Raw genomic sequence first — 57,276 nt, forward strand, 5'->3', positions numbered from 1 at the left:
CTGGCGGCACGCTTCAGGTGTTCCGCACGCAGCAGCAATTCGACGGCGCCGCGAAAGATATCGCCGTGCTGCAGGAAGCCAATGTGCCGTATGAACTGCTGTCACCGGCTGAACTCGCGCGCGCCGAGCCGGCGCTCGCCGCGGTGTCGCACAAGCTGACCGGCGGTCTGCGCCTGCCGGGCGACGAAACCGGCGACTGCCAGATGTTCACCACGCGGCTCGCCGCGTTGGCTGAGGAACTCGGCGTCAAATTCCGCTACAACACGCCGATCGACGCACTCGCGATGGCGGGTGGCCGCATCGCCGGCGTGAAGTGCGGCGAGGAACTGGTGCGCGCGGATTCGTTCGTCGTCGCGCTGGGTTCGTACTCGACCCACTTCCTGTCCGGTCTGGTGAAGATTCCGGTCTATCCGCTCAAGGGTTATTCGATCACCGCGCCGATCGTGAACGAAGCGTCGGCGCCGGTTTCAACCGTGCTCGACGAAACGTACAAGATCGCGATCACCCGTTTCGACGACCGGATTCGGGTGGGCGGCATGGCCGAGATCGTCGGCTTCGACAAATCGCTGCGCCAGGCGCGTCGCGAAACGCTGGAATTGTGCGTGAACGATCTGTTCCCGGGCGGCGGCGATACGTCGAAGGCCAGCTTCTGGACCGGTCTGCGTCCGATGACGCCGGACGGCACGCCGATCGTCGGCCGCACTCCGGTGCCGAACCTGTTCCTGAACACGGGCCACGGCACGCTGGGCTGGACGATGTCGTGCGGCTCCGGTCAACTGCTCGCCGACGTGATGTCGGGCAAGCAACCGGCCATCAAGGCGGACGATCTGTCGGTGCATCGCTATCTCGGCGAGATCGGCGGCGCGCATCGCCCGGCTTATGCTTAAGGTTTAACGACGACGCTTCGCGAGAGCGGTGGCGCTGGTTTGCGATCTCACAGACCAGCACGATAAAAACAAACGGCGCCTCACAAGGCGCCGTTTGTTTTTAAGCGAGGCAGAAGTTAACTCAGAACTGATCTTCCGACAAAGCCAGCACACTCTCTCCACCCTTTGCGCTGACAATCGACGCTTCGAGCGCCGACGCCAGCGGCAGCACATGCTCCGCATAGAACTGCGCGGTAGCGATCTTGGCGCCGTAGAACGACGGGTCTTCGTCGCGCTTCTGAGCCGCCACGAGCAACGCACGCGCCATCTGCCAGCCGCCCAGCACGATGCCCGCGAGCTTCAGATACGGCACGCTGCCTGCGAACACCGCGTTCGGATCGCCCTTCGTGTTGGCCACGACGAAATCGACCGCCGCGCTCAACGAGCGCTGGCCCTGCGCGAGATACTTCTTCATCGAATCGAACGCCGGGCCTTGCTGCGCGCCGAGTGCCTCGATCGTTTCAGCCACCTCGGCGAGCAGCGACTTCGCCACCTTGCCGCCGTCCCGCACGGTCTTGCGGCCAATCAGGTCGTTCGCCTGAATCGCGGTCGTGCCTTCGTAGATCGTCAGAATGCGCGCATCGCGGTAGTACTGCGCCGCGCCGGTTTCTTCGATGAAGCCCATGCCGCCATGCACCTGCACGCCGAGGCTCGTGACGTCGATCGACAACTCCGTGCTCCAGCCCTTCACGATCGGTACGAGGTATTCGTAGATCGCCTGATGTTCGGCGCGCTTGCCTTCGTCCGCATGACGATGCGCGATGTCGCAGTGCGCCGCGGCCACGTACGCCAGCGCGCGCGACGCTTCGGTGAGGCCGCGCATGGTGGCGAGCATACGGCGCACGTCCGGATGTTGAATGATCGCGACCGGCTGCTTCGCGGAGCCATCCACGGGACGGCTTTGCACGCGATCTTTCGCGTACGCCACCGCCTTCTGATAAGCGCGATCCGAAATGCCGACGCCTTGCATGCCGACAGCGAAACGCGCCGCGTTCATCATGATGAACATGTATTCCAGACCGCGATTTTCTTCACCGATCAGATGACCGATCGCACCGCCGTGGTCGCCGAATTGCAGCACCGCGGTCGGGCTCGCCTTGATGCCGAGCTTGTGTTCGATCGACACGCAATGCACGTCGTTGCGCTCGCCGAGCGAACCGTCTTCATTGACGAGAAACTTCGGCACGATGAAGAGCGAAATGCCCTTCACGCCTTCCGGCGCATTCGGCGTGCGGGCCAGCACGAGATGCGCGATGTTCTTCGCCATGTCGTGCTCGCCCCAGGTGATGAAAATCTTCGTGCCGAACAGCTTGAACGAACCGTCGCCTTGCGGCTCGGCGCGCGTGCGTACCAACGCGAGATCGGAACCGGCCTGCGGCTCGGTCAGGTTCATCGTGCCGGTCCACTCGCCGGAAATCAGCTTCGGCACATAGGTTTGTTTTTGCGCTTCTGTGCCGGCGGTGAGCAGCGCTTCGATCGCGCCATCCGTCAGCAACGGGCACAGTGCGAACGATAGATTCGACGCGTTGAGCATTTCGACGCACGGCGTCGCGATCAGCTTCGGCAGTCCTTGGCCTTCGTAGTCGACGGGATGTTGCACGCCTTGCCAGCCGCCTTCGCCGAACTGGCGAAACGCTTCCTTGAAACCGGGCGTCGCGGTCACCGCGCCGTCTTTCCAGCTGCTCGGATTGCGATCGCCTTCTGCATTCAACGGCGCCAGCACACCACCGCACAGTTTCGCCGACTCTTCGAGGACGGCTTGCGCCGTCTCGAGGTTCGCGTCTTCGAAGCCCGGCAAGGTCGCGATGTCTTCGAGACCGGCCAGTTCTTTCATCACGAACAGCATGTCCTTGATGGGCGCCGTATAGCTCATTTCAGTTCTCCTCCCGCTTCTGATATAAAAAAAGGGCGCTGGACTTGATCGGTCCCACGCCCTTCATGTGCTGCCAGACGCCTTCTATGCGGCGTTACGGCGCTTAACCGAGTTCGCTAACGAGTTCGGGCACGAGCGTGAACAGATCGCCCACCAGACCGTAATCGGCGACGCTGAAGATCGGCGCTTCTTCGTCCTTGTTGATCGCGACGATCACTTTGCTGTCCTTCATCCCGGCCAGATGCTGGATCGCGCCCGAGATGCCGACTGCGATGTACAGTTGCGGCGCGACGATCTTGCCGGTCTGCCCGACCTGATAGTCGTTCGGCACGAAGCCCGCATCGACCGCTGCGCGCGATGCGCCCAGCGCTGCGTTCAGCTTGTCCGCCAGCGGTTCGAGCACCTTCGTGTAGTTCTCGCCGTTGCCGAGACCCCGGCCACCCGAGACGATGATCTTCGCCGACGTCAGTTCCGGACGGTCCAGCTTCGTCACTTCACGGCTAACGAAGGACGAGATGCCGCTGTCGGCTGCCGCTTCGATCTTTTCCACCGATGCGCTGCCGCCTTCGGCTGCCACAGGGTCGAAACCAGTCGTGCGGACCGTGATGACCTTGATCGGATCAGCCGATTGCACTGTTGCGATTGCATTGCCGGCGTAGATCGGACGCTCGAACGTATCAGCAGAATCCACTGCCGTGATGTCGCTGATCTGCGCAACGTCCAGCTTCGCTGCGATACGCGGCGTGATGTTCTTGCCGTAGGCGGTTGCCGGCGCGAGGATATGCGTGTAGTCCTTCGCGATGTTCACCACCGTTGCTTCGATGTTTTCCGCGAGACCCGCTTCGAGTTGTGGCGCGTCGGCCAGCAGCACTTTGCTAACGCCCGCAATCTTCGCTGCCGCATCCGCCGCGGCTTGCGCGTTGTGCCCTGCCACCAGCACGTGGATATCGCCACCAATCTTCTGCGCCGCTGCAATCGTGTTCAGCGTCGCGGCCTTGATCGACGCGTTGTCGTGTTCTGCAATTACCAGATTCGTCATTTCGTCCGTCTCCTTACAGCACCTTGGCTTCGGTCTTCAGCTTCTCGACCAGCGTCTTCACATCCGGCACCTTCACACCGGCGGAGCGCTTGGGCGGCTCGACAACCTTCAGCGTCTTCAGGCGCGGCGTGACGTCGACACCCAGATCTTCCGGCTTGACGACTTCCAGCGGCTTCTTCTTCGCCTTCATGATGTTCGGCAGCGTCACGTAGCGCGGCTCGTTCAGGCGCAAGTCCGTGGTGATGACTGCGGGCAGCTTCAAAGATAGCGTTTCAGCGCCACCGTCCACTTCACGCGAAACGGTCGCCTTGCCGTCGGCAACAACAACCTTCGACGCAAACGTCGCCTGCGGCAAACCAGCCAACGCAGCCAGCATCTGGCCGGTCTGGTTCGAATCGTCGTCGATCGCCTGCTTGCCGAGGATGACCAGCTGCGGCTGCTCCTTGTCGACCAGCGCCTTCAGCAGCTTCGCGACAGCCAACGGCTGCAGTTCCACTGAAGACTCGATCAGGATCGCGCGATCCGCGCCGATCGCCAGCGCCGTGCGCAGCGTTTCCTGCGATTGCGTCACGCCCGCCGACACGGCGATCACTTCCGTCGCCACGCCCGCTTCCTTCAGACGCACCGCTTCTTCAACCGCGATTTCATCGAACGGATTCATCGACATCTTCACGTTCGCGATGTCGACGCCCGTGCCGTCCGACTTGACTCGGACTTTCACGTTGTAATCGACCACTCTTTTGACTGGCACCAGGATTTTCATGCACACGCTCCAAAGTTACGAATACGTCAACCCAACGAACATTATAACGACTGCCCTCGTGGCAGCCCTGTCGCGGGCGCTCTAGCAGGAGGATATCGCTCCTCAGCGGCGTGACGGCAATATCGAACGGTCGTTCTATTTTAATCTCGAAAAAACCCGGGTGGCAACCCCGGGTTAAGACCTACGACTCAAATTTTGCATCGCCGTCGTGTCTTGCTTGTTCTGGAGGCCTCCGGCTCACCACGCGGTGATGACCGACCCGCCAAATTTACTTTCAATGAACTGCTTCACTTCCGGCGAATGATACGCCGCGACCAGCTTGGCGACCCACGGCTTATTCTTATCCGCCTCGCGGATTACGATGATGTTCACGTAGGGGCCTTTCGGGTCTTCCATCGCAATGGCGTCCTGCTTGGGCTTCAGACCCGCTTCCATAGCGAAGTTCGTGTTGATTGCAGCGGCGTCCACGTCGTTCAGCGAGCGCGGAATCTGCGCGGCGTCGAGTTCGACGATCTTCAGCTTCTTCGGATTGTCGACGATGTCGAGCGGCGTCGCCTTCAGGCCCGCGTCGGCGCGCAGTTTCAGCAGACCCTGCTTTTGCAGCAACAGCAGCGCGCGGCCACCGTTGGTCGGATCATTCGGCACCGCGATCTTCGCGCCCGGCTGCAGCTCGGCCAGCGTCTTCACTTTCTTCGAATAGATGCCCATCGGGTACGTGACCGTGTCCGCGATACGGATCAGCTTGTAGCCACGGTCCTTCACCTGCGCCTGCAGATACGGGTCGTGCTGGTAGCTGTTCGCGTCCAGATCGCCGCCGGCGAGCGCGGCGTTCGGCTGCACGTAGTCGGAGAACTCGACGATCTTGATGTTCAGACCGTTCTTCGCCGCGACTGTTTTCACGACTTCCATGATCTGCGCGTGCGGACCGCCGGTGACGCCGACCTTGATCGTGTCTTCAGCGTGAGCCGCGTTGGCGGCGAACAGCGATGCGGCGCCGAGCACGGCCGCCAGCTTGAGAATGAAACGACGTTGCATGATGGACCTTTCCGAATCTATCGACTTTGTTGTTTTACTTATGGCTCAAACGACGCACGAGCCAATCCCCGAACGACTGCACCAACTGCACGAAGACGATCAGGATCACCACGACCGTCAACATCACTTCCGGCAGGAACCGCTGGTACCCATAGCGAATCCCGAGATCGCCAAGCCCGCCGCCGCCGATCGCGCCGGCCATCGCCGAATAGCCGACCAGCGAGACGAACGTGATCGTCAGGCCGGCGACCACGCCCGGCAGCGATTCCGGCAGCAACACCTTGAAGACGATCTGGCTAGTGGTCGCACCCATCGCTTGCGCTGCTTCGATCAGGCCGCGATCCACTTCGCGCAGCGCGGTCTCGACCAGGCGCGCGATGAACGGCGCCGCGGCGATCGTCAGCGGCACGACAGCGGCGGCCGTGCCGATCGACGAACCCACCACGAGACGCGTGAACGGAATCACGGCGACCAGCAGGATGATGAACGGCGTCGAACGCACCGCATTCACAATGACGCCCATCACGCGATTCACGGCGATGTTCTGCAATACGCCCTGGCGGTCCGTCAGATACAGCAGCACGCCGAGCGGCAAACCCACCAAGGCGCCGACCAGTCCGGAAATGCCCACCATCACGAGCGTTTCCCAGAACGACTGAACGAACATATCGAACATTTCACTCAACATACGACAACTCCTCCACCACCACGCCCTGTTCACGCAGATACGTCAGCGCTTGCGCCACCTTCGTCGGTTCGCCGCCCGCGAGCACCGCGAGCGAGCCGAACGCCTGCCCCTGGATCTCATCGATCTGGCCGTGCAGGATGTTGAAGTCGAGTTCGTAGCGGCGAATCGTTTCCGACAGGATCGGCTGATCGACGCCCGAGCCGGTGAACGCGAGGCGCAGCAAGTGGCCGCTGCCGGTCTTCAGGCGCTCCGCGACGCGCGCCTTCATGGCGGGCGGCAGTTCCTGCGCGATCACGTCGCCGATCAAGGCGCGCGTGACTTCGTGATGCGGTTGCAGGAACACGTCGATCACCTTGCCTTCTTCGACCACACGGCCCGCGTCCAGCACGGCGACGCGGTCGCAGACCTGCTTGATCACGTCCATCTGGTGCGTGATCAGCACGATGGTCAGGTTCAGTTCGCGATTGATGCGCTTGAGCAGGTCGAGAATCGCGCGCGTGGTTTCGGGATCGAGCGCGGAGGTCGCTTCGTCGGAGAGCAGCACTTTGGGCTTGCTCGCAAGAGCGCGCGCAATGCCGACGCGCTGCTTCTGGCCGCCGCTGATCTGCGCCGGATACCGGTCCTTCTGCGCCGACAGGCCGACCAGTTCGAGCAGCGGCAGCACGTTCGCTTCGATCTCATCGCGCTTCATGCCGGCGAGTTCGAGCGGCAGCGCGACGTTCTCGTAGACCGTGCGCGACGACAGCAAATTGAAGTGCTGGAAAATCATGCCGATCTCGCGGCGCGCCTCGCGCAATTGCGCGGCGGGCAGCGTGGTCAGATCGCGGCCGTTGACGACGATATTGCCTTCGCTCGGGCGCGTCAGCAGGTTCAGGGTGCGCACGAGCGTGCTCTTGCCCGCGCCGCTGCGGCCGATGATGCCGAACACCTCGCCCGCCGGAATCGACAGATTGACGTTGTGCAGCGCCTCGACCCAGCCCCGGGGCCCGGCGAACCGCTGGGAGATATTGCGTATTTCGATCATGGAAAAACGAAACGGCGGAGTCTGTCAGCGAGCGTTGTGTGCTCCCGACAAGCGGCCGCCGTTACTTTTATTGGGATTTGAGCCCGCAATTCTACCGCAGCGTCGTCATTCCCTTTAATAATCAATTACGATCTTTTCATAACCTGTGGGCATTAGAGGCTCGCTCCGCGCGAGATGCTCGCGCGCGCACTGTCGCTGCGACTATGATCGGGCGGAACAAAATCAGGATAAGCGCGCAGCCATGGAAACATCTCAACGCAGCAATCCGCGGTCAGTCGCGGGCAACCGCAACGCTGGCGAGCCGCAGTGCTCGTCGGTCACGACCGGCGATGGCGTGGACCTGCCGCTGTACCGCTGGCCGGCCGCCGCACCGCTGCGCGCCACGGTCGCGTTGCTCCACGGGCTCGCCGAGCACGCCGGCCGCTATGCGGCGCTCGCTGCGCGGCTGAACGCGGCCGGCATCGAACTGGTGGCGATCGATCTGCGCGGCCACGGCCAGGCGCCCGGCAAGCGGTCGTACGTGAAGCGCTTCGACGACTATCTGCTGGACGCACAAGCGTTGCTCGACGCCGCGGCGCAAAGTTGCGCCCCGCTCTTCCTGATGGGCCACAGCATGGGCGGCGCCGTGGCCGCGTTGTACGCGATCGAGCGCCTCGACGCGAGCGGCCGGCACCTGAACGGTCTGATCCTGTCGAGCCCGGCGCTTGCGCCCGGCCGCGATGTGCCGCGCTGGATGCTGAAGCTGAGCCAGGTGATCAGCCAACTCTACCCGAGCTTCCCGGCGATGAAAATCGACGCCGCTTTGCTCTCGCGCCTTCAGCCCGTGGTGAACGCCAATCGCAACGATCCGCTCGTGCATCACGGCGCGATTCCCGCGCGCACCGGCGCGGAACTGTTGCTGGCGATGGCGCGCATCGAACGCGGCCGTGCGGACTTGCGGGTACCGCTACTGGTTTATCACGGCACCGCCGATAAGCTCACCGAACCCGAAGGCAGCCGCGATTTCGGTGAGCACGCAGGCTCGCCGGATAAGACGCTTACGCTGCACGAAGGCAGCTATCACGAGACGATGAACGACATCGACCGCGATCGGGTGATCGGCGCGTTGATCGAGTGGATTGAAAAACGGGTGGTGCTTAAAGCCTGAGCGACGCGCGACTAGCTCGCGTCACGCTTCCAGTCGGGCGGCCGTTTGTCGATGAAAGCCTGCACGCCTTCGAGCGCTGACTCGTCCATCATATTGCAGGCCATGGTCTGGCCGGCGAGCTGATAAGCCGCTTCGATACCCATTTCCAACTGACGATAGAAGAGGCCTTTGCCGGCGCTCACGGCTTCGACGGGTTTCGCGCAGATGCTGGTGGCGAGCCGCGCGATTTCCGGGTCGAGCGCATCTGCCGGGACCACGCGGTTCACGAGACCTTGCTGCTTCGCCTCGGCGGCATCGATGAAATCGCCGGTGAGCAGCATTTCAAGCGCCGCTTTGCGCGACAGGTTGCGCGACAGCGGCACAGAGGGTGTCGCGCAGAAGAGGCCGAGGTTCACACCCGAGACGGCAAACCGCGCCGTGTCGGCGGCGACAGCCAGATCGCACATCGCGACGAGTTGACAGCCGGCCGCCGTCGCGATGCCCTGCACGCGCGCGATCACGGGTTGCGGCAAGCGCTGGATCGTCATCATGAGTTTCGTGCAGCGGGCGAACAGCGCCTGGTAATACGCCAACGAAGGCGCCGCGCGCATTTCCTTCAGATCGTGTCCCGCGCAGAACGCCCTGCCCGCGCCGGCGATCACCACCACGCGCGCGTCCGACCGCCCGATTTCGCTCAATGCGGTCTGCAGGTCGTCGAGCAAGGCTTCGGAGAGCGCGTTGAAGGCGTCGGGCCGATTCATCGTCAAACGCACGACGCCCGGCACCCCGTACGCGCCGTGTTCAATTTCGACCAGTGAAACGTTGCGCGCATCAGCGTTCATGGTTCGCTCCTAATGCGTTTTGAGTGGACGGCGCCGCGCGCGGCACCGGCGCAGCGGTTTAGCGGCTCAGATCCCGGCCAGCGAACGCACGTGGGCGACCACGCTGCGCCCCAACGCGGACAGGTTGTAGCCGCCTTCGAGGCAACTGACGATCCGTCCATGCGCATAACGCTTCGCGATCTCGCGCATCTGATCGGTGATCCAGGCGTAATCGTCTTCGACGAGGCCCATGTTGCCGAGGTCGTCCTCGCGATGCGCGTCGAAACCGGCCGAGATGAACAGCATCTCCGGCTTGAAATCATGCAGGCGCGGCAGCCACAGCAGGTCCACCGCCTCGCGCACCGCCATGCCTTTCGAGCGCGCCGGCATCGGCACGTTGCACATGTTGGGCGCCTGGTTGTCGGCGCCCGTGAACGGATAGAACGGATGCTGGAAGATGCTGCACATCAGCACGCGCGAGTCGCCCGAGAAAGCCGCTTCGGTGCCGTTGCCGTGATGCACGTCGAAGTCGATGATCGCGACGCGCTGCAAGCCGTGCACTTCGAGCGCATGACGCGCGGCGATCGCGACGTTGTTGAAGAAGCAAAAGCCCATGGCGCGCGCCGGCTCCGCATGGTGGCCGGGCGGGCGCACGCTGCAGAAGGCATTGTCGTAGCGGCCTTCGATCACCGCATCGGTCGCGGCAACCGCGGCGCCCGCCGCGCGCAATGCGGCCTGCAAGGTGTGCGGGTTCATCGTCGTATCGGGATCGATTTCGGCCATGCCTTCAGCCGGCGAGCGGCGGCGGATGTAATCGACGTGAGCTTGCGTATGCACGCGCAGCAGCGCGGCATCGTCGGCGAGTGGCGGCGACTCGCGCTCGATCAGCGAGTCGATGCGGCTCGCGATCAACTGATCTTCGATTGCCTGCAGACGCGCGGGGCATTCGGGATGCCATTGCCCCATATCGTGCAGCAGACAGTCGGCGTGAGAATAGAAGCCTGTTGCCATGATTCTCTTTCTGCGACGTCACGCCTTCGAAGCGCGCGCGGCATGTCTCCATCCAGGGACGCGCGCCCTCGGCGCGCCAACATGCATCAAGTTACCACACGATGCGGCTGTCACGCGTCAGGCACAGTTTTGCGCAGAGGCGTCGGGTATACTGCCCCGATCGGTTTTTCCCCGTCTTTCCCTTGTCTCCTGCGCCACGCGCCTTTAGCTAACTATGACCGTCAAGCTTGCTCTGTCTGCACGAAACCGGCTACGTACCAGAACCATGGCCGCCGCACTATCCGTCGCATCGTGCATGTTCATGGCAACCAGTCCGGCGATCGCGCAAAGCGCCGGCAAGAAACCGCCGGTGCTGCTCGCGCAAGGCCAACCGCAAGCCGCGGTGCCGCAAGGGCAAACGTTTGAAGAAGAGATCATCCCGCAGCGCTACGCGAACAATGCCGATGTCAATGCGTTCATCAACGACATGGTCGCGCGCTACGACTTCGACGAATCCGCGCTGCACTCACTCTTTACCGGCGTGAGCTATTCGGCGACCGCAGTCAAGCTCGTGACGCCGTCGCCTTCGCCGTCGGTCAAGAACTGGCGCGTGTATCAGTCGCGTTTCCTCGACCAGGTCCGCATCAATGCCGGCGTGCGCTTCTGGCGCGCGAACCAGGCCACGCTGCAACGCGCCTATGAAGAGTTCGGCGTGCCGCCGGAAGTGATCGTCGGCATCATCGGCGTGGAGACGATTTATGGCCGCTTCATGGGCAACTTCCGCGTGCTCGACGCGCTGACCACGCTCAGCTTCGACTATCCGAACACGGCAAATCGCGCGGATCGTCAGGCGACTTTCCGCAAGAATCTCGAAGACTATTTGGTGTGGACGCGCGACTCGCAGATCGATCCGACCACGGTGCTCGGCTCGTACACCGGCGCGATCGGCATTCCGCAGTTTCTGCCGAGCAGCATCGTCCAATACGCGGTGAGCTACGACGGCAACAAACAGATCGACCTGCGCACGAGCCAGGCGGACGCGATCGGCAGCGTGGCGAATTACCTGCGTCAGAACGGTTGGGAAAACGGCCGGCCGGTGGTGTGGAAGATCGGCTCGGACGCCGGCAGCCTGGGCGTCGCGCAAGCAGCCGCCGACGGCCAGCCGGAGCCACACTGGCCGCTCAGTCAGTTGCTGCGCGCCGGGTTGCTGCTGAACGAACCGGACGTCGATATCGCGTCGGAGGCCGGCACGCCGGTGACGGTGGTGGATCTGCCCTCACCGGGACGTGGCACCGAGTTCATGCTGGGCTTGAAGAACTTCTACGTGCTGACGCGCTATAACCGCAGTTTCTTCTACGCGCTCGCGGTGTATCAGTTGGGCCAGCGGGTCAAGGCGCAGATGGAAGCCGGCGACGCCACGAACAACGCCGTCAACAACGCGGCGCCGCCGGTTGCGGCTTCGCAATAGTCGGCCATGCGGGCGCCGGGTGCGCCTCACGAGCCGACAAAATGAAAAAGCGCCGGTTTTGAACCGGCGCTTTTTCGTTGGCGAGCGACACTCTGAGCGACGACGCGTTTATGCGGGAAACACACCGGTCGACAGATAGCGGTCGCCGCGATCGCAGACGATGAACACGATCGTCGCGTTCTCGACCTGCCGCGCGACGCGCAGCGCCACTTCGCAGGCGCCGCCCGACGAGATGCCGGCAAAAATCCCTTCCACCGACGCCATGCGGCGCGCCATCGCTTCCGCGGCGGCCTGGCTCACGTTCTCGACACGGTCGACGCGGCTGCGATCGAAAATCTTCGGCAGATAGGCTTCCGGCCATTTGCGGATGCCCGGGATACGCGACCCTTCTTCAGGTTGCGCGCCGATGATCTCGATAGCCTGATTCTGTTCTTTCAGATAAGTGGACACGCCCATGATCGTGCCGGTCGTGCCCATCGACGACACGAAGTGGGTAATGCGCCCTTCGGTGTCGCGCCAGATTTCCGGGCCCGTACCCTCGACGTGCGAGGCCGGATTGTCGGGATTGGCAAACTGATCGAGGATGATGCCCTTGCCTTCGCGCTGCATCTGCTCGGCGAGATCGCGTGCGTACTCCATGCCGCCCGTGACCGGCGTGAGCACGATCTGCGCGCCATACGCGGCCATGCTCTGACGGCGTTCCACCGACAGATCTTCCGGCATGATCAGGACCATTTTGTAGCCACGGACCGCTGCCGCCATGGCGAGCGCAATACCCGTGTTGCCGCTGGTCGATTCGATCAGCGTGTCGCCGGGTTTGATGCGGCCACGCGCTTCCGCTTTCTTGATCATCGACAACGCCGGGCGATCCTTCACCGAGCCCGCCGGGTTATTGCCTTCGAGCTTCGCAAGGATCACGTTATTGCGGCTGCGGATCTCGTCGTCGGGGAGCCGGACGAGTTGTACGAGCGGCGTATTGCCGATCGTGTCTTCAATCGTTTTGTAAGCCATATCGGTTCTGGTGCTGTCGATGCGCGGAGTCTTCAATCCATCGATTCTAAACCACCGTGCCCGCGGCTGCCGTGCGGCCCTTCTGCCCGCATGGATGCAGGCGCCCCGTCAGCGAGCGCCCGCAACGCAAAAAGCCCGCGGCTGAGAACCGCGGGAGCCAGTCATCTGCATGACAGCTGAAGGAGTGTTGCTGCCAACTCCGACCATGAAGGGGAACGAAGGGGACGGACTCCGCGCGCGGGTCACGAGGCCCGCACGCAAAGTCCGCGTAAGGCTATTTCTTCACTGCCACCGTGGCGCTGTTCTTTGGCGTGGCGGCCGGAACGGCCGCGCCTTTGGTCTGTGCAGACGCCGCAGCCTGCGGGTTAGCAGCCGCGCCAGCCGGACCGACAGCGAGACCCTCCGCCTGCAGGCGCTCGACGGTATGCCCGCCCATGCCTTTGACGCGCTTGCCGAGGTCGGCCGGGTCCTTGAACGGACCATGCGCTGCACGCTCGTCGAGAATGGCTTTCGCTTTGGCAGGACCGATGCCCTTGATGCCGCGCAGCGCATCCTCATTGGCCGTGTTGACGTCGACCGCCGCATAAGCGTGGCCGAAAGCGGCCAGCATGGCCGCGGTAACCAGAATTTTTCGAAACATATGGAATCTCCCTCGTACAACCGGTTGGCGACCATCACCAACCGGGAGATTCCAGTTTAAAGAGGGATCCGAAAGATTTACACCTGGCCGAATAGCCAACGCACGTAACGATCGACACCTTCCTGAACGCTCAGGAACGGCGCGTCGTAGCCGGCTGCGCGCAGCTTCGACTGATCCGCTTGCGTGAAGCACTGGTACTTGCCGCGCAACGCATCGGGAAACGGAATGTATTCGATCAACCCGCGCTGCACCTGATCCGCGAGCGACAGCGCCGGTTCGTTGTTCAGCGAGCGCAGCGTGTTGACCACCGTGCTGGCGATGTCGTTGAACGGTTGCGCGCGGCCGCTGCCCAGATTGAAGATGCCCGACTTGTCCGGATTGTCGAAGAAGAACAGGTTGACCTTCACCACGTCTTCCACGGAGACGAAGTCGCGCGTCTGCTCGCCCGCGGCGTAGCCGTTGTATTCGCCGAACAGCTTGACCTTGCCCTCGGCGCGGAACTGGTTGAAGTTGTGAAACGCCACCGACGCCATGCGCGCCTTATGCGTTTCGCGCGGCCCGTAGACATTGAAATAACGGAAGCCGGCAATCTGGCTCTTCGCGGTAGGCAGCACGCGGCGAATCACCTGATCGAACAGGAACTTCGAGTAGCCGTACACGTTGAGCGGCTGCTCGACCTCGCGCTCTTCGACGAAACGGCTCGAGCCGCCATACGTTGCCGCCGACGACGCGTACAGGAACTGGATGTTCTGCGCGAGGCACACATCGAGCACGTCGCGGCTATAGCGGAAATTGTTGTCCATCATGTAGCGGCCGTCGGTTTCCATCGTGTCCGAACAGGCGCCTTCGTGGAAAATCGCGCGCACCTTGCCGAAGTCGCCGCGCTTGAAGCGTTCGACGAATTCGGTCTTGTCGAGGTAGTCGTCGATCTCGCAGTCGACGAGATTCTTGAACTTGTCGGCACGCGTGAGGTTGTCCACGGCGATGATGCGTTGTTCACCGCGCTCGTTGAGCGCCTTCACGAGATTGCTGCCGATAAAACCGGCCGCGCCGGTGACGATGAGGGTCATGATGAGCCTGCGGTAAAGAGCTTTGCATGGGATCGGAGCGAGTGCTCTGCACTAGCTCCAATCGACAGGTCCAGTTGACGCCCCGCGAATCCCTTTTACGCGCCACTCACGGGCGCACAGCGAGGAATCCGGCGGGCCGCATCAATGAAAAAGTTCGTCGTAGTCGACAGTGGCGGTGCCGAGTTTGCCGACCACGATGCCGGCCGCGCGATTCGCGAGCCCGACCGCCTCGATCAGCGTGAGACCCGCGCCGAGCATGGCGGCGAGCGTGGCGATCACGGTGTCGCCCGCGCCCGAGACATCATACACTTCGCGCGCGACAGCCGAAGCGTGCAGGATGCCGTCGTCCGTGAAGAGCGTCATGCCCTCTTCCGAACGCGTCAGCAGCAGCGCCTTGAACTGCAGATCGGTGCGCAGTTTCGTCACGCGCGCGAGCAGATCTTCTTCCGATTTCCACTGACCGACCACCTCGCGCAACTCGGCGCGGTTCGGCGTGATCAGCGTGGCGCCCTGATAGCGTTCCCAGTCGTCGCCCTTCGGATCGACCAGCACCGGCTTGCCCGCGGCATTCGCCTTCGAGATCATTTGCGTGACGTGGGTCAGGCCGCCCTTCGCGTAGTCGGACATCAGAATCACGTCGTGCGACGGCAGCAGTTCGTCGAATCGGGCGAGACCCGCGAGCAGCACTTCGTGCGCCGGCGAGTTTTCGAAGTCGACGCGCAGCAACTGTTGCTGGCGCGACAGCACGCGCAGCTTGATCGTGGTGAGCAGCGCCGGATCGCGCTCGAGATGCGGCTTCACGCCGCTTTCGCCGAGCAGCTGCACGATGCGCTCGCCGGGTTCGTCATGGCCGACCACGCACAGCAAGCCGGCTTGCGCGCCGAGCGCGACCGCGTTGCGCGCGACGTTCGCCGCGCCGCCGAGACGGTCTTCCTGACGCTGCACGTGCACCACCGGCACCGGCGCTTCCGGCGAAATGCGGTTCACGTCGCCGAACCAGTAACGATCGAGCATGACGTCGCCCACCACCAGCACGCGCGCCGCGCCGAGCTGTTCGCGCGGCACGACGGTGAGCGGCGCTGCGGGCGTGGACGGCGCGGCGCCGGGCACGGTCTCAGGCAACGGCCGGAAGTTCAGAGGGTTGGGCATAGGGGCGTCCAATCGAGTGGTAGTCGATGCCGAGTTCGGTCATCGCGTCCGGTTCATACAGGTTGCGGCCGTCGAAAATCAACGGCGACTTCAGCACCGATTTCAGATGAACGAAATCCGGACTCTTGAATTCTTTCCATTCCGTCACGATCACTAGGGCGTCGGCGCCGGTGAGCGTTTCGTCCTGCGTGCTCGTGAAGCTCAGACGCGCGAACCGGTCCGGTGCGTCATGCAGGTCGATGGCGAACACGCGGCGCGCTTCGGTCACCGCGACCGGATCGTACGCGCGCACCTGGGCGCCGCGCGCCAGCAGTTCCGCGATCAGGCGACGGCTCGGCGCCTCGCGCATGTCGTCGGTGTTGGGCTTGAATGCGAGGCCCCACACGGCGAACGTGCGGCCGCTCAGATCGTCGCCGAGTTTGTCCGTGATCTTGTGCACCAGCACGTCTTTCTGCTTGTGGTTCACTTCCTCGACCGCTTCGAGGATGCGCAGATTGTGGCCGCTCTCGCTGGCCGTGCGGATCAGCGCCTGCACGTCCTTCGGGAAGCACGAGCCGCCGTAGCCGCAGCCGGCGTACAGGAAGTGATAGCCGATCCGCGGATCCGAGCCGATGCCGCGGCGCACCGCTTCGATATCCGCGCCGACGCGGTCCGCCAGATTCGACATCTCGTTCATGAACGAGATGCGCGTGGCGAGCATGGCATTGGCCGCGTATTTCGTGAATTCGGCCGAGCGCACGTCCATGTACAAAGTGCGTTCGTGATTGCGGTTGAACGGCGCGTACAGACGCTTCATCAATTCGCGCGCGCGCATGCCGGGTTCGTCTTCGTCGATGCCGATCACGATGCGGTCGGGACGCATGAAGTCGTCGACCGCCGCACCTTCCTTCAGGAACTCGGGATTGGACACCACCGAGAAGCGATGCTGCGCGCTGGCGGCGAGCCCGCGTTTAGCCAGCTCTTCTTCGACCACCGTGTGTACGCGCTGCGCGGTGCCGACCGGCACTGTCGACTTGTCGACGATCACCTTGAAGCCGTTCATCGTGCGGCCGATGTTGCGCGCCGCTTCGAGCACGTATTGCAGATCCGCCGAGCCGTCTTCGTCAGGCGGCGTGCCGACGGCGATGAACTGCACGTCGCCGTGCGCGACGCTGGCTTCGACATCCGTGGAAAACGTGATGCGGCGCGCCGCGCGCGTGCGGGCGATCATCTCCTGCAAACCGGGCTCGTGAATGGGCACGCCGCCGTTGTTGAGGATTTCGATCTTGCGCGGATCGACGTCGAGACAGAAAACGTCGTGACCGATCTCGGCGAGACACGCGCCAGTGACAAGACCCACATAGCCCGTGCCGATAATGGTGATTTTCATACGCTTTCCGGTAGAGGGTTCCGGTGATGATTCCCGGCGATGAAGCCGGTCAGAAACACGTTGCGAAATCCGCCCGCGCTGGGGCGGTTGCCACACGCCGGGCGGCGGCGCGACCGCGCAGCCGAAGCCGCCGCGGCCATCAAAGCGTCAGTTCGACGCGGTGATCGGCTCGACGCGACGCGGCGCATAGGTTTCCCAACCGCTGCAACCCGGGCACTGCCAGTAGAAAAGCCGCGCCCTGAAGCCGCAATTCTGGCACGTATACCGCGGCAGATTTTTGGTGCGCTGACGGATCAGCGTGCGCATCAGTTCGAGTTCGCTGCGCCGCGGTTCTTCCGCGGCGGCTTCCTGCGCCTCGAGCAACCGTGTCATGCCCGCCAGATTCGGCGACTTCTGCATTTGCGAGCGCGCCAGCGCATGGGCGGCGTCAGGTCCGCGCAGCGATGCGACGTGCTGATAGGCAACATCGAGCAGATCGTTGGTCGGATAGCGGTCCACCCACGTGGTGAGCAGATCGGCGCCATCCTGGGGGCGGCCGAGCGCCTCGTAGGCCTTCATCAGCTTTTCCGCGACCAGCGGCAGATAGGCCGGATTCTGCTCCTCCACGCGCCGCCATTGGGCGATGGCCGCTTCCTGCGCGCCGCCGGCCGCGTCGACGTCGCCGAACAGGATCGTGGCGCGCACGTTGGTTGAGTTCGCCTTCAGCGCGAAACCGAGCTGGCGGCGGGCTTCGTCCGGCTTCTTCTGTTGTAGCGCTTCCTGCGCGAGTTCGCAGTGGAACTGCGCAATTTCCTTGTCGAGCGACTCCGCGCCCATCGTTTCCAGATGACGCGCGGTATCGATGGACTTGACCCAGTCCTTCTCGATTTCGTAGATGGTGAGGAGCGCGCGTTGCGCGCCCAGCGCGTAGTCGCCGGTTTCGAGCGAGCGGAACGTTTCTTCCGCGCGATCGAGCAGACCCGCCTTCAGGAAGTCTTGCCCCAACTCGTAAAGCGCGTGATCGCGCTCGCTGACCGGCAGGTCGGCGCGGCTCAACAGATTCTGATGCACGCGAATCGCGCGATCCGTTTCACCGCGGCGACGGAACAGATTGCCCAGCGCGAAGTGCAACTCGACCGTTTCGGGATCGAGCTTGACCACTTCGATGAAGGCATCGATAGCCTGGTCCGGCTGCTCGTTGAGCAGGAAGTTCAGGCCGCGAAAATACGAACGCGGCAAGTTGGCGCTTTCGGACAGCAGCGTCTTGAGGTCGTAGCGCGCAGCCATCCAGCCGAACGCGAAAGCGACGGGTATGACAAGCAGCCACCAGAAGTCTAGATCCATGCGATTAATGCAAATGTGCGGGAAAGCGAAGACGGAAAGCCGCGCTCACGATGCGCGGCGGAAGAAATTCAGATCAACGGCGGCATGGGCGGTTGTTCGACCACGACCGGGGTTTCGCGCGCCACCCGCAACTCGCGCTTGAGCCGGCCATTTTCCATGCGCAAGCGCAGCATGGCCGGCATCGACGAAACCAACCCGGCCAGCAGCCCCACCACGAAGAACGCGAGGCCGATCAGGATCAACGGCGCCGACCATGCGTAGCCGGCGAGGAAATTCAGCGTAGCAGGTTGTGTATTGGAGAGCGCCAGCACCAGCAGCAGCACGAACACCAGCACACGGATCAGCCAGACGATAAATTTCATGAATAGGTCTCTTGACGGCAGTTGCGGGGTGACGCCGGCTTGATGACGCGTCGCGCCACGGTGTTGCCCGCGCCGAAGTGACCCGTATTGTAATTGAAGCCCTCGCGGCTGGGCAGGAACTGGCGGATTGCGGGCTTACGCGGTTTTATCTTGCCGCAGGTGGGTAAGCGGGTGCGTGGGTCAGTTTGTCTGGGTTCGCCGGTCGTGCTCACAGGCTGTGCCTGTGGGCCACGCGTCAGGCCAGGCGAACGTCGCGGCGCAAAAACGCCAAACGTACAGACGAAAAAAAGCGCCCGAAGGCGCTTTTTCTGGTCTTTTGCCGACTGGCTTTGGCCGCTGACGCTACCAATGCCACGCTGCAAATAGCGCAGCGAAGCATTTACAGGTCGTCATCCGGCTCTTCGGCCTTCAACGGCTCACCCGCGCGACGATCTACCCGCTCGCGCAATTCCTTGCCCGGCTTGAAGTGCGGTACGTACTTCTCAGGTACCAGCACCTTCTCGCCCGACTTGGGATTACGCCCGACGCGGGAGGGACGGCGGTTAAGGCCGAAGCTGCCGAAGCCGCGAATTTCGATGCGATGACCGTTGGCAAGTGCCTCCGACATCGCATCAAGCATCGTCTTCACCGCGAAATCCGCATCTTTAAGGACAAGTTGCGGAAATCGCGCAGCCAGCTGGGCGACCAATTCCGATTTGGTCATACTGCAGCAGACCTCTCAGGCTTACTGGTTCTGGCCGTCGAGCTTGGCCTTCAACAGCGCGCCGAGGTTCGTCGTGCCGGTGGCAGCCGAGCTCGAGTCCGACGAAGCCAGGCCGCGAATCGCTTCCTGTTGCTCAGCCGAATCCTTGGCCTTGATCGACAGGTTGATACCACGCGACTTGCGATCGATGTTGATGATCATCGCGTTGACCTTGTCGCCGTCCTTCAGCACGTTGCGAGCATCTTCCACGCGGTCTTGTGCGATTTCCGAAGCGCGCAGGTAGCCTTCGACTTCTGCCGACAGCTGAACCACAGCACCCTTCGCGTCCACCGACTTGACCACGCCGTCGACGATCGAACCCTTGTCGTTCATGGCAACGAAGTTGCTGAACGGGTCGCCTTCGAGTTGCTTGATGCCCAGCGAAATGCGTTCCTTCTCGACGTCGATGCCGAGAACGATCGCTTCCACTTCGTCGCCCTTCTTGTACTTGCGAACTGCTTCTTCGCCCGTTTCGCTCCACGACAGGTCCGACAAGTGAACCAGACCGTCGATGCCGCCCGGCAGACCGATGAAGACGCCGAAGTCGGTGATCGACTTGATTGCGCCTTGCAGCTTGTCGCCCTTCTTGAAGTTGCGGCTGAAGTCGTCCCACGGGTTCGGCTTGCATTGCTTCATGCCGAGGCTGATACGGCGGCGGTCTTCGTCGATTTCGAGAACCATGACTTCGACTTCGTCACCCAGTTGCACGACCTTCGACGGTGCAACGTTCTTGTTCGTCCAGTCCATTTCCGACACGTGAACCAGGCCTTCGATACCCGATTCGACTTCGACGAATGCGCCGTAGTCGGTGATGTTGGTGACCTTACCGAACAGGCGCGTGCCCGACGGGTAACGGCGCGAAATGCCTTCCCACGGATCGTCGCCCAGTTGCTTGATGCCCAGCGAAACGCGGTTCTTCTCTTGATCGAACTTGAGGATCTTCGCGGTGACTTCCTGGCCAACCGACAGCACTTCGCTCGGGTGACGCACACGACGCCATGCGATGTCGGTGATGTGCAGCAGGCCGTCGATACCGCCGAGGTCCACGAACGCGCCGTAATCCGTGATGTTCTTCACCACGCCTTCCACGATCGCGCCTTCCTTCAGCGTTTCGAGCAGCTTTGCGCGCTCTTCGCCTTGGGTCGCTTCGATCACGGCACGGCGCGACAGCACGACGTTGTTACGCTTGCGGTCGAGCTTGATGACGCGGAATTCCAGCGTCTTGCCTTCGTACGGGGTCGTGTCCTTGACCGGACGCGTGTCGACCAGCGAACCCGGCAGGAATGCGCGGATGCCGTTGACCATGACGGTCATGCCGCCCTTGACCTTGCCCGTGATCGTGCCGGTCACGAGTTCGTTGTTGTCGAGAGCCTTTTCCAGCGACAGCCACGAAGCCAGACGCTTCGCCTTGTCGCGCGACAGGATCGTGTCGCCATAGCCGTTTTCCAGCGCGTCGATCGCGACGGAAACGAAGTCGCCCGCCTGCACTTCTACCTCGCCCGCGTCGTTCAGGAACTCTTCGAGCGGGATGTAGGCTTCGGACTTGAGACCAGCGTTGACGACCACGAAGTTGTGGTCAACACGCACGACTTCGGCGGAGATCACTTCGCCGGCGCGCATGTCTTGCTTGGTCAGCGACTCTTCGAACAGAGCCGCAAAAGATTCGGTATTCGGGGTAGAGGTTTGCAGGTCGGACATAAAAATCAAAATTTGCATGGTTCTCGCGGTGCCCGGCTGGCCGGACGGTCAGCAACAACGGCCAAGAATGCGAATGCCACACGGGGTTAAAGGGTTAACACAACGCTGCGCGACAATCGCGAAGCACCTACTGACAACGGACTTCTACTGCGCCCACACCTGAAGCACAACTCGTACTTTCATCAGGCATGCGGGACTAAAGCTTCATACCACTGCACCACTTGCTCGACCGCCTGGTCGACCGACAAGGCGGAGGTATCAAGCAGCTTTGCATCCGCTGCGGGCTTGAGTGGCGCGGCTGCGCGCTGACTGTCACGCTCATCGCGCTCACGCAAATCCCGGAGCAAGTCATCTATATTAGCAGAAAATCCTTTTTGGATCAATTGCTTATGCCGGCGCGCCGCGCGGGCCTCGACGCTGGCGGTCATGAACACCTTCAGCACGGCGTCCTGGAAGATCACGGTGCCCATATCTCGGCCGTCCGCAACCAGTCCCGGTTCCTTACGAAAAGCCCGCTGACGCGCCACCAGCGCGGTGCGCACCGGCGCATGCACGGCGATCGCCGAGGCACGGCCGCCGACTTCCTCCGCGCGGATCTCGGCCGAGACGTCGACGCCGTCGAGCTGCGCCAGCCCCTCGCGAAACGTGATGTGCAGATCGTCGATCAGTTTTGCAAGGGCGTCGGCGTCGGCCGCCTCGATGTTGTAGCGCAGGCTGGCAAGCGCGGCGAGACGGTACAGCGCGCCGCTATCCAGCAAGTGGAAGCCGAGGCTCGCGGCAACCAGCGCGGCCACGGTGCCTTTGCCGGAGGCACTCGGGCCGTCGATCGTAATGACGGGCGTCTGGTGAAAGGGACGGGTCGGTTTCATCGAAAAAGTCGCACGTCAGTCGATTCGGGGTCGAATCAGGGTTGGGCGAGCGCGGTAAAGCGCTCGAAATAATCGGGAAACGTCTTGCCGACGCACTTCGGGTCGTTGATGCGCACCGGCACGCCGCCGAGACTCACCAGCGAAAAGCACATGGCCATGCGGTGATCGTCGTAGGTGTCGATGGCGGCGTTCGGAATCAGCTTTTCAGGCGGTTCGATGACGAGGAAATCCTCGCCTTCCTGCACCTTGGCGCCGACCTTGCGCAACTCCGTCGCCATCGCGGCGAGCCGGTCGGTTTCCTTCACGCGCCAGCTGGCGATATTGCGCAGCGTGGTCGCGCCATCCGCGAACAACGCCGCGACGGCGATCGTCATCGCGGCATCGGGAATCAGGTTGCAGTCCATGTCGATCGGCTCGAGCTTGCCGCTGTCGTGGCCGACGCCGCGCACTTCGATCCAGTCGTCGCCCATCTGCAGGTTCGCGCCCATCCTGATGAGCGCATCGGCAAAGCCGACGTCACCCTGGATGCTGGCCCGGCCGACACCCTCCACCTTCAGCGGCCCACCGCCGAGCGCGCCGGCTGCGAGGAAATACGAAGCGGACGACGCGTCGCCCTCCACCATGATCGCGCCCGGCGACTGATAGCGTTGCCCAGCCGGCACGACGAACTGATGCCAGCCGTTGCGTTCAACCTTGATGCCGAAGCGCTCCATCAACTTGATGGTGATCTCGATGTACGGCTTCGAGATCAATTCGCCGTCCACCTGCACGGTGCTCACACCGCTCTCGGTGCGCAACAGTGGCAGCGTCATGAGCAGCGACGTGAGGAACTGACTCGACACATCGCCACGCACGGTAATCGGCGCGTCGGCGTTGATCTGCCCCGGACGAATCCGCAGCGGCGGATAGCCTTCGTTCTCTTCATAGTCGACCTTGGCGCCGAGCTGGCGCAGGCCGTCGACCAGATCGCCGATCGGCCGCTCGTGCATGCGCGGCACGCCGTGAATGCGGTAGTCGCCGCCATTGACCGCCAGCGCCGCCGTCAGCGGACGCACCGCCGTGCCGGCGTTGCCGAGAAACAGATCGGCCGTGCGCGCCGTGAACGCGCCGCGCGTGCCGGTCACGACGCAGGTGTCGCCGTCGCGCTTCAGACGCACGCCGAGCTTTTCGAGCGCGTCGAGCATCACGCGGGTGTCGTCGGAGTCGAGCAGGTTCGTGATCGTCGTTTCGCCTTCGGCGAGCGCCGCGAGCAGCAACACCCGGTTCGAAATGCTCTTCGAGCCAGGCAGACGAACCGTGCCGGACGCGCGGGAAAACGGTCCGAGGTCGAGGAATTCCATGATTGAGTCCAGTTTCCGGTTATTTCGACGCGTCACTATTGGCGACGCCGGCCGAGCGCTGTTCCTGCCATTCCGTGCGCGCCACGCGCGAGCGCGCGAATACGGCTTCGAGGGCGGCGCCGTCAGCGGCTTCGATGGCCGCGCGCAAGCGCGCGAGCACTGCCGTGTAGGCGTCGAGTTCGTCGAGCAGCGCGACGCGATTGGCGACGCACACGTCGCGCCACATTTCCGGGCTCGACGCGGCGATCCGCGTGAAGTCGCGGAAACCGCCCGCCGCGAAGGAGAATTTCAGCGCGGCGTCGGGCGAATTGAGAATCTGCTCGACCAGCGCGAACGAGAGCACGTGCGGCAAATGACTGACCGAGGCGAACACGCGGTCGTGCTGCTCGGGCGCCATGTTGCGTACGAGCGCGCCGGTGGCGCGCCACATCGCCGCGACACGTTCCACATTTGCCGGCGCGTTTTCGGGCAGCGGACACAGCACGACATTGCGGCCGACATACAGGTCGGGCAAGGCTGCTTCCACGCCGCTCGCCTCGCGGCCGGCAATCGGATGGCCCGGCACGAACTGGCCGATGCGCGCGCCAAGCGCCGCGCGGGCGGCGGCGACCACGTCCGATTTGGTGCTGCCGGCGTCGGTGACGATCGTGGCGTCTTCGAGAAACGGCGCGATGCGCTCGAGCAGCGGCTGCGTCTGCGCGACGGGCGCGGCCAGCAGCACGAAGTCGGCGCCGGATAGCGCTTCACGCAGCGAGGCGTCGTCGTTCAACGCCGCGGAGCCGTCGATCACACCCAGTTCCAGAGCGCGCTCAGTCGACGCGGACGAACGCCCCACACCAATCACTTTGCGCGCGCCCTCGGTCTCGCCCCGCTCGCGCAACGCGCGCGCGAGCGATCCGCCGATCAGGCCGACACCGAAAATTACCAGCTTGTTAAAAGAAAACGCGGCCACGTCGGTCACTGAAAAAGCGCGCCTTTCATGCCGACGAGGCGCGCGGGTCAAGGATTACCGCTTACGCGGTGGCGAGCGTCTTTTCGAGCGCCGCGATGAATGCTTCGTTTTCTTCGGGCAGGCCGATCGTGATGCGCAGCCATTGCGGCAAACCGTAGTTGCCGACCGGACGCACGATCACGCCCTGCTTCAACAATTCGAGGTTGACGCGGTTGCCAGCCGCGTCGTCGTTGCCGACACGCACCAGCACGAAATTGCCATCCGACGGCACATACTCCAGACCGAGCTTGTCGAACGCTTCGGTCAAACGGCGATAGCCTTGCGCGTTCAACGCCGCGCTCTTTTCCAGAAACGCCTTGTCGTTCAGCGCAGCGATCGCCGCGGCTTGCGCGAGCGTGTTCACATTGAACGGCTGACGCAAGCGATTCAGCAAATCGGTCAGCTCGGGCTGCGCGATCGCGAAACCCACGCGCAATCCGGCGAGGCCGAAGGCCTTCGAGAACGTGCGCGACACTAGCAGGTTCGGGTAGCGGCGCACCCACGCGATCGAGTCATAGCGCTTCTCTGCCGCCAGATATTCCGTATACGCCTCGTCGAGCACGACGGCCACGTTGCGCGGCACCTTGTCGAGAAACGCTTCGAGCTTCGGGCCTTCGATGAACGTGCCCGTCGGGTTATTCGGATTGGCGACGAAAATCAGGCGCGTATCGTCGGTGATAGCCGCGAGCATCGCGTCGAGGTCGTGACCGTATTTGACAGCCGGCACGACGATGGCGCGCGCGCCCAGGCCTTGCGTGGCCAGCGCGTAAACCGCGAACGAGTACTGTGCATAGACGATCGACTGGCCCTTTTCCACAAACGCATGCGCGGCGATTTCGAGGATGTCGTTGCTGCCGTTGCCGAGCGTGACCCAGTCGGCCGGCACGCCGTAGCGCTCGCTCAACGCCGCCTTCAACTCGAACGCATTCGCGTCCGGGTAGCGGCCCAGTTCGCTCGCGGCCTGCGCCAGGGCGCGCTGCGCCGACTCCGGCATGCCGAGGGGATTCTCGTTCGATGCGAGTTTCACGATGGTCGCTTCGTCCAGACCGAACTCGCGGGCCACTTCCGAAATCGGTTTGCCTGCGATGTAAGGCGCAATGGCGCGCACGTAGGAAGGACCGAAAGACGCTGTCATGAGAATCTCCGAACGACTATGAGTAATTGAATACGCGGCGGCCGCAGCGTGGATACCATGGGCCGCCGCTTGACTGTCATCAACGGGCGCGCGGATACGAGCCCAGAATCTTCAGAAACGCTGCCTTCTCGCCGAGTTCGGTGAGCGCGGCGGCGACCGCCGAATCGTCGCGATGGCCTTCGACGTCGATGTAGAAGTAGTACTCCCACGTGCCGACGCGCGCCGGACGCGATTCGAAGCGGGTCATGGACACGCTGTGCCGCGCCAGCGGCTCCAGCAGCTTGACCATCGCGCCCGGTTCGTTCACCACCGACACGATCAGCGACGTCTGGTCATAACCGCTCGGGCCGGCCGGCTGCTTGCCGATCATCACGAAGCGTGTGCGGTTATGCGGATCGTCCTGGATCAGCGCGTACGCCACTTGCAAGCCATAATGGGTCGCCGCGCGATCGCCAGCGATCGCCGCCACGGTCGGATCTTCAGCGGCCATGCGTGCCGCTTCGGCATTGCTCGACACCGCCTGGCGCTCGAGATGCGGCGCGTTGGTCGACAGCCAGCGCTGGCACTGGGCGAGCGCCTGCGCATGCGCGCACACGCGCGTCACGCCCGTGAGGCCCCCGTTCAGCGTCAACAGATTGTGGTGGATCGGCAAAGCCAGTTCGCCGCCAATCGTGAGTTGCGTTTGCAGCAGCAGATCGAGCGTGCGCGACACCGCGCCTTCAGTCGAATTCTCGACCGGCACGACACCGAATTCGGCGGCGCCGGCCTCGACTGAGCGGAACACTTCGTCGATCGACGGACACGGCAGGCCTTCGATCGACTGACCGAAGTACTCGTGCATCGCCTGTTCGCTGTAGGTGCCGACCGGGCCGAGATACGCGGCCTTGATGGTCTTCTCGAGCGCGCGGCTCGCGGCCATGATCTCGCGCCAGATCGCGCTGATATGCTCGCTCGCGAGCGGCCCCTCGCTCATGTCCTGCAGACGCGCGATCACCTGCTGCTCGCGCTCGGGCCGGAACACCGGCGCGTTGAAATGCTTCTTGACCTCGCCCACTTCGAGCGCCACCGCGGCGCGCTGGTTGAGAAGCGCGATCAACTGCGCGTCGAGTGCGTCGATGCGTTCGCGAAGGGGTTTGAGTCGGGTATTGAGTTCGTCGTCCATACGTGAAAACGGCCCTGCCGGTAGCTGCTGCAAAAATGCGTGCTGGAAAGGATGCGCGCGCCTGCAAGCCAATGTGGCTCAGGCACCGCGCTGTTCGAATTCCTTCATGTATTCGACAAGCGCTTTGACGCCCTCGAGCGGGACGGCGTTATAAATCGACGCCCGCATGCCGCCGACGGACTTGTGGCCCTTTAGCTGCACCATTCCCCGCGCTTTCGCGCCGGCCAGGAAATCTTCGTTGCGCGACTCGTCGGCGAGGAAGAACGGTACGTTCATCCGCGAGCGCGAGCCACGTTCGACCTTGTTCAGATAGAAGCTGCTCGAGTCGATCGCGTCGTACAGCAACTTCGACTTCTCGAGATTACGCGCTTCCATCGCGGCAAGGCCGCCCTGCTTCTTCAACCACTTGAACACCAACCCGGCGATGTAGATCGCATAAGTGGGCGGCGTGTTGTACATCGAATTGTTCTCGGCGACGGTCTTCCATTCGAACGCCGACGGGCAAATCGACTGCGCGCGATCCAGCATGTCTTCGCGCACGACCACCACCGTCACGCCGGCCATGCCGATATTCTTCTGCGCGCCACCAAACAGCACGCCGTATTTGGCGATGTCCATGGGACGCGACAGGATGTGCGACGAGGCGTCGGCCACCAGCGGAATATCGCCGAGATCGGGAATCTCGAACGTCTCGACGCCGTGGATCGTCTCGTTCGTGCACAGATGCACGTAAGCCGGGTCGTCAGACAGTTGCCATTCGGAGCGCGCCGGCGCGCGGGTGAACCCGTCGGCCGTCTGGCCGCTCGCCGCCAGATGCACGGTGCCGTACTTCTGCGCTTCCTTGAACGACTTCTGCGACCAGGAACCCGTCACCACGAAATCCGCGCGAGGCTTCGCGCCCATCAGATTCATCGGCACGATCGCGTTCTCGCCGAGACCACCGCCCTGCAGGAACAGGATGCGATGGCTGGCGGGCACCTCGAGCAGGTCGCGCAGATCGACGAGCGCTTCCTCGTGGATCGACATGAACTCTTTCCCGCGATGGCTCATTTCCATCACGCTCATGCCGCTGCCCTGCCAGTCGAGCATTTCGTCGGCGGCTTGACGCAGCACTTCTTCGGGCATGGCCGCGGGGCCGGCGGAGAAATTAAAGACGCGCATCGTGAGATCCTGGAAGCAGGCGCAAAAAAGGAAAATCGCGCAAAGATCGGCGAAGTTGGCAGCCGGGCGAACAACCACCGTGACGCTGACAACCCGATTTTGCCGACGCGATGTTCTGACGCGGGTTTCGGACCATTTCGCGCCGAAAAAGAAAATGGCCGTTTGCGCGTGTGCGCAAACGGCCATTATCGCATTGTCACCGCCAAGCCGCCAAACCCGGCGCGCCATCAGCCTACGAGGCGGGCCTGCCGGACGGTAGCTGGCGCGATGTCAGCGCAGCCTGTCGACCTTGGCTTTTACTTAGCCGGCTTGACCGAGGCGACTTCCTTGTCAGCCTGGTCACGCGTTGCCTTGATCGATTGCGGCATGTACTTTTGCATCAAGCCGTTCACGACGTCGCGGCCAACCTGGTCTTGCACCTGGATGAACTTGCGGCCGGTCGGGCTCTTGTAGAACGTCGTCAGATCCTTGATTTCCGACGTGCTGTAGTACTTCGCGTAAGCGTCGTACTGAGCTTGCATGGCGTCCTGACGGAAACTGTCCGTTGCGAACACCTGGCCTGCGCCGTCAACCAGCTTCGGCACTGCGTTCTTTTGCAGCGTCGGGACGGAAGCCTGCTTCTGCTTGTCCGTCATCGTCTTGTTTTCGCTCAGCGCGTCCGACAGGATTGCCGGAACCAGCTGCTTGGCTTGCATCTGGGCGCTGTTGCCGATCGCGCCGACGAGCTTCTGCGCGTCGATTGCGTCCAACAGGTCCTTGATTGCAGCCTGCTTGGCCGGATCAACCGGTGCCGCGGCAGCAGCCGGAGCCGCCGGAGCCTGGCTTTGAAGCGCTTGAGCCATGGCAAAGGTCGGCACGAGGGCAGCCAGCAACATCAGTTGTTTGAATCGTTTTTGCATCATTACTCCCTAATAGAAATGAACTTGAGCAGCAAGCCGCGCGGGACACGTATCGGCCCGACACGCCATTATTCCCGGCGCAGCTTTCAACTAATCACTGAGACTGTAAGACGCTGACGCAAATCAGGCCGCACCGCCCTCTTCGCCACCGTTGTCACCTTCTGCGGGACCTTCGGCGTCGCCTTCAGCATCAGCTTCTGCTTCCGCCTCAGCAACCTGTTGCAGACCTGAAAGCTTGGTCCCTTCGTCAAGGCTGATGAGTGTAACACCTTGGGTTGCGCGTCCCATTTCACGGATTTCCGACACCCGCGTACGGATCAGCACGCCAGTATTGGTGATCAGCATGATCTGCGCTTCCTGATCCACCAGCGTGGCGGCGACGACCTTGCCGTTACGTTCCGACGTCTGGATCGCGATCATGCCCTTCGTACCGCGACCGTGACGGGTGTACTCGGTGATCGGCGTGCGCTTGCCAAAACCGTTCTCGGTTGCGGTGAGCACCGACTCCTGCTCGTCGCCGGCCACTAGCAGCGCGATCACGTTTTGCCCGTCTTCGAGCTGCATGCCGCGCACACCGCGCGCTTCACGGCCCATCGGACGCACGTCGTTCTCGTCGAAGCGAACCGCCTTGCCCGAATCCGAGAACAGCATGACGTCGTGCTGGCCATCAGTAATGGCGGCGCCGATCAGGTAGTCGCCCTCATCCAGACCGACCGCAATAATACCCTTGCGCAACACGCGGCCAAAGGCTTCCAGCGGCGTCTTTTTTACGGTTCCTAACGCGGTGCCCATAAAGACGAATTTGTCAGCCGAAAATTCCTTCACCGGCAAGACAACCGTAATCTTCTCGCCGTCCTGAAGCGGGAAGATATTCACGATCGGACGGCCGCGCGAGTTCCGCGAACCTTGTGGCACTTCGTAGACCTTCACGCTGTAGACGCGGCCGCGATTCGAGAAGCACAGAATGTGATCGTGCGTGTTCGCGATGAACAGCGTGTCGATCCAGTCGTCTTCCTTCATTGCCGTGGCCTGCTTGCCGCGGCCACCCCGCTTCTGCGCACTATATTCGGACAGCGGCTGCGATTTCACGTAGCCGGCGTGCGACATGGTCACGACCATCTCTTGCGGCGTGATCAGATCTTCGGTGTTCAGTTCGGTGGCGTTCAGCTCGATCTTCGAGCGGCGCGCGTCGCCGAATTCGGCTTTGATCGAGGTCAGTTCGCCGACGATGATCGCCGTAATGCGTTCCGGCCGAGCCAGAATGTCCAGCAGGTCGGCGATTTGCGCCATGACTTCGCGGTACTCGCCGATGATCTTGTCCTGCTCCAGACCAGTCAAGCGCTGCAGACGCATCTGCAGAATTTCCTGAGCCTGGGTGTCGGACAGACGGTAGAGGCCGTCAGTCTGCATACCGAACGATGGATTCAGCCCGTCAGGACGGTAGGCTTCGCGGCCACCCGCCGAGGCATTTTCCGTCTCGGCGCGCGCCAACATTTCGCGCACCAGCGACGAATCCCACGGACGCGCCATCAATTCCTGCTTGGCGATCGGCGGAGTCGGCGCGGCTTTGATGATCGCGATGAACTCGTCGATGTTGGCGAGCGCGACCGCCAGACCTTCGAGCACGTGGCCGCGTTCGCGCGCCTTGCGCAGTTCGTATACAGTGCGCCGCGTCAGCACTTCCCGGCGATGCGACAGGAAGCACGACAGCATTTCCTTCAGGTTCAGCAGCTTCGGCTGGCCGTCGACCAGCGCGACCATGTTCATGCCGAAGGTGTCCTGAAGCTGGGTCGCCTTATACAGATTGTTGAGAACGACTTCCGGCACTTCGCCGCGCTTGAGTTCGATCACGACGCGCATGCCGCTCTTGTCGGACTCGTCGCGGATATCGGAAATGCCTTCGAGCTTCTTCTCGTTGACCAGTTCGGCGATGCGCTCCAGAAGTGAGCGCTTGTTCACCTGGTATGGCAATTCGTCGACGATGATCGCCATGCGCTGGCCGCGATCGATTTCCTCGAAGTGCGTGAGCGCACGCATCACCACGCGGCCACGGCCGGTGCGGTAGCCGTCGCGCACGCCGGCCACGCCGTAGATGATGCCGGCGGTCGGGAAGTCGGGCGCCGGAATGATCTCGATCAGTTCGTCGATCGTGGCTTCCGGGTTCTTGAGCAGATGCTGGCAGGCGTCGACAACCTCGTTGAGGTTGTGCGGCGGAATGTTGGTCGCCATGCCGACCGCGATGCCGGACGAGCCATTGATCAGCAGATTGGGAATGCGCGCCGGCAGGATGGCCGGTTCGTTTTCACTGCCGTCGTAGTTCGGCGTGAAGTCGACCGTTTCCTTGTCGATGTCGGCCAGCAGTTCGTGGCCGATCTTCGCCATGCGGATTTCGGTGTACCGCATTGCCGCGGCGTTGTCGCCGTCGACCGAGCCGAAGTTGCCCTGACCGTCCACCAGCATATAGCGCAGCGAAAAGTCTTGCGCCATCCGGACGATGGTGCCGTAAACAGCCGTGTCGCCGTGCGGGTGGTACTTACCGATGACGTCGCCGACAATACGCGCCGACTTCTTGTACGCCCGGTTCCAGTCGTTGTTCAGTTCGTGCATCGCGTACAGCACGCGCCGGTGCACCGGCTTCAGGCCATCGCGAACATCGGGAAGCGCACGCCCTACGATCACGCTCATCGCGTAATCGAGATACGAACGGCGCATTTCCTCCTCTAGGGAGATTGGCAGAGTCTCTTTGGCGAATTGATCCATTATCCGTATCTTTTACGTGCCAAGACGACGGCTTAACTTCACTTCGCCGCGCCTTCGCGTAAGCATTGCAGGCGCAACGCATCACGCGATTCTAACATGCCGCGAATCCGCTCCCGACGAACCTACGTATACCTATTAGTGGAACGCACGCGAAGCGTTCCTGGGCGCCCATTTTTGAGCCGGGTCAGGCTCGATTCGTGCGTGGGGCAATTCGCCGCTCAGCCATGACTGGCGGAGCCTCCAGGGAATTGCTTTTGTTGCGCATGCACCACAATTGGAGGGCGATTCGATCGGGGGCAGATTTTTTTATCGTTGGAAGGGAACGATATGGCAAAATGCCAACGCACAAAGAGTTAGACACTGCTCGAAGTCTACACAGCACGTTTTTTGTTCTACACCGATGTTATACTTCGAGCAATGTATGACTTGTCTTCGTCAACAGGCTCGCAGTAAACCTGCGGTAATCTCAATTTCGAGAGGAGAAATATGAATAAACTTTCAAAGCTCGCGTTCATTGCAGCTACCGCGGTTATGGCTGCATCCGCCATGGCACAGTCGGTGCCGGCGTCGCGACAAGCTACGAACGACAACTGGGTGAATGGTACCGGCGAATACGTGTGGATGAACGGCACGAACGAGCTGTGCTGGCGCGATGCGTTCTGGACGCCGGCAACGGCCAACGCAAAGTGCGATGGCGCTCTGGTTGCTCAAGCTCCGACTCCGCCGGCTCCGGTCGCACCTGCACCGGCTATTACGAGCCAGAAGATTACGTATCAAGCTGACGCACTGTTCGACTTTGACAAGGCAATCCTGAAGCCGGCTGGCAAGGAAAAGCTGGACGATCTGGCATCGAAGATCGGCGCGCTGAACCTTGAAGTCGTCGTCGCAACGGGTTACACGGACCGTATCGGTTCGGACAAGTACAACGACCGTCTGTCGCTGCGCCGTGCTCAAGCTGTGAAGGCATACCTCGTCAGCAAGGGCATCGAATCCAACCGTATCTATACGGAAGGCAAGGGCAAGCGCAACCCGGTCACGACCGGTTGCAACCAGAAGAACCACAAGCAACTCATCGCCTGCCTCGCACCGGATCGTCGCGTGGAAGTCGAAGTTGTCGGTACTTCGAAGCAGTAAGCAACAAATTACCGCAGTATCAAAGCCCCGCTTCGGCGGGGCTTTTTTTATGTCCGACCACGGCGCGATGCCGCGCGCCTCCATCAACCGGACCTCGGACCGGGGGGCATTTTGCCGCTCCGTCCCTCGACCTATATACTCAGGGTTTATCCTCGAGCGCCCGCTCACCGCTCTCTTCGAGGCAGCTTCCGCCATGACCAACGCCGATCCCCACGAACTGCAGAAATTTAGCGACCTTGCGCATCGTTGGTGGGACCCGAACGCCGAATTCAAGCCGTTACACGAGCTCAATCCGATTCGCCTGAACTGGATCGACACGCACGCGCATCTCGCGGGCAAGACCGTGCTGGATATCGGCTGCGGTGGCGGCATTCTGTCCGAGTCGATGGCTAGCCTGGGTGCGCACGTGAAGGGCATTGATTTGTCGACCCAGGCTTTGGGCGTGGCCGATCTTCACAGCCTTGAAAGTGGTGTAACAGTCGATTACGAAGAAATCGCCGCCGAGGCGCTCGCTGCCCGCGAGCCGGGCACGTACGACGTCGTGACCTGCATGGAAATGCTGGAGCACGTGCCGCGGCCTGCCGCCATAGTCGAGGCGTGCAAGACGCTGGTGAAACCCGGCGGCTGGGTGTTCTTTTCCACGCTGAACCGCAACGTGAAGTCGTACTTGTTCGCCGTGATCGGCGCCGAATACATCGCGCGAATGCTGCCCAAGGGCACGCACGACTACGCGCGCTTCATTCGCCCGTCGGAATTGGCGAGCTTCGTGCGCGCCGCCGATTTGCGCACGGCCGATATTAAAGGCATCGTCTATAACCCGCTCAGCAAGCATTTCACGCTGTCCGCCGACACGAGCGTGAACTACATGCTCGCCTGCCGACGCGACGTCTGATCCGCCCCGACCTGCCGGACCTATCGAATCAATGAGCGATCCCACGCCCCTGCCCCAACGCGAAGACAACGAAGACGCACTCGGTCTTTGCCAAGCCGTCCTGTTCGACCTCGACGGCACGCTAGCCGACACGGCGCCCGACCTCGCGGCCGCCGTCAACAAGATGCGCCACGATCGCGGGCTGGAGATGGTGCCGCTCGAAGATCTGCGCCCGCTTGCGTCCGCGGGCGCGCGCGGGCTGATCGGCGGTGCGTTCGGGATCGGCCCCGATAGTCACGAGTTCGCGTCGATGCGCGAGGAGTTCCTCGCCAACTATGAAGCGGACCTGTGCATCGAGACCACGCTGTTCCCCGGCATTCAGGAAATACTCGACGAACTCGATGCACGCGGCGTGCGCTGGGGCATCGTCACGAACAAGGTTGCGCGGCTTACCGAGCCGCTGGTCGCCCAACTCGGCCTCGAAGAGCGCGCCGGTTGTGTCGTGAGCGGCGACACGACGCCGCATTCCAAACCGCATCCGGCGCCGTTGCTGCACGCCGCTCGCGAGCTGGACGTGGTGCCGGAGCGCATCGTCTACGTCGGCGACGATCTGCGCGACGTGCAGGCGGGTTTCGCCGCCGGCATGAAGACGGTCGCGGCGGCGTACGGCTACTGCGGCAACGATATTCCGCCGACCCAATGGCACGCCCAACACGTCGTCCAATCGCCGGCTGAATTGCACAGGCTGCTGCGCGACCTCGGCTGAAACGCAGGCGGCGGGCAAAAGCAAAGCCGGCAGCGCCGGCGGCGCCCATCAGTCAGGACGTGGCCGTCAATCTATTGTAAAATCAACGCTTGGCTCAGAAACTTGAGCAACGAACCGCGGGGGCGACCTGGTTTCGACAGGGGTTGCGAAGCGGCTAGGGCATGTCGAGGACCCGTCACCTCGTTAATCAATGGGAAAAACGTAACTGCAAACGACGATACGTTCGCACTGGCAGCCTAAGGGCCGCCGTCCTCTGCCTAGTTCACTGACGGGCTAGTGTCGCAAGACCGGTAGCAATACCGACAGAGGTCATATACGTCAGTTAAGCCTTGGCGGTGTCACGACGTCCGGGTCGAAAACCTAGTGAATCGCCGTAGTGCAGCGTGTTCGTCCGCGTCGCTACGGTTAAATCAAATGACAGAACTAAACATGTAGAACTGGTCGTAGAGTGCTTCTGGACGCGGGTTCGATTCCCGCCGCCTCCACCAGAACACGTTTCACGCTGCACCATCAAATCTCACCGGAAACCCGTAAGCGGCCTGCTGCTTGCGGGTTTTTTCTTATTCCCCGCGTCCTTCCCGCTGCGTTCTTTCCCGCACTATCCTTTTCTTATCTCACCCCCGGGCTGTTCCCTGACGGACCCTAATCCGATCGCCTCGCGAAGCAGTGATTGGAATAAAGGCATCCGCTCAGTCGTTTGACCCTCACGCGCACGCACGCTGTGCCTCGCGTGAGACCAACACTAAAATTAGGAGCCGACATCATGCGCAAGACTCTCTTCTGCCTCGCCCTCCTCGCACTGCAACAAAGCGCTTTCGCCGAAGCACCGAAAATCGTCGACGGGCGCTTCGTCACTGCAGACGGCATGACGCTCTATACCTTCGACAAGGACACCACACCCGGCGTGAGCGCCTGCACCGGTGGCTGCATGAACTATTGGCCCGCGGCCACAGCTAGTGCGTCGGACAAACCGTCCGGCGACTGGACCTTGATCAATGGCGCCGACGGCAAGCAGCAATGGGCGTACAAGGGCCACCCGCTGTATCGCTACGCAGCGGACAAGCAGGCGGGAGACATGAAGGGAGAAGGCTTCAAGGACATGTGGCATACGGCCAAGCCTTAAGCGCCACGCGCAAGGCAACAACGCCAAGCTGAACCTGAGAGCCAAAAGGAAGACGCCGGCAGAACGCCGGCGTCGCACCCACAACGGACATCCGAGTCCGCTTATTCGTCTTTAGGGCACTGCAGATTGCAGCCGTTCGGATCGCCCATATCGCCTCGCTTGCGCATGGCCGATTTTTTGCCGGTCTGGTATTTGTCCGTGGGCGCCGACGCCGCAAACGGCATTTGTGGATGCTCGGCAAGACGGAACTGATCTTGCAGAATGCCGCCCGGAACACCCGGCGAATTCTGTGCGAAAGCAACTGACGCGGTGGCGAGGAGCACACCAGCGGTCGCAACGGCAGCACATGCGTGAAGAATGACTTTCATATCGATCGGCGCGACGTAACGCGCGGTTAAGGCGGAAGCGGAAGCTTAGAGAGTATCCCAAACGGACGCCATACGCAGGGCCAAACACAGCCTGATGTTTACCGCGGCTTACGCCACCGCTTCGCCCAAGCCCTCTTCCAGATCGACCACCTTGCCGCAGTCCTGCGGGTCATAGCCTTCGAGCTGATCGACGTTATGGCGAAACGCGCTGCCGCGTAGCAATTCGAGCACCGTCGCGAGCGGCGCACGTTCGAGGCGCGCGCGGTCGCAGGCAAAGTAATAGTCTTCGTCGACGACCGGAATGAAGTCGAGACCGAAGTGATGCGCCGCGGGCTCCACGCCGAAACCCACATCCGCCATGCCGCTCGCGACGAACGCCGCAATCGCCGAATGCGTGAGTTCGGCCGACGCATATCCATTGACCCGATCTGGATCGACTCCGACTTTCCGTAGCGCGAGATCGAGCAACATGCGCGTGCCGGAGCCCGGCTGTCGATTCACGAAGCGGATATCGTCGCGTGCGAGATCGCCGAGGCCGGCGATTCCCTTCGGATTGCCCTTGCCGAGAAAGAGTCCTTGCTTGCGTCGCGTGAGATGCACGAGCACGTGACGCTGCGGATCGAGCCAGCGCCGATACGCATCCGCGCACGCCGCGCGAAACTCGCCGAGCGGCAAATGGAAGCCGGCCAGATCGCATTCGCCGCGCGCGAGCGCGCTGACGGCGTCCGCGCTGTCGCGATACTTGATGTCGACCGGCAGATCGTTGGCGACCAACGCCGTCACGAGCGCGGCCACCGCATAACCGTGCGACGCGAAGATGCGCACGTCGTCGGCGGGCGGTGCCAGCCAGCGGTTCAGATCGCTCGCCACTTCGCTGGCGAGTGCCTGCATGTTGCCGTCGAGCCGCTCACCGCACAGACGCTGCGCACGCAATACCGCTTGCCCGAGTTCGGAGAGCACCGAGCCGCGGCCACGCTCCTTCGCGATCAGCGGACCGCCCAAACGCTCTTCGATGCTGCGCAGTAAACCCCACGCGTGACGGTAGGACAAACCCTTAAGCGTCGCCGCCTGCGCGATGCTGCCGGATTCATCCACCAGCGCGAGCAGCGGCACCACGTCCGACAGGCTTGCCTCGCGGCCGTCCGGACCCTTCACCACCAGCTGTGCCTGACACTCGATTCTGATCATATATGTTGAACTCTTTCCTATTGCATCGGCTGAATCGCCCGCCTATTGTTCGGCTATCCCATACTGAATAAACGAAGCATAAGTGCACGCATTATGAATAACAAGTGCATATATGACTTTGGAGGAGCCCCCACTTGGACGATTCCATCGCCATCGCGCCGGATCAACTCGTACAGCGTCACGCGCAGCCGGGCGTGTCGTTGCTAGCGGTCTTGCACGCGATTCAGGACGAAGTCGGTTACGTGCCGCCCGCCGCGGTCGCACCGCTAGCGCGTGCCATGAACCTGTCGCGCGCGGAAGTGCACGGCGTCATCACCTATTACCACCACTTCCGCACGCAGCCGGCCGCGCCCGTCACGGTGCAACTCTGCCGCGCGGAAGCCTGCCGCAGCATGGGCACCGAAGCACTCGCGCAGCATATCGAGGCGCACACCGGCTGCCGCTTCGACGGCGAACACCAGCACGGCGCGACAGTCGAACTAGAATCGGTGTATTGCCTCGGCCAATGTGCGCTGTCGCCGGCGCTGATGCTCAACGGCACCTTGCACGCCCGAGTCACGCCGCAAAAGTTCGACGCGATCTTCGCGGCCGCCAGCAAGTGCGTGGAGGTGACGGCATGACGCGCATCTACGTTCCCCGTGATTCGTCGGCTTTGGCGCTCGGCGCTGACGCGCTCGCTCAGGCGATCGAAGCCGAAGCCGCGCGCCGCGGCCTTGAAGTCGAACTGGTTCGCAACGGTTCGCGCGGCCTGCTGTGGCTCGAACCGCTCGTCGAAGTGCAAACGCCTGAAGGCCGCATCGGCTACGCGAACATCGAAGCCGACGACGTCGCCGCGTTGTTCGACGCCGGCTTCGTCGAAGGCGGCGCGCATGCACGGCGCGTCGGCGTGGTCGACGACATTCCGTATCTGAAGAAGCAGCAGCGCCTGACCTTCGCGCGCATCGGCATCACGGATCCGCTTTCCATCGACGATTACGTCGCCCACGGCGGCCTCGAAGGCTTGCGCAAGGCTTTGCAGACCGACGGCGACGCCGCCTGTGAAGCCTTGATCGAATCCGGACTGCGCGGACGTGGCGGCGCGGCCTTCCCGGCCGGCATCAAATGGCGCACGGTGCGCGGCGCCAAGGCGGCGCAGAAGTACATCGTCTGCAACGCGGACGAAGGCGATTCCGGCACTTTCTCCGATCGCCTCGTGATGGAAAGCGATCCGTACGTGCTGATCGAAGGGATGATCATCGCGGGTGTCGTGACAGGCGCGACGGTCGGCCATATCTATGTGCGCAGCGAGTATCCGCATTCGATCGCAACGCTCGAAGCGGCGATCGCGAAGGCACGCGCCGCCGGCTGGCTCGGCGACAGCGTGCTCTCGACAACGCATCGCTTCGAACTGTTCGTCGCCAAAGGCGCCGGCGCCTATGTGTGCGGCGAGGAAACGGCGCTGCTCGAATCGCTCGAAGGCAAGCGCGGCATCGTGCGCGCCAAGCCGCCAGTGCCGGCGCTCGTCGGCCTGTACGGCCAGCCGACCGTGATCAATAACGTCATCACGCTCGCCACGGTGCCGATCATCTTCGCGCGCGGCGCGGCGTTCTACAAAGACTTCGGCATGGGCCGCTCGCGCGGCACGCTGCCGTTCCAGCTCGCGGGCAATGTGAAGCAAGGCGGCCTGGTCGAACTCGCGTTCGGCGTCACGCTGCGCGAATTGCTCTACGACTACGGCGGCGGCACGGCGAGCGGCCGGCCGGCGCGCGCGGTGCAAGTGGGCGGCCCGCTCGGCACGTATCTGCCGGAAAGCCAGTGGGACATCCCGATGGACTACGAGGCGTACGCGGCAGTCGGCGCGGTGGTAGGCCACGGCGGCCTCGTCGTGCATGACGACACCTCGAATCTCGCCGAACTCGCGCAGTACGCCATGCACTTTTGCGCGCTCGAATCGTGCGGCAAATGCACGCCGTGCCGGATCGGCTCGACGCGCGGCGTCGAAGTGATCGGCCGGATTCGCAACGGCGATACGTCCACACGCCAGGTGCAGTTGCTGCGCGATCTTTGCGACACGATGGTGTCCGGTTCGCTCTGCGCGATGGGCGGCATGACGCCGTTCCCGGTACTGTCCGCGCTCGATCATTTCCCCGAAGACTTCGGTCTCGCCAACGTGTCTCATCACGCGCCGAAAGCGGCCTGACCCAGGAGCCAAACCATGTCCGACCTGCTCAACTCCCCTGCCGGCGGCTGCGGCTCAGGCAACTGCGCATGCAAGTCGCAGGCGCAGCAGCGCGCCACCCGATCGTTTTTCGACGACACCGATTTCGGCACGCCCGCGCGGCATGCCGATGTCGACGTCACGCTGGAAATCGACGGCCAATCCGTCACTGTTCCGGCCGGCACCTCGGTGATGCGCGCCGCCGTCGAAGCGGGCGTCAACGTGCCGAAGCTTTGCGCGACCGATTCGCTGGAACCGTTCGGCTCGTGCCGTTTGTGTCTCGTGGAAATCGAAGGCAAGCGCGGCTATCCCGCCTCGTGCACGACGCCGGTCGAAGCCGGCATGAAGGTCCGCACGCAAACGGATCGTCTGCAGTCGCTGCGCCGCAATGTGATGGAGTTGTACATCTCCGATCACCCGCTCGACTGTCTCACCTGCCCCGCCAATGGCGACTGCGAACTGCAGGACATGGCGGGCGTCACGGGCTTGCGTGAAGTGCGCTACGGCTTTGACGGCGCGAATCACCTGAAGGACAAGAAGGACGAGTCGAACCCGTACTTCACCTATGACGCGTCGAAGTGCATCGTCTGCAATCGCTGCGTGCGCGCGTGCGAAGAAACGCAAGGCACGTTCGCGCTGACCATCGCCGGGCGCGGTTTCGAATCGCGCGTGGCGGCCAGCGAAAACGTGCCGTTCATGGAATCGGAATGCGTGTCGTGCGGCGCGTGTGTGGCCGCGTGCCCGACCGCGACCTTGCAGGAAAAGACCGTCATCATGCTCGGCCAGGCCGAGCATTCGGTCGTCACGACGTGCGCGTATTGCGGCGTCGGCTGCTCGTTCAAGGCGGAGATGAAGGGCAACGAGGTCGTGCGCATGGTGCCGCACAAGAATGGCCAGGCCAATGAAGGCCACGCCTGCGTGAAGGGCCGCTTTGCCTGGGGCTACGCGACGCACAAGGACCGCATCACCAAGCCGATGATCCGCGCGAAGATCACCGATCCGTGGCGCGAAGTCAGCTGGGAAGAAGCGCTCACGTATGCGGCGTCGGAATTCCGCCGCATTCAGGCGAAACACGGCCGTGATTCGATCGGCGGCATCACGTCGTCGCGTTGCACGAATGAAGAAACGTATCTGGTGCAAAAGCTCGTGCGCGCCGCGTTCGGCAACAACAACGTCGACACCTGCGCGCGTGTTTGCCACTCGCCGACCGGCTATGGATTGAAGACCACGCTCGGCGAATCGGCGGGCACGCAGACTTTTGCGTCCGTGGATAAAGCCGACGTGATCATGGTGATCGGCGCGAATCCGACCGACGGCCACCCGGTGTTCGGCTCGCGCCTGAAGCGCCGCGTGCGTGAAGGCGCGAAGCTGATCGTCGTGGATCCGCGCCGCATCGATATCGTCGACACGCCGCACGTGAAGGCCTCGCATCATCTGCAATTGCTGCCCGGCACCAACGTGGCCGTCGTGAACGCGCTGGCGCATGTGATCGTCACGGAAGGCCTCGTCAACGAAGCGTTCGTCGCCGAGCGCTGCGAAACCCGCGCGTTCGAGCAATGGCGCGATTTCGTCGCGCTGCCCGAGAACGCGCCGGAGGCGACCGAAGCAGTGACAGGCGTGCCGGCTCAATTCGTGCGCGAAGCCGCCCGCATCTATGCGACCGGCGGCAACGCCGCAATCTACTACGGTCTCGGCGTCACCGAACACGCGCAAGGCTCGACGATGGTGATGGGCATCGCCAACCTCGCGATGGCGACGGGCAACATCGGCCGCGAAGGCGTGGGCGTGAATCCGCTGCGCGGCCAGAACAACGTGCAGGGTTCGTGCGACATGGGCTCGTTCCCGCACGAACTGCCGGGCTATCGCCACATCAGCGACACGGTCACGCGCTCGCTGTTCGAAGAAGCCTGGAATGTCACGCTGCAACCGGAGCCGGGCCTGCGCATTCCGAACATGTTCGACGCCGCCGTGCATGGCACCTTCAAGGGTCTGTACTGCCAGGGCGAAGACATCGTGCAGTCGGATCCGAATACGCATCACGTGTCGGCCGCGCTGTCGTCGATGGAATGCATCGTCGTGCAGGACATTTTCCTGAACGAGACCGCCAAGTATGCGCACGTGCTGCTGCCCGGCTCGTCGTTCCTCGAAAAGGACGGCACGTTCACCAACGCGGAGCGCCGCATCTCGCGCGTGCGCAAGGTCATGCCGCCGGTGCCGGGTTACGCCGACTGGGAAGTCACGGTGCTGCTCGCGCGCGCGCTCGGCTATGAAATGGACTACACGCATCCGTCGCAGATCATGGACGAGATCGCGCGTCTCACGCCGACCTTCCACGGCGTCTCGTACAAGAAGCTCGACGAGCTGGGCAGCATCCAGTGGCCGTGCAACGAAGAGGCGCCGGACGGCACGCCGACCATGCACATCGACACGTTCGTGCGCGGCAAGGGCAAGTTCGTGATTACGAAGTTCATCGCGACGCCCGAGAAAGTCACGCGCAAATTTCCGATGCTGCTCACCACGGGCCGCATCCTGTCGCAATACAACGTGGGCGCGCAAACGCGCCGCACGGAGAATTCGCGCTGGCACGACGAAGACCGGCTGGAAATTCATCCGCACGATGCCGAAGAGCGCGGCATCAAGACCGACGACTGGGTCGGCATCGAATCGCGCGCGGGGCAAACCGTGTTGCGCGCGAAGGTGACCGAGCGCATGCAGCCGGGCGTCGTCTATACGACGTTCCACTTCCCCGAATCGGGCGCGAACGTGATCACCACCGATAGCTCGGATTGGGCGACCAACTGTCCGGAGTACAAGGTGACCGCGGTGCAGGTGATGCCGGTCGAACAGCCGTCGCAATGGCAGAAAGACTATTCGCGTTTCAACACCGAACAGCTCGATCTGCTGAAGCAGCGCGAGTTGGCCAACGCGACATCGGGCAAGTGAGGGCCGCCATGGACAATCAGAACCTGATCGACATGGCCAACCGGATCGGCGATTTTTTCGATTCGATGCCCGACCGCGAGGAAGCGCTCGCCGGCATTGCCGACCATATCCGCCGTTTCTGGGAGCCACGCATGCGGCGCGCGTTGCTGGCGGCGCTCGATGAGCCGGATGCGAGCGGCATTGAGATGTCGGGCATCGTCGAGGCAGCGCTCATCAAACATCGCGAGCAGCTGACGCCGGCCGCGCCTACGACGGTGTGAGCGGGCAGCGCTCACGCGCTTGCGCAATCGATACTCAGGCGGCCCGCGTCACAGGGCCGCCTGCTCCGGTATCTCGCCAGTCACCGTGAACCAGGCTTCGCAATGCCGTAACAGGCCGTGCAGATCGGAGCCGGTGCGTCCGCGCGCGCTGATATAGCCGTCGGGCCGCACCAGATAGAACGACGGCCGCGTGCGGCCATACGATTCGGAGAGCGCCGGCCCGCCGTCGCCGGTGGTATCCGTGATGCGCCAGATGCGCACCGCGCCCGGCAGCAATCGCTCGACTTCCGCCGCCACGCGTTCCATTTCCGCGTCCGGCGGCGGCGCATGCTTCGCCGCGGGATCGAGCGGCTTTTCGTCGACGGGCAGCGGCGGCACGAGCAGGAATAGCGAGAAGAACGCCGGATCGTGCAGATCGAAAATGCAGCCGACGCCGGGCGCGCGGCCAAGCGGTCCGTCCACCACATGCACCAGCGCATCGGGCGCGCGTTCGCCGGCACGCGGTCCGCCGTCGAGCACACGTTCGAGCGTCAGCGGACTGCGCCGGTACTGGATCGACAGTTCGCTGATAGTGGCGCGTGCGGCGTCGCGCAGCGGACCCAGCGCGGCGAGCACCGGCATCACGCGTTCGCGCAGCAGCTTGAGCGGTCCGTGATCGGCCTCGGCCATATGCGTGATGAAGCCGGTCTGCCGCAGCACGTCACGTTCGATCGGATGACGTTCAAGGTAATAGGTATCGAGCAGGCGATCGGGCGCCGCGCTCCTCAAGACCCGCGCCAGCTTCCAGCCGAGGTTGAACGCTTCCTGAATGCCGGTGTTCATACCTTGTGCGCCGGCCGGGCTGTGCACATGCGCGGCGTCGCCCGCAAGAAAAATTCGGCCGACACGCAACCGGTCCACCATGCGGTTATTCACATGGAAATACGAGGACCACGCCAGATCCGACACGTCGACCCGCTCGCGCACGCGCCTCGCGATCAGCGCCTTGCACTCCTCGAGCGACGGCGCCGGCACCTTGTTCAGCGGCGGTTCGCCCAGCACGGCGGGCGTCGCGGACGGCGCGACGGCGGCAGGCTCGACGGCATGATCCGCGATCAGACGATGCCGGCCGTGGCCCATCGGAAAAAGCGCCACCAGTCCTTCGCCTGACGCGAAGATGTGAAACTCGTCTTCGGGCCAATCGGTTTCGGCGTGCAGATCGGCGAGCAGGAAAGTCTGCTCGAAGGTCTTGCCTTCGAAGCTCAGACCCAGCCGGTGACGGATCGCGCTGTGCGCGCCGTCGGCGGCGATCATGTACGACGGACGCATCGTCTCCGTGTGGCCGTCCGCGCGGCGCAACGTCGCCTGAATGCTGGCGGAGCCTTGCGCGAACATCGTCAGCTCGACACCGCGCTCGACCGTTACGCCGAGCGTCGCGAGATGTTCCGTCAGCAACCGCTCCGTCACGGACTGATCGAGAAACAGCAGATACGGATAGCGCGTGTGAAGCGGATCGAAATCGAGTTGCGCGAGGCGCATGCCGTTCGAAAACAGATTGGCGATGCGCGCGCGATGGCCGAGTTCGAGAAACGGTTCGACCAGCCGATGCTGCTCGAGCAACTCGAGCGTGCGCGCCTGGATGCCGATGGCCCGCGAATACGGGTTCGGCTGCATGGCTTTGTCGATCAGACGCACGGGGATGTGGGCACGCGCCAGACTCATCGCCGCGGCGAGCCCCGTGGGCCCCGCCCCGACGATCAGCACCGGCGACACATCGTTTGCGGCAGCGTCCATGCGGAACTCCGGAAACAACAATGCGTTCTAGTGTACGCCCGCAGGAAGTCGCCTTGGAACGCCGCCAGCAACGGGCTGACGGTGCGCTGCATCAATCACGCGATTGGCCTGGGCTCGCTGTGAACTTGCTGCGCGTGCCAGTTTGCCTCAGTGCGCGTGCGGCGCATGATCCATTGCGCACCGGTGCTGCGTGGTGCCAAGGTCGACTTGCAGCGTCGCGTGCTGCATCGAAAAGCGTTCGCGCAGCATGACGACAATGCCGTCTAGCGACTCGTCGCCGGGGTGGCCGGCCGGCATCACCAGATGCGCGCTGAGCGCATTGCCGGTGGTCGACAGGGCCCATACGTGCAGATCATGCACATCGACGACGCCGGGCTGCCCCGCCAGATAGTCGCGGATGCTTTGCAGATCGACGCCGGGCGGCACGGCGTCGAGCGCGAGGCGCACCGAATCGCGTAACAGCCCCCACGTGCCGACCACCACGACCGCCACCACCAGCAGGCTCATGACCGGGTCGAGCCACGTCCAGTTGGTATAGAGAATCACGAGGCCGCTCACCGCGACCGCCGCCGAGATGCCGGCATCCGCCGCCATATGCAGGAAGGCGCCGCGAATGTTCAGGTCTTCTTTCTGCCCGCGCATGAAGAGCCACGCGGAAATCCCGTTGACCACCACGCCGACCGTCGCGACGACGAACACCGCGAGCCCCGCCACCGGCGCCGGATTCATCAGCCGCCCGATGGCTTCGGCGACGATCACGCCGCATGCGAACAGCAACAGCCCCGCATTGGCGAGCGAGGCGAGGATCGACGAGCTGCCATAACCGAACGTGTAGCGCGCCGACGGACGGCGGGTGGCGAGCCAGGCGGCGCCCCAGGCGAGCAGCAGGCCGAGGACGTCGGAGAGATTGTGGCCGGCGTCGGCGAGTAGCGCCGTGGAATGGGCGAGTACGCCGTAGACGGCTTGGGCCACCACGATGGCGATGTTCAACACGACGGCGAGCGCGAACGCGCGGCCGTGGCCCGCGACAGGGGCATGAGCGTGGTGGTGGCCGGCGTGACCGTGACTATGACTGTGGGTGTGACCGTGAGTATGTTCATGGCCGACGTGGCCATGTGCTTCGTGGTCGTGCTCGTTTTTCTTCATGACGCGTCCAGAGATTCATCGCCGGCCGGTTCGGCCACGTGTTCGAGCATGCCCGTCAGCATCGCGCTGATATGGCGGTCGGCGGCGATGTAGAAGACCTGCTTGCCCTGCCGCTCCGCGCGCACGATCCGCGCCGCGCGAAGCAGCCGCAAGTGATGGCTCACCAGCGACGGCGACAAACCCAGCGCCTGGGCAATCGCCCCGACAGCGCGCCGCTCGTCGAGGCACGCCAGCACGATGCGTAGGCGCGTCGGATCGCCGAGCAGGCGAAACAGGTCGGCCAGCGGCACGATCGTGTCGACCGAACGATCGTCAAAGCCGGCAAACGAAGTGCTGGAAGTGGCGGACGCGAGTGAAGAAGCCATGACAGGTGGCGTTGCGGCAGTACATATGAACATGTATTCATATGTTATAGATATTGAGACAACCGGTCAAATCGGAGTGCGGTCCGGCGAGTGTGGGAAAATGCGGCCTCTGCCTCACCCGAATGCCATCCCCCGTCATGCAACCTGTATTTGACCGCGCTTTCGCGGCGCATCGTGACGGCCGCCTCGACGACGCCGAACGCGGCTACCGCGCGACGCTCGACGGCAATCCCGCGCACGTCGATGCGTTGCACCTGCTGGGCGTCCTGCGCCACCAGCAGGGCCAGCACGCCGAAGCCGCCGAGCTCGTGCGGCGCGCGGTGAACCTGCGCCCGGAAGACGCCGCGCTGCAACTGAACCTGGGCAACGCGCTGAAGGCGCTGGGCCAGATCGACGGCGCCATCGAACAGTTCCGCAATGCGCTGACGCTCGCGCCATCGTTTCCGATGGCGCATTACAACCTGGGCAATGCATACGCCGCCGCGGGCCGTCATGAAGACGCCGCCGACGCGTTCGAAAAGTCGTTGCGCCTGCAACCGAACGACGCTTCGTCGCATAACAACCTCGGCAACGCGCTGCACGCGCTCGGACGCCACACGGAAGCCATCGCCGCGTTCCGGCGCACGCTCGAATTGCGTCCCGGTCATGCCGGCGCGCTCAATAACATGGGCATGTCGCTGAACGCGCTCGGTCGCGCGGAAGAGGCGGTGCCGTGTTTCGAGACGGCGTTGGCGGCCGAGCCGCGCTTCGTCGCCGCGCACTTCAATCTGGCCAACACGTTCGACGCCACCGGCCGCCATGCCGACGCGGTCGCATCGTTCAGAGCGGCGCTGGCCTTGCAGCCGAACCTGCCGCCGGCCATCTTCGGCATGGGTAACGCGCTCGCGGCAATGGGACGCCACGCCGAGGCGCTGCCGTATCTCGAACGCGCCGTCGGTCTCGATCCGCAATTCGCGCTCGCGTGGCTGAGTCTGGGCACCGCGCATCAGGCGCTGGGTGCGCATAGCCCGGCCGTGCGCGCTTTCGATCAGGCGCTGCGTCTGCGCCCCGAGCTCGCCTCCGCGCACATGAACCGCGCGCTTGCGTGGCTCGCGTTGCGCGACTTCCCACGCGGGCTGCCGGAGTACGAATGGCGTCTGCAAACCATGGCACAGCCGGTGATCCAGACGCTGCCGCGCTGGCACGGCGAGCCGATCGCGCAACGTACGCTGCTGGTCCATGCCGAACAAGGTTTCGGCGACACGCTGCAATTCGTGCGCTTCGTCCCCCTTGTCACGCAGCGCGCGGCGCGCGTCGTGCTCGAAGTGCAGCCGCAGCTGCTGCCCTTGCTGACCCCTGCCGCGCAAGCCTGGCGCGTGACGCTGATCGCCCAGGGCGCGCCGCGCCCCGCCGCCGATCTGCAATGCCCGCTGCTGAGCCTGCCGCTCGCGCTCGGCACGACCTTCGACACCATTCCGGAGCGCACGCCCTACCTCAGCGTGCCGAGCGCCTATGGCCGCAAATGGCGCGGCTCGCTCGGCGGCCAGGCGAAGCGCAAGATCGGCATTGCGTGGTCAGGACGCATCCAGCAAAACGAAACGCGTTCGATGCCGCTCGCCGCGCTCGATCCGCTGTTCGCACTCGAAGGCATCGACTGGATCGTGCTGCAGCCCGCCTTGAGCGCCGACGAACGCGCGGCGCTCGACGCGCATCCGCGCGCGGCGTCGATTCATCGCTTCGACAAGCGGATCGGCGACTTCGCGGACACGGCGGCGATCATCGAACGGCTCGATGCGGTGGTGTCGATCGATACGTCCATCGCGCACCTGGCCGGCGCGCTGCGCAAGCCGCTCTGGCTGATGCTGCCGTTCGCCGCGGACTGGCGCTGGTTTGCCGGCGAGACACGCAGCCCGTGGTATCCGGGCGCGTCGCTGGTGCGTCAACCGCAACCCGGCGCGTGGGGCGACGTCGTCGAGGCCGTGGCGAACGAATTGCGCAACGGTTAGCGCAAACGCCGCCCGGCGAAATCAGCCGTCACCCCGCCGCCGTGCCAAAAAACAAAAACCCCGCGTTCGTGAGAACGCGGGGTTTTTTACTTGCCCGGCCGAATCGTGAACGGTGAAGCTCAGGCCGTCCGATATTGATTGCGCGATTCCGGCGTGCGATACAGCACCAACGTCGCGATCAACCCGCAAATCGCCGCCACGCCCAGGAACAGACCCGGCGCCGCCTTGTTGCCGGTAGTGTGAATCAACAGCGTCGAGATGGCCGGCGTGAAACCGCCGATCGTCGTGGCGAGGCTGTAGGCGAGCGAGAAACCGGCGGTCCGCACTTCGACCGGCATGACTTCGGTCAGCGCCACGACCATCCCGCCGTTATAGCTGCCGTACAGGAACGACAGCCACAGCTCGACCTCCAGCAGACGCGCGAACGACGGGTCCGCCACCAGCCACTGCAGCGCCGGATATGCGGTGATGATGGTCAGAATCGTGAACGCCAGCAGCACCGGACGCCGGCCGATACGGTCGGACAGCGCGCCCGCGAGCGGCAGCCAGATCAGATTCGACAGGCCGATACAGACCGTGACGACGAGCGTATCGATCGACGACAGCTTCAGCACTTCCTTGCCGAAGGTCGGCGTGTACGCCGTGATCATGTAGAACGACACGGTGGTCATGATCACCATGCCCATGCCGCCCAGCACGATGCCCCAGTTGGCGGCCATCGTCTTCATGATCTCGCCCATCTTCGGATGATGCTTGCGCGCCTTGAATTCCTCGGTTTCCTGCAGCGAACGGCGGATCAGGAACAGGAACGGCACGATCAGGCAGCCGATCAGAAACGGCACGCGCCAGCCCCACGCGGTCATCTGGTCAGCCGGCAACAGCTTGTTCAGGAACACACCGATCAGCGCGGCGAACACCACGGCAACCTGCTGGCTGCCCGACTGCCAGGCGCAGTAGAAGCCCTTGTTGCCCTTGGTGGCGATCTCCGACAGATACACCGACACGCCGCCCAGTTCGACCCCGGCGGAGAAACCTTGCAACAGCCGGCCGCCCAGAACGAGCACTGGCGCGAGCAAGCCGATCGTCGCGTAACCTGGAATCGACGCGACCGTGAGCGTGCCGAGCGCCATCAAACCGAGGGTGAGGATCAGGCCTTTGCGCCGGCCGTGATGATCGATGTATGCGCCGAGCACGATCGCGCCGAGCGGCCGCATCAGGAAGCCCGCGCCGAACACCGACAGCGACAGCATCAGCGAGGCGAATTCGTTGCCGCTCGGAAAGTAGGTCTTGGCGATCGCCGAAGCGTAATAGCCGTAGACCATGAAGTCGTACATCTCAAGAAAGTTACCGCTGACAACGCGGAATACTGTCTTGACCTTGGATTCTTGGGATGAGGAAGTGGCGTGTGACGCAGTAGACATGACATTCTCTGATGGGCCTGTCGCCACGAAAGAACCGGTGGCGGGCAGGCAGTTGAAACGATCCACTGGGTTCGGCAAAGCGGATGCCTCGGGCGGATAGAACGACGCGCCCGGGGGCGCTGCATTTTCATGCTGAACGCATTCTCACGGTATCAGGGTAAACGTTGTGAATCATGCGGCGCCCGCTCCACGTAATGTTACCGTTGAAGCCGCTGTCGCGTAATGCATACAGTTTCCTTACACGTGTCGCCGGTCGTCGCGCTAACATTTGCAGTCAGGCATTTCCGCAGATCACTACCCCGATGCGAACCACCCCCGCTCTTTCGCTGCGCCCCGCAACTCTCGCGGATGCCGCGCTCATTGCTTCGATCCACAGCACCAGTTGGCAGGCCACCTATCGCAGCCTGTTGCCCGACGCATTTCTCGACGGCCAGGTCACGCGCGAGCGCGCAGCCTATTGGGAAGCGCGCCTGAGCGCGCCCGGCGGCGAACGCCGCATCGTCCTGATCGCCGAACTCGCGGGCGAGCCGACGGGTTTTGTTTGTGTCGAACGTCAACCGGAATCCGCGTGGGGCGTGCTGCTCGATAACCTGCACACGCTGCCGGACTATCAGGGCATCGGCGTCGGCAAGCTGCTGATGCATGCCGCCGAGGACTGGGCTCGCGCGCAGGGCGAGACGCAACTCTATCTGTATGTGCTCGAAGGGAATACGCCGGCGATCGGCTTCTATGAACGGCAAGGCTGGCAGTTCGTCGGCGCCGAACCGGATCATATGGGCGGCGTGGATATTACAGCGTTGCGCTACGTTTACAGGCTCGATCGATAGGACAAGCGTGGTCCGGTTGAGCGTCGTCCGGGTTTAACTTAAACCCGGACGAATCGGCGGATTTCTTCGGAAATTTCCAGTCAGTAAGTCTGCCGCATCGAAGTATCATCCTTCGCACCCCTACGGCTTCACAGTGACACGCCCATGCGTCCGTGTGCTCGTCCAGAGCGCAATGCTGCGGTTCGGCGTCGACGTACGGCGTGCATGTCTGGTATTCCAACGCGCATCGCACCGAGGCCCGAGTCCCGCAGATCCCGGGACCGCCGATCGGCGGCCCCTTTAAGAGGCGCTGGAAAAGACCGATGTCCACCATTCCTTTCACCCCGATCCAAGGCTACCTGGCCATGCCGCGCTCGCGTCCGCTCGGTCATGTGCCGGCGTCCTTCGGCCGGGACTGGGCACTGCTTCCGCCTGGCTACAGTTTGCGGGCGGAACTCAAGGCACTCTACGCCGCCATGCTGCGCACGTTCTGCATGAGCGATCAGGCCATTCGCTCGCTTTGCCGATGGTCGCCGTCGGACGAGCGGCGCGCAACTGCGGCGCCGGCTCCGGTGTTTGAAAAGCCATTCGACGCCGCTGCGCAAATGGCTGCGTCCGCTGCGGCCGTCCCGCCGTTTCCGCTGCATGCGTATGCGACGGCGGCGCGCGGGCCCGGCCATCATTGGAGTGCGTTGGCGGGCGGCGCATGCGTGCTCGGCGGCGCTGCGATGCTGGGATGGATCGGGTTCGATCATCTGATGCATCGTGACACGGCCACTCTTGTGGATTTCGCGGGCAAGGCCTCGGACAAACGCGACTCGCAGCCGGCGAAATTTCAGCCACCGGCGGCAGTTACCGCTCGCGCAGTGGATAGCGCTGCGGCAGGCACGTCTGCGGCAGTCGCGGCATCAATGCCGGCACTCCCGAGCGCGGCTCCTCGGTTCGCGGCGGCATCCAGTCCTGCGGCCGCGACGGTGCCGATACCTACGTCGGCTTCAGCGCCCGCATTGCGCTTGGCTTCGGCGCATGGCTTCGCTGACAAAGCCGTCTCACATCGCCGTAAGCTCATTCGCGAGAAGAGCGGCAGGCAACACGGCGCAATCCCCCCGCGCACGGCGCGGTTCGCCGCAGCAAACCAAGCGTCGCACGCAGCGGCAATTGCTGATGACATCGCACGCGGCGCGCTCCCGAAAGTCGCGGCAAACGTGTCGCCGAAGCCGTCGGCTGCCGGAGCCTATTCACCTCTCGCTCCGGCTCGGCTCGGTGTCGACGAATACGCGGGGGTAACGATGTCCGCTGCGACACACGTCCGCGATACGGCGCCGATGCCGCGCACCGGCTCGTCAATCCATGCGTCCGGCACCAGCGGGACCGAATGGATGAACCATCTTTCACAGCGACGCGTGACCGACGTTCCGGATCAATTCGCAAAATAGGCACGACACGATCGCACAGGTGGCGTAGTACAAAAAAAGCCCGGACATTCACGAATTCACGAATTCACGAATGGCCGGGCTTTTTTGCGTCGATGCATTTACTTCTGGATCGGCAATCCCATTTCGGTTTGCCGCTGCAATTGCATTACTTCGCCCTGCACCTGGCGCAACTGCGCCTGCGCCCTTTCCTTGTCCGCGTGCAGCGCGGCCGCTTCGCCTTGCGTTTGACGCTGATAGTCGTTGACCTTGGCCTGCTGGGTGCGCGCCACGTCGAGATCGGCTTGCAAGCGTTTCGCGCGATCTTCGGACATGGCAATGACGTCTTCGATGTAGGCCTTCTGCGCCTGCAACTGCGTGCGGCGAATTTCGACATCCGCGAGTTGCGCGGTCTGCTGGGCAAAGCCCGCATAGATCGCTTCCGCGCGCGCCGCGTCCTCGGACTTGATCACCCGCCAGAAATGCTTGTTCTGAAATAACGCGACGTAGTACGTCATTTCCCGCGGATAGAAAAACAGACTGGCGCCGTAGCTGCCGTTATACGTGGTGCGTAGTTCGCTCAGCTTCGCGTCGTGAATCATCTGCATCAGTTCGGCGACGTTACCTTGCGCATCGCCGGCCGTGGCCGGCGCGGCCGACGTGGCTGATGCCGCGTTGCGCAGCGCATCTGCCACGGGCTGCGGCGTCAGGGTGTTGATGGCCGGCCGTGTGCCGACCATCGGCGCGGCCTCGTCGCCTTGCGCGGCCAGCACGAAACCGCCCTGCTGCAACAGCGCACACGAGGTCGCGAGCAGCATGGCGCGCCGTACTAATAAGGGGTACTTCATACGTGCATGCTCCATGCGAATCCAAAACAGCCGCAGATTATCGCGCGGATTCGCCTTTAAGCGAAGCATTCAAATGCCACACAGACGGACTTTAAATCGAGATAAATCGCCAGCGAATGATTTGATCAAGTCGGCCCATCCATCGCGAAATAAACGAGTTCGGATAAGACGAAAATGCGATGTTCCGTCTCGTGCGGACGAATCTGAATGTACGCTAGGGATGCACGAATTCAGCTGTCAGTGAATGCGCAATATGGAGATAGAGTGACTGATACTGAGATGCGCGCACTCGGGCCAATAAAAACCTCGCATTCCTGACTATCTATCCCGATATCGGCGAGATGTCCGCGACTCCGAAAACTAGAAATGCCGCGCGAATCAGTAGACTGATACAAACGGCGAGCGAGAAGCCAGCCATCAAAACAGCAAGAGAAAAACACAGAAGGCGCACCGCTGCAAACCGCAGCGGTGCGCCTCTAACAAACCAAACATTCGGCCATCCAACCCCAACTCACCAGCCCCGCAACCTCAAAACCGAGTCTCGCGCGCCACGCGCAGGAACGTATCGAGCAACGGCGTGCAGTCGAGCAACTCCGGCCCGCCCGCGCGATGAAACTCCGGATGCCATTGCACGCCCATCACGAACGGCGCGCGCCGGTAGCGCACGGCTTCGATGATGCCATCTGACGCCGACACCGCTTCGATATTGAGATCGCGGCCGAGCGTTTTGACCGCCTGATGGTGGATCGAGTTGACGATCGCATCGCGCCGGCCCGGGAACATGTTGGCGAGCGTCGAACCGTCCGGAAAGTGAATCCCGTGCCGATGCTGATCGTAGTTCTCATTGACGTGCGTACCCGCGGTCGGCACATCGGTGGCGATGTCCTGATACAAGGTCCCGCCGAACGCCACGTTGATCAGTTGACAGCCACGGCACACGCCGAGCACCGGCTTGCCCGATTCGACGAACTCATGCAGCAGTTCGAGTTCGTACATGTCGCGCACGCGGTCGCCGGGCCACTCGTGGCTGGTTGCCTGTTCCGCGTAAGACTGTGGCGAGACGTCGGCGCCGCCTTGCAGCAGCAGCCCGTCGAGATGCTTCGCATAATCGCGCAAACGGATATTGCTCGGATGCAGCATGCCCTGATGACCGACCGTCGGGATCATGAACACCAGCACGTCGCGCGACATCACCCAATGCGCGATCGATTCCTCGAGATACTGCAGCGTCTTGCCGCGCAGACCCTTCGCGCCCGGCTCCGGATGGAAGATGCGCGCCGACACGCCGATGCGCAGCGTACGCTGCGTAATCCGCTGGCCGGCACGATCGAACAACTGACGCGCGCGCGCCGCGACGATCCGGCCGAACACGGTCCACGCCGAATCGTTGTGCTTCAGATAGCGTGGCGGCGACGGCGGCAATGCATTGGGCGGCGGCGGGTTGGACGCGGTGAAGTCAGGCGCCGCGCCGAAACCGGGCGGCGGCGAGCCAGCCCGACGTTCGGACGAGGCCGAGACCTCTTCGACCACGGTAGCGTCTTCAACGGAGCTGACCAGTTCGCCGTCGACAGGTTCGCTGCTTCCGACCGTCGGCGGCGGTCTCATCGCATGGACGCCGGCACGCCGCGCCTCATGTTCATGAACCGCCGCCTCCTGCTTCGCGGTGGATGCCGCAGCCGCGCTGCGTGCTTCGGCCGCATCGCGTTGCCGCGCCGTTTGCGGATCGGTGGGCGTGACGGCCGACGCGCTGTCGGGATCGTCCGTCGACGATCGCACGGCAGCCGCCTCGGCGGCCGGCGTCGCGGTGGACGCAGCGGGCGTAGGAGCGGCTGGAGCACCCGGCGGCGTTACCTTGTCCTTGATTGGAGACTGGATGGCATCTTCGTGCGAGAGGGGTAGCGAGGCTGCCGGATCGGCCGGCGTGGAGCCGGGTGTCGACACGCCGGGCGTTCCGGACGGCGCGGGCGACGGCGAAGGCGGCGTTGGATTGCCGGGCTTGCCGGCATTTTCAGGTTTGTTTTCGCTCATGACAGTCAGACAGGCGCCTTCACGCGAACGAATGAATATGCCCTGATTATCCGCTAGCGAGGCAAGCGCCGCAAACCCGCACACAATTGCTCACATTGTTGCGGGGCCATGAGGAACACAACCTGGGGAACCGCGCGGCAAGTCTGACTTAAGGATCCGGCTGCTCTTCAAATGTCTCGCGCAAGGCGATCTGCATCGCCGCGTGGATTTTCACGCACCAGCGCCAGACCAGCGCCAGCAGCAACGCGGCGCAGACCAGCACCGCGGCAAGCAGGCCGGTCGGCGGCAGAATGCCGCCGGAAAGCGCCGCGACCAGCAGAAACACGCCGACCATCGAGACCACCGGCACCAGATCGGAGATCGCGTAGCGGATCGCGCTCGTGAAGCGCCCCGCCGTTGCCGGTTGCACGCTGACTTCGGCGAGCAGCAAGGCGAGTGACTTGGTCTTGCGGTACACCGCCACCAGAAACGGCATCGACACGACCAGCGCGACGCTCCATAACACCACGCGCTGCATCGGCTCGGAACTCAACCAGTGCGCGAGCCACGCGCTGGTATAAGGCGCGCTATACGACACGGTCAGAAAAATCGCGGCGACGAGCGCCAGATTGACGGCGATCTGCAGAATGATCCGCCGCGTCATGCTGAACAAAGTGGGTTCACCGCTTCCCGTGCTCAAGCTACGCAGCCATTGTCCATACATGCCGAACACGTTAGCGAGCGTGCGCGGCATGGCGTGACCGAGGCGCTGGGTCAGCGGGTCGGCCGCGCGGATCAGATACGGCGTGAACAGCGTGGTCAACGCGGACACCGCCACCGCGATCGGATACAGAAACGCGCTTGTCACCTTCAGCGTCAAACCGAGCGACGCGATGATGAACGAGAACTCGCCGATCTGCGAGACGGTCATGCCGACGCGCATCGCCGTGCGTCCGTCCTTGCCGGCGAGAAAAGTGCCGAGCCCGCACGACACAATCTTGCCGACGATCACCGCGACCGTGATCACCGCGATCGGCCACGCGTAGTCGACCAGCACGGCCGGATTCAGCATCAAGCCGATCGTCACGAAGAAGATCGCGGAAAACGCGTCGCGCAGCGGCGCGATCAGATGCTCGATCCGATGCAGATGGCGTGATTCGGCCATGATCGCGCCGATCAGGAACGCGCCGAGCGCGATGCTGTAGTCGAGCTTCACGACCAGCAGACAAAAGCCGAAGCAGAACCCGAGCACCGAGACGAGCAGCATCTCGTCGCTCTTCGCGCGCGCCACGTAGTTCAAGGCGCGCGGCACGACCAGAATGCCGACCACCAGCGACACTGTCATGAACAGCAGCAGCTTGCCGAGCGTGACCATGGCGACGCCCGCGCTCAACTGCCCCGTCTGCGCGATGCCTGACAGCAGCACCAGCATCGCGATGGCAAGAATGTCCTCGACGATCAGAATACCGAACACCAGTTGCGCGAAGCTCTCGCGTTTCAGGCCCAGTTCGGAGAGCGCCTTGACGATGATGGTGGTCGACGAGATGGCGAGGATCGCGCCGAGGAACAGCGAATCCATCGAACTCCAGCCGAACGCGCTGCCGATCTCATAACCGATCCACAGCATCAGCACGATCTCGGAGAGTGCCGCGACGATCGCCGTCGCGCCGACCTTGAAGAGTTTGCGCAGGCTGAATTCGAGGCCGAGCGAAAACATCAGGAACACCACGCCGAGTTCGCCGAGCGTCTGAATGGTCTGCTCGTCGTGGATCAGCTGGAACGGCGGCGTGTACGGCCCGATGATCACGCCGGCCGCGATGTAGCCGAGCACCACCGGCTGTTTCAGGCGATGGAACAGCACGGTGACGACGCCGGCGAGCGCCATCACGACCGCCAGGTCCTGAATGAAGCCGATGCCATGGTGCATGGATGCGTCCCTTACAAAAAGTAATGTTGAAAAACGCAGTTTAACAAACCAGCACGACAAGCCGCCGCGCGCCAACGTCCGTACGGCATCGGACTGCCGCCGAGCCGCACATGTCATCCGCCACGCAGAAGAATGTTTTTGACACGCTGGACTCCTGTGAAATATCACAATAATATTTGCAGCATATTTTCTTTGGAGTCGAACAATGCAGCAGGTGTCCTTCAATGTTGTAGACCGTTCCGGCGGCAGTCGCGCCGAGATCGTCGAGGTGAATCGTCTGACTATTGCCGGTTGGGCCGGCCGCGATCAGGCCGCGATCGAGCATCACATCGCCGAACTGGCTGAACTCGGCGTGAAGCGGCCGTCCACCACGCCATGCTTCTACCGCCTTGGCGCGGAATTGCTGACGCAGGCCGAGCAGATCGACGTGGTCGGCGTGAAGTCGAGCGGCGAAGCCGAATGCGTGCTGGTGCATTCGAATGCGGGCCTGCTCGTCAGCGTCGGTTCGGATCACACCGACCGCGAAGTCGAGGCCTATGGCGTCACCGTCTCCAAACAGATCTGTCCGAAACCGGTGGCGCGCGACGCCTGGCGTTTCGACGATGTGTTCGGTCACTGGGACCAGCTCGAACTGCGCGCTTACGCAGTGACAAACGGCGAGCGGCGCGTCTATCAGCAAGGCAGCGTGGCATCGTTGCTGCCGGCCGCCGATCTGCTCACGCGCGCGCCGCTCGCGCAAGGCGCGGCGATGTTCTGCGGGACGCTGGCGGTACAGGGCGGCATCGTCGGCATGGCCGACGGCGACGCGCTTGAACTCGAATTGCACGATCCCGTCCTGAACCGCACGCTGCGCCACGCCTATCGCGTGCGCGCGCTACCTATCGTCGAATGAGGCACCCATGAATTCCCCTTCGCTATCCGCCGCCGACGCGTCTTCCGACGCGTGGCTCGAAGCCGCCGCCCTGCGCAAGATCACGTGGCGCATCATGCCGTTCCTGTTTCTCGTCTACGTGCTGTCGTATCTGGACCGCGTCAACATCGGTTACGCGAAGCTGCAGTTCACCGGCGACCTCGGCCTGTCGAACGCGGCGTACGGACTCGGCGCGGGGATCTTTTTCTTCGGCTACTTCGTGTTCGAAGTGCCGAGCAATCTGCTGCTGAAGAAATTCGGCGCGCGCGCCACGATCGCCCGCATCACGATGCTGTGGGGCCTGCTGTCGTGTCTGATGATGTTCGTGCGCTCGGAAACGATGTTCTACGTGCTGCGCTTTTTCCTTGGCGTCGCCGAAGCCGGTCTGGTGC

At 63.1% G+C, this 57,276-nt stretch carries 50 protein-coding genes and 1 other RNA gene (2 of these 51 only partly in view); 17 read left to right on the forward strand and 34 right to left on the reverse strand.

What is annotated here, in order from left to right; genetic code table 11:
* Positions 1 to 887 carry the 3' portion of a D-amino acid dehydrogenase gene (locus ACQKRQ_RS19640; RefSeq protein ID WP_427478863.1) on the forward strand. 400 nt of this gene lie to the left of the window's left edge, so 887 of the gene's 1,287 nt are visible here — the last part of the coding sequence; its start codon lies off the left edge, out of view; its stop codon occupies positions 885 to 887.
* Positions 888 to 1,008: 121 nt separating this feature from the next.
* On the opposite strand, the gene ACQKRQ_RS19645 is transcribed toward ACQKRQ_RS19640, so the two are convergent.
* The 6 genes from ACQKRQ_RS19645 to ACQKRQ_RS19670 all read right to left on the reverse strand — a co-directional run bounded on the left by ACQKRQ_RS19645 (position 1,009) and on the right by ACQKRQ_RS19670 (position 7,348).
* A complete protein-coding gene (locus ACQKRQ_RS19645) occupies positions 1,009 to 2,799 on the reverse strand; it encodes an acyl-CoA dehydrogenase (RefSeq protein ID WP_427478865.1) in 1,791 nt (596 codons plus the stop codon).
* Positions 2,800 to 2,902: 103 nt separating this feature from the next.
* Positions 2,903 to 3,838: an electron transfer flavoprotein subunit alpha/FixB family protein gene (locus ACQKRQ_RS19650; RefSeq protein WP_132373520.1), complete on the reverse strand. Its 936-nt coding sequence runs from the start codon at positions 3,836 to 3,838 to the stop codon at positions 2,903 to 2,905.
* 13 nt (positions 3,839 to 3,851) lie between these two features.
* Positions 3,852 to 4,601 carry an electron transfer flavoprotein subunit beta/FixA family protein gene (locus ACQKRQ_RS19655; protein WP_132373519.1) on the reverse strand — a complete coding sequence of 250 codons (750 nt, stop codon included), beginning with the start codon at positions 4,599 to 4,601 and terminating at the stop codon, positions 3,852 to 3,854.
* 237 nt (positions 4,602 to 4,838) lie between these two features.
* Complete coding sequence (locus tag ACQKRQ_RS19660; RefSeq protein WP_427478867.1) at positions 4,839 to 5,636, reverse strand: MetQ/NlpA family ABC transporter substrate-binding protein; 798 nt, start codon at positions 5,634 to 5,636, stop codon at positions 4,839 to 4,841.
* A 34-nt stretch (positions 5,637 to 5,670) separates the two neighbouring features.
* On the reverse strand, positions 5,671 to 6,324 hold the full coding sequence (locus ACQKRQ_RS19665; RefSeq protein WP_132373517.1) for a methionine ABC transporter permease: 654 nt from the start codon (positions 6,322 to 6,324) through the stop codon (positions 5,671 to 5,673).
* Positions 6,314 to 7,348, reverse strand: a complete 1,035-nt coding sequence (locus tag ACQKRQ_RS19670; RefSeq protein WP_132373516.1) for a methionine ABC transporter ATP-binding protein — start codon at positions 7,346 to 7,348, stop codon at positions 6,314 to 6,316. Before ACQKRQ_RS19670 ends, ACQKRQ_RS19665 begins: the two co-directional genes overlap by 11 nt.
* Positions 7,349 to 7,589: 241 nt before the next feature.
* Here ACQKRQ_RS19670 and ACQKRQ_RS19675 point away from each other — a divergent pair, with 241 nt between their 5' ends.
* A complete protein-coding gene (locus ACQKRQ_RS19675) occupies positions 7,590 to 8,495 on the forward strand; it encodes a lysophospholipase (RefSeq protein WP_427478870.1) in 906 nt (301 codons plus the stop codon).
* A gap of 11 nt (positions 8,496 to 8,506) precedes the next feature.
* Here the strand turns inward: ACQKRQ_RS19675 and ACQKRQ_RS19680 are convergent, their stop codons facing one another.
* Together ACQKRQ_RS19680 and ACQKRQ_RS19685 are read right to left on the reverse strand one after the other, a co-directional pair.
* A complete protein-coding gene (locus ACQKRQ_RS19680) occupies positions 8,507 to 9,316 on the reverse strand; it encodes an enoyl-CoA hydratase (RefSeq protein ID WP_427478872.1) in 810 nt (269 codons plus the stop codon).
* A gap of 66 nt (positions 9,317 to 9,382) precedes the next feature.
* Positions 9,383 to 10,306, reverse strand: a complete 924-nt coding sequence (locus ACQKRQ_RS19685; protein ID WP_427478874.1) for a histone deacetylase family protein — start codon at positions 10,304 to 10,306, stop codon at positions 9,383 to 9,385.
* A 295-nt stretch (positions 10,307 to 10,601) separates the two neighbouring features.
* Between ACQKRQ_RS19685 and mltB the strand changes: the two genes are divergently transcribed.
* A complete protein-coding gene (gene mltB / locus ACQKRQ_RS19690) occupies positions 10,602 to 11,753 on the forward strand; it encodes a lytic murein transglycosylase B (protein ID WP_427478876.1) in 1,152 nt (383 codons plus the stop codon).
* 108 nt (positions 11,754 to 11,861) lie between these two features.
* On the opposite strand, the gene cysM is transcribed toward mltB, so the two are convergent.
* From cysM to gyrA, 17 genes are all read right to left on the reverse strand, one after another.
* Positions 11,862 to 12,764, reverse strand: coding sequence for a cysteine synthase CysM (cysM, locus tag ACQKRQ_RS19695; protein WP_106283257.1), 903 nt, complete (start codon positions 12,762 to 12,764; stop codon positions 11,862 to 11,864).
* A gap of 274 nt (positions 12,765 to 13,038) precedes the next feature.
* Entirely contained in the window at positions 13,039 to 13,404 is a 366-nt protein-coding gene (locus ACQKRQ_RS19700) for a ComEA family DNA-binding protein (RefSeq protein ID WP_408290164.1), read from the reverse strand.
* A 77-nt stretch (positions 13,405 to 13,481) separates the two neighbouring features.
* Positions 13,482 to 14,474, reverse strand: coding sequence for an ADP-glyceromanno-heptose 6-epimerase (gene rfaD, locus ACQKRQ_RS19705; protein ID WP_106283259.1), 993 nt, complete (start codon positions 14,472 to 14,474; stop codon positions 13,482 to 13,484).
* Between the two features lie 141 nt (positions 14,475 to 14,615).
* Positions 14,616 to 15,623 (reverse strand): D-glycero-beta-D-manno-heptose-7-phosphate kinase, encoded by a 1,008-nt coding sequence (rfaE1, locus tag ACQKRQ_RS19710; RefSeq protein ID WP_132373510.1) that lies wholly within the window; start codon positions 15,621 to 15,623, stop codon positions 14,616 to 14,618.
* Positions 15,589 to 16,992 (reverse strand): UDP-glucose dehydrogenase family protein, encoded by a 1,404-nt coding sequence (locus tag ACQKRQ_RS19715; protein ID WP_427478879.1) that lies wholly within the window; start codon positions 16,990 to 16,992, stop codon positions 15,589 to 15,591. Before ACQKRQ_RS19715 ends, rfaE1 begins: the two co-directional genes overlap by 35 nt.
* A 147-nt stretch (positions 16,993 to 17,139) precedes the next feature.
* Positions 17,140 to 18,315 carry a lipopolysaccharide assembly protein LapB gene (gene lapB / locus ACQKRQ_RS19720; RefSeq protein ID WP_427478881.1) on the reverse strand — a complete coding sequence of 392 codons (1,176 nt, stop codon included), beginning with the start codon at positions 18,313 to 18,315 and terminating at the stop codon, positions 17,140 to 17,142.
* A 68-nt stretch (positions 18,316 to 18,383) separates the two neighbouring features.
* On the reverse strand, positions 18,384 to 18,677 hold the full coding sequence (locus tag ACQKRQ_RS19725) for a LapA family protein (protein ID WP_095418546.1): 294 nt from the start codon (positions 18,675 to 18,677) through the stop codon (positions 18,384 to 18,386).
* Positions 18,678 to 19,056: 379 nt separating this feature from the next.
* Positions 19,057 to 19,380: an integration host factor subunit beta gene (locus ACQKRQ_RS19730; RefSeq protein ID WP_012433973.1), complete on the reverse strand. Its 324-nt coding sequence runs from the start codon at positions 19,378 to 19,380 to the stop codon at positions 19,057 to 19,059.
* Between the two features lie 21 nt (positions 19,381 to 19,401).
* Entirely contained in the window at positions 19,402 to 21,135 is a 1,734-nt protein-coding gene (gene rpsA, locus ACQKRQ_RS19735; RefSeq protein ID WP_091800091.1) for a 30S ribosomal protein S1, read from the reverse strand.
* A gap of 164 nt (positions 21,136 to 21,299) precedes the next feature.
* Positions 21,300 to 21,986, reverse strand: coding sequence for a (d)CMP kinase (cmk, locus tag ACQKRQ_RS19740; RefSeq protein ID WP_408180598.1), 687 nt, complete (start codon positions 21,984 to 21,986; stop codon positions 21,300 to 21,302).
* Between the two features lie 35 nt (positions 21,987 to 22,021).
* The gene (aroA, locus tag ACQKRQ_RS19745) at positions 22,022 to 23,326 is read right to left on the reverse strand and encodes a 3-phosphoshikimate 1-carboxyvinyltransferase (protein WP_427478885.1); all 1,305 of its coding nucleotides are present in this window, start codon (positions 23,324 to 23,326) and stop codon (positions 22,022 to 22,024) included.
* 19 nt (positions 23,327 to 23,345) lie between these two features.
* A complete protein-coding gene (locus tag ACQKRQ_RS19750; protein WP_427478887.1) occupies positions 23,346 to 24,287 on the reverse strand; it encodes a prephenate dehydrogenase in 942 nt (313 codons plus the stop codon).
* A 52-nt stretch (positions 24,288 to 24,339) separates the two neighbouring features.
* On the reverse strand, positions 24,340 to 25,452 hold the full coding sequence (gene hisC, locus ACQKRQ_RS19755) for a histidinol-phosphate transaminase (RefSeq protein ID WP_427478889.1): 1,113 nt from the start codon (positions 25,450 to 25,452) through the stop codon (positions 24,340 to 24,342).
* A gap of 79 nt (positions 25,453 to 25,531) precedes the next feature.
* The gene (gene pheA, locus ACQKRQ_RS19760) at positions 25,532 to 26,614 is read right to left on the reverse strand and encodes a prephenate dehydratase (protein ID WP_427478891.1); all 1,083 of its coding nucleotides are present in this window, start codon (positions 26,612 to 26,614) and stop codon (positions 25,532 to 25,534) included.
* Between the two features lie 78 nt (positions 26,615 to 26,692).
* Complete coding sequence (gene serC / locus ACQKRQ_RS19765; RefSeq protein ID WP_132373504.1) at positions 26,693 to 27,775, reverse strand: 3-phosphoserine/phosphohydroxythreonine transaminase; 1,083 nt, start codon at positions 27,773 to 27,775, stop codon at positions 26,693 to 26,695.
* A 296-nt stretch (positions 27,776 to 28,071) separates the two neighbouring features.
* A complete protein-coding gene (locus ACQKRQ_RS19770; RefSeq protein WP_011489486.1) occupies positions 28,072 to 28,674 on the reverse strand; it encodes a DUF2059 domain-containing protein in 603 nt (200 codons plus the stop codon).
* A 123-nt stretch (positions 28,675 to 28,797) separates the two neighbouring features.
* Complete coding sequence (gyrA, locus tag ACQKRQ_RS19775; RefSeq protein WP_427478893.1) at positions 28,798 to 31,434, reverse strand: DNA gyrase subunit A; 2,637 nt, start codon at positions 31,432 to 31,434, stop codon at positions 28,798 to 28,800.
* A gap of 486 nt (positions 31,435 to 31,920) precedes the next feature.
* Between gyrA and ompA the strand changes: the two genes are divergently transcribed.
* The 5 genes from ompA (at position 31,921) to ACQKRQ_RS19800 (ending at position 35,328) form a co-directional block, all read left to right on the forward strand.
* A complete protein-coding gene (gene ompA / locus ACQKRQ_RS19780; protein ID WP_028200089.1) occupies positions 31,921 to 32,568 on the forward strand; it encodes an outer membrane protein OmpA in 648 nt (215 codons plus the stop codon).
* Positions 32,569 to 32,761: 193 nt separating this feature from the next.
* Positions 32,762 to 33,460: a bifunctional 2-polyprenyl-6-hydroxyphenol methylase/3-demethylubiquinol 3-O-methyltransferase UbiG gene (gene ubiG, locus ACQKRQ_RS19785; protein ID WP_408180593.1), complete on the forward strand. Its 699-nt coding sequence runs from the start codon at positions 32,762 to 32,764 to the stop codon at positions 33,458 to 33,460.
* A 31-nt stretch (positions 33,461 to 33,491) separates the two neighbouring features.
* Positions 33,492 to 34,205 (forward strand): phosphoglycolate phosphatase, encoded by a 714-nt coding sequence (gph, locus tag ACQKRQ_RS19790; protein ID WP_132373501.1) that lies wholly within the window; start codon positions 33,492 to 33,494, stop codon positions 34,203 to 34,205.
* Positions 34,206 to 34,323: 118 nt separating this feature from the next.
* Positions 34,324 to 34,693: a transfer-messenger RNA gene (gene ssrA / locus ACQKRQ_RS19795) on the forward strand.
* A 275-nt stretch (positions 34,694 to 34,968) separates the two neighbouring features.
* Entirely contained in the window at positions 34,969 to 35,328 is a 360-nt protein-coding gene (locus tag ACQKRQ_RS19800) for a COG4315 family predicted lipoprotein (protein WP_132373500.1), read from the forward strand.
* 101 nt (positions 35,329 to 35,429) lie between these two features.
* Here the strand turns inward: ACQKRQ_RS19800 and ACQKRQ_RS19805 are convergent, their stop codons facing one another.
* Together ACQKRQ_RS19805 and ACQKRQ_RS19810 are read right to left on the reverse strand one after the other, a co-directional pair.
* Positions 35,430 to 35,696 carry a hypothetical protein gene (locus ACQKRQ_RS19805; RefSeq protein WP_132373499.1) on the reverse strand — a complete coding sequence of 89 codons (267 nt, stop codon included), beginning with the start codon at positions 35,694 to 35,696 and terminating at the stop codon, positions 35,430 to 35,432.
* A 108-nt stretch (positions 35,697 to 35,804) separates the two neighbouring features.
* Positions 35,805 to 36,884, reverse strand: coding sequence for a substrate-binding domain-containing protein (locus tag ACQKRQ_RS19810; protein WP_408180592.1), 1,080 nt, complete (start codon positions 36,882 to 36,884; stop codon positions 35,805 to 35,807).
* 134 nt (positions 36,885 to 37,018) lie between these two features.
* On the opposite strand from ACQKRQ_RS19810, the gene ACQKRQ_RS19815 reads away from it, so the two are divergent.
* From ACQKRQ_RS19815 to ACQKRQ_RS19830, 4 genes are read left to right on the forward strand one after another with little or no spacing between them, the layout of a single operon-like run.
* Positions 37,019 to 37,504, forward strand: a complete 486-nt coding sequence (locus ACQKRQ_RS19815) for an NAD(P)H-dependent oxidoreductase subunit E (RefSeq protein WP_132373497.1) — start codon at positions 37,019 to 37,021, stop codon at positions 37,502 to 37,504.
* The gene (locus ACQKRQ_RS19820; RefSeq protein WP_427478897.1) at positions 37,501 to 39,063 is read left to right on the forward strand and encodes a formate dehydrogenase beta subunit; all 1,563 of its coding nucleotides are present in this window, start codon (positions 37,501 to 37,503) and stop codon (positions 39,061 to 39,063) included. Before ACQKRQ_RS19815 ends, ACQKRQ_RS19820 begins: the two co-directional genes overlap by 4 nt.
* A gap of 15 nt (positions 39,064 to 39,078) precedes the next feature.
* Positions 39,079 to 42,024, forward strand: coding sequence for a formate dehydrogenase subunit alpha (gene fdhF, locus ACQKRQ_RS19825; RefSeq protein WP_427478899.1), 2,946 nt, complete (start codon positions 39,079 to 39,081; stop codon positions 42,022 to 42,024).
* An 8-nt stretch (positions 42,025 to 42,032) separates the two neighbouring features.
* Positions 42,033 to 42,284: a formate dehydrogenase subunit delta gene (locus ACQKRQ_RS19830; protein ID WP_132373494.1), complete on the forward strand. Its 252-nt coding sequence runs from the start codon at positions 42,033 to 42,035 to the stop codon at positions 42,282 to 42,284.
* Positions 42,285 to 42,332: 48 nt separating this feature from the next.
* Here ACQKRQ_RS19830 and ACQKRQ_RS19835 read toward each other — a convergent pair whose 3' ends face one another.
* From ACQKRQ_RS19835 to ACQKRQ_RS19845, 3 genes are all read right to left on the reverse strand, one after another.
* Complete coding sequence (locus ACQKRQ_RS19835; protein WP_427478902.1) at positions 42,333 to 44,057, reverse strand: FAD-dependent monooxygenase; 1,725 nt, start codon at positions 44,055 to 44,057, stop codon at positions 42,333 to 42,335.
* A gap of 147 nt (positions 44,058 to 44,204) precedes the next feature.
* Positions 44,205 to 45,203 carry a cation diffusion facilitator family transporter gene (locus ACQKRQ_RS19840; protein WP_427478904.1) on the reverse strand — a complete coding sequence of 333 codons (999 nt, stop codon included), beginning with the start codon at positions 45,201 to 45,203 and terminating at the stop codon, positions 44,205 to 44,207.
* Entirely contained in the window at positions 45,200 to 45,568 is a 369-nt protein-coding gene (locus ACQKRQ_RS19845; protein WP_427478906.1) for an ArsR/SmtB family transcription factor, read from the reverse strand. Before ACQKRQ_RS19845 ends, ACQKRQ_RS19840 begins: the two co-directional genes overlap by 4 nt.
* A gap of 137 nt (positions 45,569 to 45,705) precedes the next feature.
* On the opposite strand from ACQKRQ_RS19845, the gene ACQKRQ_RS19850 reads away from it, so the two are divergent.
* Complete coding sequence (locus ACQKRQ_RS19850; protein ID WP_427478908.1) at positions 45,706 to 47,553, forward strand: tetratricopeptide repeat protein; 1,848 nt, start codon at positions 45,706 to 45,708, stop codon at positions 47,551 to 47,553.
* Positions 47,554 to 47,672: 119 nt separating this feature from the next.
* Here ACQKRQ_RS19850 and ACQKRQ_RS19855 read toward each other — a convergent pair whose 3' ends face one another.
* The gene (locus tag ACQKRQ_RS19855) at positions 47,673 to 48,974 is read right to left on the reverse strand and encodes an MFS transporter (RefSeq protein WP_132373491.1); all 1,302 of its coding nucleotides are present in this window, start codon (positions 48,972 to 48,974) and stop codon (positions 47,673 to 47,675) included.
* A gap of 302 nt (positions 48,975 to 49,276) precedes the next feature.
* On the opposite strand from ACQKRQ_RS19855, the gene ACQKRQ_RS19860 reads away from it, so the two are divergent.
* Positions 49,277 to 49,801 (forward strand): GNAT family N-acetyltransferase, encoded by a 525-nt coding sequence (locus tag ACQKRQ_RS19860; RefSeq protein ID WP_132373490.1) that lies wholly within the window; start codon positions 49,277 to 49,279, stop codon positions 49,799 to 49,801.
* Positions 49,802 to 50,001: 200 nt separating this feature from the next.
* Entirely contained in the window at positions 50,002 to 51,216 is a 1,215-nt protein-coding gene (locus ACQKRQ_RS19865; protein WP_427478911.1) for a hypothetical protein, read from the forward strand.
* A 98-nt stretch (positions 51,217 to 51,314) separates the two neighbouring features.
* On the opposite strand, the gene ACQKRQ_RS19870 is transcribed toward ACQKRQ_RS19865, so the two are convergent.
* The 3 genes from ACQKRQ_RS19870 to ACQKRQ_RS19880 all read right to left on the reverse strand — a co-directional run bounded on the left by ACQKRQ_RS19870 (position 51,315) and on the right by ACQKRQ_RS19880 (position 55,974).
* Positions 51,315 to 52,040, reverse strand: coding sequence for a DUF2968 domain-containing protein (locus ACQKRQ_RS19870; RefSeq protein ID WP_132373488.1), 726 nt, complete (start codon positions 52,038 to 52,040; stop codon positions 51,315 to 51,317).
* Positions 52,041 to 52,568: 528 nt separating this feature from the next.
* Complete coding sequence (locus tag ACQKRQ_RS19875) at positions 52,569 to 54,068, reverse strand: gamma-glutamyl-gamma-aminobutyrate hydrolase family protein (protein ID WP_427478913.1); 1,500 nt, start codon at positions 54,066 to 54,068, stop codon at positions 52,569 to 52,571.
* Between the two features lie 148 nt (positions 54,069 to 54,216).
* Positions 54,217 to 55,974 (reverse strand): cation:proton antiporter, encoded by a 1,758-nt coding sequence (locus tag ACQKRQ_RS19880; RefSeq protein ID WP_132373486.1) that lies wholly within the window; start codon positions 55,972 to 55,974, stop codon positions 54,217 to 54,219.
* A gap of 205 nt (positions 55,975 to 56,179) precedes the next feature.
* Between ACQKRQ_RS19880 and ACQKRQ_RS19885 the strand changes: the two genes are divergently transcribed.
* On the forward strand, positions 56,180 to 56,866 hold the full coding sequence (locus ACQKRQ_RS19885) for a DUF2848 domain-containing protein (RefSeq protein WP_427478915.1): 687 nt from the start codon (positions 56,180 to 56,182) through the stop codon (positions 56,864 to 56,866).
* A 7-nt stretch (positions 56,867 to 56,873) separates the two neighbouring features.
* Positions 56,874 to 57,276, forward strand: partial view of an MFS transporter gene (locus tag ACQKRQ_RS19890; RefSeq protein WP_408317145.1) — the start only. The gene runs 947 nt beyond the window's last position; only the first 403 of its 1,350 coding nucleotides appear in the window; the start codon lies at positions 56,874 to 56,876; its stop codon lies beyond the right edge, outside the window.

This window comes from Paraburkholderia sp. NPDC080076, assembly GCF_050281145.1.
In the GTDB taxonomy this organism is placed as follows: Bacteria; Pseudomonadota; Gammaproteobacteria; order Burkholderiales; family Burkholderiaceae; genus Paraburkholderia.

Bases quoted from the DNA above. Each gene is read 5' to 3' on its own strand.
- ACQKRQ_RS19730 (WP_012433973.1), bottom strand. From the start codon at position 19,380: ATGACCAAATCGGAATTGGTCGCCCAGCTGGCTGCGCGATTTCCGCAA.
- gph (WP_132373501.1), top strand. From the start codon at position 33,492: ATGAGCGATCCCACGCCCCTGCCCCAACGCGAAGACAACGAAGACGCA.
- lapB (WP_427478881.1), bottom strand. From the start codon at position 18,315: ATGGATCTAGACTTCTGGTGGCTGCTTGTCATACCCGTCGCTTTCGCG.
- ompA (WP_028200089.1), top strand. From the start codon at position 31,921: ATGAATAAACTTTCAAAGCTCGCGTTCATTGCAGCTACCGCGGTTATG.
- mltB (WP_427478876.1), top strand. From the start codon at position 10,602: ATGTTCATGGCAACCAGTCCGGCGATCGCGCAAAGCGCCGGCAAGAAA.
- ACQKRQ_RS19880 (WP_132373486.1), bottom strand. From the start codon at position 55,974: ATGCACCATGGCATCGGCTTCATTCAGGACCTGGCGGTCGTGATGGCG.
- ACQKRQ_RS19875 (WP_427478913.1), bottom strand. From the start codon at position 54,068: ATGAGCGAAAACAAACCTGAAAATGCCGGCAAGCCCGGCAATCCAACG.
- ACQKRQ_RS19655 (WP_132373519.1), bottom strand. From the start codon at position 4,601: ATGAAAATCCTGGTGCCAGTCAAAAGAGTGGTCGATTACAACGTGAAA.
- fdhF (WP_427478899.1), top strand. From the start codon at position 39,079: ATGTCCGACCTGCTCAACTCCCCTGCCGGCGGCTGCGGCTCAGGCAAC.
- ACQKRQ_RS19860 (WP_132373490.1), top strand. From the start codon at position 49,277: ATGCGAACCACCCCCGCTCTTTCGCTGCGCCCCGCAACTCTCGCGGAT.
- ACQKRQ_RS19770 (WP_011489486.1), bottom strand. From the start codon at position 28,674: ATGCAAAAACGATTCAAACAACTGATGTTGCTGGCTGCCCTCGTGCCG.
- ACQKRQ_RS19665 (WP_132373517.1), bottom strand. From the start codon at position 6,324: ATGTTGAGTGAAATGTTCGATATGTTCGTTCAGTCGTTCTGGGAAACG.
- rpsA (WP_091800091.1), bottom strand. From the start codon at position 21,135: ATGCAAATTTTGATTTTTATGTCCGACCTGCAAACCTCTACCCCGAAT.
- ACQKRQ_RS19835 (WP_427478902.1), bottom strand. From the start codon at position 44,057: ATGGACGCTGCCGCAAACGATGTGTCGCCGGTGCTGATCGTCGGGGCG.
- rfaE1 (WP_132373510.1), bottom strand. From the start codon at position 15,623: ATGCCCAACCCTCTGAACTTCCGGCCGTTGCCTGAGACCGTGCCCGGC.
- ACQKRQ_RS19675 (WP_427478870.1), top strand. From the start codon at position 7,590: ATGGAAACATCTCAACGCAGCAATCCGCGGTCAGTCGCGGGCAACCGC.
- ACQKRQ_RS19800 (WP_132373500.1), top strand. From the start codon at position 34,969: ATGCGCAAGACTCTCTTCTGCCTCGCCCTCCTCGCACTGCAACAAAGC.
- ACQKRQ_RS19700 (WP_408290164.1), bottom strand. From the start codon at position 13,404: ATGTTTCGAAAAATTCTGGTTACCGCGGCCATGCTGGCCGCTTTCGGC.
- cysM (WP_106283257.1), bottom strand. From the start codon at position 12,764: ATGGCTTACAAAACGATTGAAGACACGATCGGCAATACGCCGCTCGTA.
- ubiG (WP_408180593.1), top strand. From the start codon at position 32,762: ATGACCAACGCCGATCCCCACGAACTGCAGAAATTTAGCGACCTTGCG.
- ACQKRQ_RS19830 (WP_132373494.1), top strand. From the start codon at position 42,033: ATGGACAATCAGAACCTGATCGACATGGCCAACCGGATCGGCGATTTT.
- ACQKRQ_RS19805 (WP_132373499.1), bottom strand. From the start codon at position 35,696: ATGAAAGTCATTCTTCACGCATGTGCTGCCGTTGCGACCGCTGGTGTG.
- ACQKRQ_RS19820 (WP_427478897.1), top strand. From the start codon at position 37,501: ATGACGCGCATCTACGTTCCCCGTGATTCGTCGGCTTTGGCGCTCGGC.
- ACQKRQ_RS19660 (WP_427478867.1), bottom strand. From the start codon at position 5,636: ATGCAACGTCGTTTCATTCTCAAGCTGGCGGCCGTGCTCGGCGCCGCA.
- ACQKRQ_RS19645 (WP_427478865.1), bottom strand. From the start codon at position 2,799: ATGAGCTATACGGCGCCCATCAAGGACATGCTGTTCGTGATGAAAGAA.
- ACQKRQ_RS19650 (WP_132373520.1), bottom strand. From the start codon at position 3,838: ATGACGAATCTGGTAATTGCAGAACACGACAACGCGTCGATCAAGGCC.
- ACQKRQ_RS19670 (WP_132373516.1), bottom strand. From the start codon at position 7,348: ATGATCGAAATACGCAATATCTCCCAGCGGTTCGCCGGGCCCCGGGGC.
- serC (WP_132373504.1), bottom strand. From the start codon at position 27,775: ATGCGCGTCTTTAATTTCTCCGCCGGCCCCGCGGCCATGCCCGAAGAA.
- ACQKRQ_RS19845 (WP_427478906.1), bottom strand. From the start codon at position 45,568: ATGGCTTCTTCACTCGCGTCCGCCACTTCCAGCACTTCGTTTGCCGGC.
- ACQKRQ_RS19870 (WP_132373488.1), bottom strand. From the start codon at position 52,040: ATGAAGTACCCCTTATTAGTACGGCGCGCCATGCTGCTCGCGACCTCG.
- aroA (WP_427478885.1), bottom strand. From the start codon at position 23,326: ATGGAATTCCTCGACCTCGGACCGTTTTCCCGCGCGTCCGGCACGGTT.
- cmk (WP_408180598.1), bottom strand. From the start codon at position 21,986: ATGAAACCGACCCGTCCCTTTCACCAGACGCCCGTCATTACGATCGAC.
- ACQKRQ_RS19725 (WP_095418546.1), bottom strand. From the start codon at position 18,677: ATGAAATTTATCGTCTGGCTGATCCGTGTGCTGGTGTTCGTGCTGCTG.
- ACQKRQ_RS19680 (WP_427478872.1), bottom strand. From the start codon at position 9,316: ATGAACGCTGATGCGCGCAACGTTTCACTGGTCGAAATTGAACACGGC.
- ACQKRQ_RS19855 (WP_132373491.1), bottom strand. From the start codon at position 48,974: ATGTCTACTGCGTCACACGCCACTTCCTCATCCCAAGAATCCAAGGTC.
- ACQKRQ_RS19715 (WP_427478879.1), bottom strand. From the start codon at position 16,992: ATGAAAATCACCATTATCGGCACGGGCTATGTGGGTCTTGTCACTGGC.
- hisC (WP_427478889.1), bottom strand. From the start codon at position 25,452: ATGACAGCGTCTTTCGGTCCTTCCTACGTGCGCGCCATTGCGCCTTAC.
- ACQKRQ_RS19885 (WP_427478915.1), top strand. From the start codon at position 56,180: ATGCAGCAGGTGTCCTTCAATGTTGTAGACCGTTCCGGCGGCAGTCGC.
- rfaD (WP_106283259.1), bottom strand. From the start codon at position 14,474: ATGACCCTCATCGTCACCGGCGCGGCCGGTTTTATCGGCAGCAATCTC.
- ACQKRQ_RS19840 (WP_427478904.1), bottom strand. From the start codon at position 45,203: ATGAAGAAAAACGAGCACGACCACGAAGCACATGGCCACGTCGGCCAT.
- ACQKRQ_RS19685 (WP_427478874.1), bottom strand. From the start codon at position 10,306: ATGGCAACAGGCTTCTATTCTCACGCCGACTGTCTGCTGCACGATATG.
- pheA (WP_427478891.1), bottom strand. From the start codon at position 26,614: ATGGACGACGAACTCAATACCCGACTCAAACCCCTTCGCGAACGCATC.
- ACQKRQ_RS19810 (WP_408180592.1), bottom strand. From the start codon at position 36,884: ATGATCAGAATCGAGTGTCAGGCACAGCTGGTGGTGAAGGGTCCGGAC.
- ACQKRQ_RS19850 (WP_427478908.1), top strand. From the start codon at position 45,706: ATGCAACCTGTATTTGACCGCGCTTTCGCGGCGCATCGTGACGGCCGC.
- gyrA (WP_427478893.1), bottom strand. From the start codon at position 31,434: ATGGATCAATTCGCCAAAGAGACTCTGCCAATCTCCCTAGAGGAGGAA.